Source organism: Oceanobacillus sojae (genome assembly GCF_007991515.1).
GTDB lineage: Bacteria > Bacillota > Bacilli > Bacillales > Amphibacillaceae > Oceanobacillus > Oceanobacillus sojae.
The window spans coordinates 230,686-288,356 of sequence record NZ_BJYM01000004.1; the positions used below are offsets into that span (position 1 = coordinate 230,686).

A 57,671-nucleotide genomic window follows, 5' to 3' on the forward strand; every position below is an offset into this window, starting at 1 on the left:
AGATATCTGCCGGACGCTGAAGCTCCGGCCGGTTCATAAGAACACCTTCATGGGATGAACCTGAATCAAACCATACGTCCATGATATCAACTTCTTTTGTAAATTTACCGTTTGGACTATGCTCTGATGTAAATCCTTCCGGTAATAAATCCTCTGCTTCTCTTTCGAACCAAATATTTGAACCGTGCTCTCGGAAAAGATCAGATACATGAGAGATTGTTTCATCTGTAATAATCGGTGTACCATCTTCCCCGTAAAAGACAGGGATAGGAACGCCCCAAGCACGCTGTCTGGAAATACACCAGTCTTCACGATCTCTTACCATATTATATAGTCTTGTTTCTCCCCAATGCGGATACCAATTCACATTCTTAATTTCATCAAGGATTTCTTGGCGAAAGTCCTTGATGGAAGCAAACCATTGTGACGTAGCACGGAAAATAGTCGGTTTCTTGGTTCTCCAGTCATGCGGATAAGAGTGCGTAATAAACTCTAATTTTAACAAGGAACCAGTTTCATCTAATTTTTCCGTAATTACTTTATTTGCATCATCATAGAATAGTCCTTCAAATCCTGGCGCTTCACTTGTAAACACGCCTTTTTCATCGACTGGACAAAATGCATCGATACCATACTTACGGCAAACATAGAAGTCATCTTCCCCGTGCCCAGGAGCTGTATGAACACAGCCTGTACCTGCATCAGTTGTAACATGCTCTCCAAGCATGACAAGCGATTGGCGATCATAGAATGGATGCCGCGCTTCTACTCTGTCAGCTTCCTGACCTTTAAACTTCTTCACAACAGTTACATCTTCCCAGCCTAATACTTCTTTGACATCTTCGAGCAGAGCTTCTGCTAAAACATACTTCTCATCATTTACTTGGGCAACAACATAGCTTAAATCTGGATGCAGGCTGATCCCTAAGTTAGCAGGAAGCGTCCATGGAGTAGTTGTCCAAATAATGATTTTCTCATCACCATCAAGTACATCTTTACCATCTGTTACTTCAAAAGAAACATAGATAGAAGGTGAGCGCTTATCCTGGTATTCAATTTCTGCTTCTGCAAGTGCAGACTCCGAAGAAGGAGACCAATATACGGGCTTAAGACCTTTATAAATATAGCCTTTTCTTGCCATTTCTCCAAATACCTTAATTTGGGAAGCTTCATAATCCTTTGTTAACGTAATATATGGATTATCCCAATCTCCGCGAACTCCTAATTTTTTAAATTGCGTACGCTGACTGTCAATTTGTCCAAGTGCATATTCTTCACAAAGCTTACGGAATTCAGCAACAGACATCTCTTTGCGCTTTACTTTCTTTTTCTTTGTCAATGCAGTCTCGATTGGCAATCCATGTGTATCCCAGCCGGGAACATACGGAGCATAATAGCCTGTCATAGATTTATACCGAACAATAAAGTCCTTCAGGATTTTATTAAGCGCATGTCCAATATGAATATCTCCATTCGCATACGGAGGCCCATCATGTAAAATAAATAATGGTCTTCCTTTTGTACGCTCTAAGTTTTTTTGATACTGGTTACTTTCTTCCCAATTCTTTTGACGTTCAGGTTCTTTATTTGGCAGATTTCCCCGCATAGGAAATGCTGTTTTTGGCATTAATAGTGTTTGTTTATATTCCAAGATATTCCCTCCTGTTATTTTTATGACCTAAAAAATAATTATTTATATACAAAAAGAGCCCTCTAATCCCTAAAGGGACGAGAAGACTCGCGGTACCACCCTTATAAATTTAATGCCCGGCATTAAATTCACTCGAAATCCGTAACGTGGACAGTCGGCTGTTACTACGTGTATTCATAACAGCTACTCCAGAGTGATTTTCTAAAAGATTTCTGTATCAGGCTTACACCATCCCTGACTCGCTTATACAGAATATTCTTCTATACTTTCTCTTTCATTGTATTCCTATAAACATCATGATTTTTTTAATGTAAAATAAGTGTCAAAAAAACATTATACTTGTATGAATTATATGTAATATACAATCCTAAGTCAAGCCTTTATGATTCATGCTCCATCAGTTCCAAGTCTTCATCTACTTCAGTATCAAATAATTCTTGCCAATCATCTGTACCCAGCATTTCCAATTGTGCCTGGACCAGCATGCGCATTCTTGAACGGAATACCTTCGCTTGTTTTTTCAATTCTTCTACATCAAGTGAAATTTTCCGTGCTTTACTTAATGCTTCATTTACAATTCGGTCGGCATTTTTTTCTGCTTCTTTCATAATTAATTTTGCTTCTTTTTGCGCGCTGCCTTTAATATCCTCTGCTGTTTCCTGGGCAACAAGAATAGATTTGTTTAGCGTTTCTTCAATGTTTGTAAAATGCCCTAATCGCTCTTGAAGCTCTTTTGCCTTTTGATCTAATTCATCTCTTTCACGGATAACAATTTCATAATCCTTCATTACTTGATCAAGGAATTTATTAACTTCATCTTCATCATAGCCCCGGAATCCTCTTGCAAATTCTTTATTATGAATATCTAATGGTGATAATGCCACCATCTCCACCTCCCTAATCGGTTCCAAGCTGTCAATTTCTCTCTTTATTATTCAATAATTCCAGCGTAAATGCCAGCACTTATTGTAAAATTGCAGCCGTCATTTTAATTTTGTCTTTCTTCGATCTCCCGCGTATTTCAACTATTTTGCTTCTGCCTTTTCCACGTACAGAAAGCATATCTCCTTCCTGTAGTTGGAATTTCACATCATCCACTACCCGATAATTTACTTTTACAAGCAGTTTTTGAATAAGTGCAGCTGCATCTTTTCGGGATAATCCATATATCTCTTTAATCACTGTATCTAATCGCAGGGAAGAGATTGTTTTATCATACTCTTTCCAATTTTCTTTTTTGACAGCCAGAGATTCAAGGGATTGTTCCTTAAAGGAGATACGGGATTTTTTGATTGAGGTCAAATTCATCTGAATAAACGGAACGACCTCTCCTGCTGCCAGCAAATGAATTTTCCCATCTGCTGCCGTAATATCTCCAAGTTTTTTACGCTTTACACCTTGTGATAAAAAAGCCCCCATTACATCACGATGCTCCAGACTTACAAATTTCTCTGGATAAACCGCTTCTAGAAGTTGAATTTGAAACATATCCTTTGTAATGGTTTCATAAACAGGCGCAATAACTATCCTTTTCCGTTCGCTGTATTCTGACCCGCCAAAGGCTTCTGTTTGCAGTTCATCTTGGCTGGTTCCTAAAAGCATCTGTACAATTTCCTGCTCACGAGGATCCAAAAAATCAGTCAGCTTCGGAATATAAGACCGCTCCACCTGGTCTTTCCAGGAGAGGACCTGATCTATAAAAGGCTGTTCTTCTTTTCGAAAATGCTGATAAACTTCCATGGTCATCCCTTTCTCTGAATCCTAAAACATCATTGCAAATTGCATAAAGCCTTGTCTTGCAAACTGCAGCAAGAGTATAGCAACAATTGGTGAAAAGTCAATCATACCAAGCGGCGGAATGAATTTACGAAAAATCTCTAAATAAGGCTCACAAATTTTCCCTAGCATTTCCCCAAATTGTGACTCCCTTGCTCCCGGAAACCAGGACATTAAAATATATGCTATCAGTGCAAAGCTGTAAATGCTTAAAGCAAAACTTATTATTGAAACGATTTGTGCCAACATCTGCTGCTACCATCCTTTATCATAATCTTCCTGTTCATACAACATTTCAGAAATGCTTCCAGTAATCTCCACATTGTCTGGTGTACATAGGAATGTTTCAGAACCTAATTTCTGAATATCCCCTTTTACGGCATAGACCGTTCCACTCAGAAAATCAACAATACGCTTTGCCTGCTGATGATCCACCCGCTGCAAATTAATAATCACAGCACGTCTGTTCACAATGTTATCTGCTATGTCCTGAGCTTCATTATAATTTCTTGGTTCTGCCAGGACAACCTTTGAACTCGTATTTTGTATACTGGAAAGGTTCACAACATTTTTACTCGCTGCTGTTTTTTCCTGAGTATGAGGGGGTTCTTCTTCTTGTTCATTTTCTACATATTCATACTCATATTCATCATCCAGAGTGAAATAATTCTTAAGCTTCTTTTTAAAGCTCATTCTCTACACCTCACTTTAAAGTTCTTTGCCAACCAGTTTTGTCCCTATACGGATATGTGTAGCGCCTTCTTCTACAGCAACTTTATAATCATTACTCATTCCCATAGATAAGTATTCGCATGGTGCATAGTCTAAATGCAGGCTCTGGATGTAATCGCGCAGCAGCCGTAATTTTTTAAACAGCGGACGGGCCTCTTCCGGATTATCAACATGCGGAGCCATTGTCATCAAGCCGACAACGCGGATATTCTTAAAAAGAGCCAATTCTTTTATAAAGGGTTCCACTTTGTCTTCAGCTAATCCATGCTTCGATTCCTCACCGCTTACGTTAACCTGAACAAAACAGGAAACTGTTTTCTGGCTCCGCTTATTAATTTCTTTTGCCAGAGATTTTCTATCTAGTGAATGAATATAATCAATATGATGAAGAATATCTTTTACTTTTCTGGATTGCAATGATCCAATAAAGTGCCATGTGGCACTTTCCCCAATCTCTTCAAATTTCGCTAAAAATCCTTCATTTCTATTTTCACCAAGGTTGGTTACCCCGGCAGATAATGCTTCTTTTGCTCGTTCTATTGTAACATATTTTGTTACAGCGATAATATTAATATCTTCTTTATTTCTGCCAGCTCTCTCCGCAGCCTGCTCTATATCTGCTTGAATTTTAATAAGATTTTCACTTACAGCAACCATTCTACTCCTCCATTACTTCTTCTGTTTCTCAAAGCCAATAAACCCCAGCATTCTTCCTGTTTTTCCTTTATCACGACGATGAGAGAAGAATATCGTCTCAGCTTGGAAAGTACAATATTTTGTTATCTCTATATTATGACGAAAGACACCAGATTGTACAAGAATATCGACATTTAGCTCTTTTAAGTCAATTAAATATTGATTTGGTGATACTTCTTCGGTGAATTTTTGTTTTTGGTCCTCACTAAGATGAGATAGTACGGTATCATCAACAACGTAGCTTTCTTTGGAGATACTCGGACCAACTGCAACCTTCAGATCTTTTACAGATGCTCCGGCCTGCTCCAATTCCTGAACCATTTTCCCTGCAATCTGTCCAACAGTCCCTTTCCAGCCGGCATGGGCAATGCCAGCTATCCTTGTGGTTGGATCTACAAAAAACAGCGGAACACAATCTGCAAAGAAAGCTGTTGCAAGTATACGATCCGCTTCATTTGTAATTAATCCATCGACTCCAGATATACTGGAATCAAATGAAATACTGCCCTTTCCGGCATCTTCAATATCCAGCAGATGAATTTCTGTTCCATGAACCTGTTCGCCGCAAGCCCAGCGGTTAAGCGAGATATTAAGCTCCTGACTTAGAATACTCCGATTTTCCAACACCTTTTTTTCGTCATCAAATACATGGAGCCCCATATTTAATTGCCTGTAGGCTCCCTCACTTACTCCACCGTTTTTTGTTGTAAAGCCTGCAATCAGACCCGGAATTTCCTCCTCCAATGAAGATAAATGAAGTCTTGTCTCACTTTTAAGCTTAAATGGCTCCATGTCTCTTTCCCTCTTTTCGCTTTAATGATGAATTCAAATTCCTTTGATTACTATATTTTCATTAAATTTTTTGAGCAATCTTTTTAAAATCAATTTTGTGTCTTATTTTAACACATTATATCGATAATTTCTCCTTAATCTTCTGTATAGAGATCCGGTCCTTTTACTTTTTCCACTAAGATAACATCTTCTCCAATCCGTACAATTTTTTCCCAGGCAATAAAAAGCTCTCCTGCCTTAGCAAACATTCCTGATTTTTTGCCTTTTCCTTCCGCAATAATTGCAATAACCCTTCCAGTTCTCCCATCTATCTCTAAGTCTATAATATGTCCTAAACGTGTTCCATCGTCCATAACAATAAGTTCTTTTATTTGCAATTCAGATAGTTTCACCATCCCAGCTCCCTCCCTCTTATTATCCTATGCATGGGAACATGCTTTTTTTCATGGAAAATAAAAACCAGATGTTCTTGTGATGCAGAGGTTCACTTGCATGAGAAAAACCAAGAAAATCACTTGTTCTTGCTAAGGAGATGTCCGCTGCGAAGTTTTTTGATGGGACGAGTAATCGCAGTCCCAGTCCCAGAAGAAATATACGGAGACTCCTGTGGGAATGCGCGCAAAACGGAAAAGGAAGTTCGGTTAAGTTCGCGACGTTCTGTCTCAGGCACCGAATTGACATACGTCCTGTATGCTTCCGCAAGAAAAAAGTGCTCTTCTTTTTTCTACCACAGGTATAAGTGCGACTTTAGCTTTGTCTGCGACTGTCGGCTTGCCAATTGCTAAGTCTTCTTTAGAGGAGATGAGCTCTGGCCCACGGAAAGTGTAGTGTATTTCTGGGGCTGCGATTACTCACCCCATGAAAACCGTTGGACCGTCTAGTCTTCAGCATTTTTATATACTTTCTAAAAAAAAGCCTTACCGCTGTGGGCAAGGCTTATATTCATTCAAACATTTGCTTATTCATTTGGTTGATAGCACCTTTTTCAAGTCTGGACACTTGTGCCTGGGAGATTCCAATCTCATCAGCCACTTCCATCTGTGTTTTTCCTTGAAAAAAGCGCTTATTTAAAATCATTTTTTCTCTTGCATTTAACCTGTGCATTCCTTCTTTCAAGGATAGCTTATCTACCCATGATGAATCTTTATCCTTATCATCGCTTAGCTGATCCATTACAAAAATAGGGTCGCCGCCATCATTGTAAATTGGCTCAAAAAGTGAAACAGGATCTTGAATCGCATCCAGTGCAAAGACTATCTCAGCCTGCTCTACTCCCATTTCTTTCGCTATTTCAGCGGGAGATGGATCTTTGGATGTTTTACTGATTAATTGCTCTCTGACCTGCAGAGCCCGGTAAGCAATATCCCGTAAAGATCTGGATACACGAATAGGATTATTATCCCGTAAATACCTTCTAATCTCACCAATAATCATTGGAACAGCATAGGTAGAAAAACGTACATTATGCGATAAATCAAAATTATCAATAGATTTCATTAAACCAATACACCCAACCTGAAATAAATCATCAACATATTCACCGCGATTATTAAATCGTTGAATGACACTGAGAACAAGACGCAAATTGCCATTCACTAATTCTTCCCGGGCTGTTATATCATTTTCTTCTTGCATTCGAATAAATAATTTTTTCATTTCATCATTTTTAAGTACTGGAAGTTTTGATGTATCAACCCCGCATATTTCAACTTTATGTCTTGTCATTCCCGAAAACCTCCCCAATCTTAGATGCTGTTCAAGGACAGTATCTCCCCGGGGAGAGTTTTTATTCAGGGAAAAATTGTAAAAAAAGCAATGTTATGCGGAGAATAATTGATATATCAAGCTAAACCATTTTATTAAATTCTTTTTTTAACCTCCGAATAATTTTCTTCTCTAAACGGGAAATATAAGACTGGGAAATTCCCAGCATATCAGCTACGTCTTTCTGCGTTTTTTCATCATCACCAATTAGTCCAAAGCGTAATTCCATAATCTGTTTTTCACGGGCATTTAATTTACCCAATGCTGATTTTAACAGTGATTTATCAACATTCGATTCAATACTTTTTGTAATAATATCCTCTTCCGTCCCAAGCACATCCGATAATAGGAGTTCATTGCCATCCCAATCAATATTCAGTGGTTCATCAAAGGAAACCTCTGTCTTTAATTTATTCGTTCTGCGCAAATACATGAGGATTTCATTTTCAATACAGCGAGATGCATATGTTGCCAATTTAATCTTTTTTTCTGGATTAAAAGTATTTACAGCTTTAATTAATCCAATTGTTCCTATACTGATCAAATCTTCAATATTGATTCCTGTATTTTCAAATTTCCTAGAAATATAAACCACTAATCTCAGATTTCTTTCAATTAACATAGATCTTGCAGCCTGATCTCCTTTAGGAAGTTTTTTTAACAGTTCATGTTCTTCCTGTTTTGACAAAGGTGGCGGCAATGCCTCACTCCCGCCAATATAGTAGATTTCCTTTGGCTTTAACCCAATCTTTCGCAGAAATTGATACCAGCGTAATTTTAATTTAAATTTCCAAACAGACACTTGACGCACTCTCCTTTATGCAGATTGTATAATAGATTGCTTAATCACAAGGGGATGCAACAGACAATGATATTGTCCATCTCTTTCCAGTTCCCCAAATTGAATTCCAATTAATACATTTGCCGTCTGTAAAACATCATTATTATAAAAAATAGTCAGCTCCTCAGCCCTGATTGCCAGCATAAAAGAATGTGCTCCATCAACTCCCTGATACGGAATCATATGCAGTTTATCCTCCCACTTCTTTGGCAGCTGTTCAAAATCAAGAGTCTCCTTAACCTGTTGCAGCTCTTCCCATTCTTTTTCATCAAACCACTGCTTTAAAAATGGCCGGTCACAAATAACTACAGGCTGTTTGGTTAGGGGGTCAATCAACTGATTTCCACTATCAATGTAGCCGACAGATTCAAAAGACTGATGATTCATCGTCAATATAACCTTATGCATCTCATCATATTTCACTTGCTCCCCCACATGCTCGTCCATTCTTCGCTTTGTGAAATACCAGATAATTGGAAAACATGTTATAACAAATAACCAGCTGACAGGATCTCCATAGCCTTGATTAAAAGTAATAACGCCCTCTAGCGAAACAGTGACCGGACGCTGGAGGAAAAAGTGAATCGCCATTAATCCTCCCCCAATTGCAAAGGATACGAAATAAAAGAGCAATGACAGTTTAATAAAGCGATATAGACTTTTAAATCCGAATGTACTAAAAATGATGAGAAAAGAATAAATTAGCTTACCGACAACATGATTAAAAAATGAATTTGGATATAAAATTGTCAGTGGAACAATGCATGAAGCAATAAACGCACCAATAAATAAACGAATCTTTTTTGCTGGACTTCGGGCAAGTAGCTGTACAAGCATCAGCAGCATTAAATCCACCATAAAATTTAATGTCCAAATTACGTCTAAATAAATAGACAATCTTTGCTGCACCCCCCTAAAATGTTGCTGATTGCCAGTGAAAAAATTACCTTCCATATGCTTTTTGAATATATTTTTAAATAGATAGGAAGTAATGTATGATGAAAGTATAGACAATTGAAAAAGAAAAGTCTGTCAATTCTTGTATGCAAAATTAAGCTATTTAGCACTTATTCTTAGAGTTAATGTCTAATGATTTTAGAAGGTAGTGGAGAGGCCTTATCAGCAGCCTTTATGACAGGATATAAGGAAAATAATTTTATAATTTGCTTTGCTAAATGCAAAAATATTATTAAATCAGGAACGTTTACTTTGTGTCCAAGGATATAGAGCATTTTAACTTTCTGTTTGGTTCTCAAAATCAAAAAAGCTCTGTGCTGGAGGATTTTCTCCAGCACAGAGCTTTTTATCTCATATTTACATCTTAACGATTACGATTGCGATTTCTCAGGAAAGTCGGGATATCTAACTCTTCTTCCTCTGGACGAGGCTTAGAAGGTGATGGATTGGAAGTTTCTCTTTCCCTGACAGGATGATTTGATTCATTTGATTGTTTCGCAGCAGCCTGCTGTGTTTGTCCTATATTTGGACGCTGTTGTTTTTGACGGGCATCTGCCTTTGGTTGTGCATTTTCATCAAAACCTGTAGCAATTACTGTTACAACAATCTCGTCATTAAGATTTTCATTAATAACAGAACCAAAAATTACATTAACTTCCTGATCGGCAGCAGAAGTAACTAAATCTGCTGCTTCCTGTACTTCATACAGACTTAAGTTTGTACCACCAGTGATATTCATTAAAATACCATGTGCTCCATCAATGGAAGTCTCCAGTAACGGAGAAGAAATTGCTTTTTTAGCAGCTTCTGTTGCTCTTGTTTCTCCAGTTGCAATACCAATACCCATTAATGCTGAACCTTTATCATACATAATCGTTTTCACGTCAGCAAAGTCAACGTTAATAAGACCTGGTTTTGCAATCAAGTCTGAAATGCCTTGTACACCTTGGCGAAGCACATTATCTGCTTCACGGAATGCTTCGAGCATTGGAGTGTTTTTATCGACAATCTCCAGCAAACGATCATTTGGAATCACGATTAATGTATCCACACTTCCTTTAAGTGTATCGATACCGGAAATTGCCTGCGTTGATCTTCTTCTTCCTTCAAAGGAAAATGGACGGGTAACAACGCCGACAGTCAATGCACCTAAATCTTTAGCTACCTGTGCAATAACTGGAGCTGCACCTGTTCCTGTACCGCCGCCCATTCCTGCAGTAACAAAAACCATATCCGCTCCTTTTAATACTTCTTCCAGCTGCTCTTTACTTTCTTCTGCCGCTTTCTTTCCTACTTCCGGGTTGGCACCAGCACCAAGACCGCGGGTTAATTTTCCTCCAATTTGTATCTTGGATTCAGCTTTGGAAAGATTTAAGGCTTGGGAATCTGTATTTACCGCGATAAATTCAACGCCCTCTACACCATGCTCAATCATACGGTTAACGGCATTATTTCCGCCGCCGCCAACTCCAATAACTTTTATCGTTGCTAATTCTTCCATGTTTGTATCAAAATCTAACATATTATGGTTTCCTCCTAGTCTACTAATTACGAACAATTTCCGATATAAACTTCTGCTGGCAGAAATCAATCAAAGAAATATTTGAATAGATTAGCAAATCCTGATTCTTTCTTCTTGTCTTTTTTCTTTTCTTTCTTTTCACTTGCAGGTCTGGACTGCTTTACCTGCCGCTGTTCACCTTCATCTCCCACTGCCACTGCAGGATACAATTCTTTCCCCTGAATTTTAGCGTTACGATAAGCAAACTGTAAGATACCGACACCAGATGTAAATTGTGCTTCTCTGACGCCAATATAGTCTGGAATAGCTACACGAACATTGGAGTAAAATAAATCCTGTGCCAGCTCTAAACTTCCAGGCATTGCAATGGTGCCACCTGTTAATACAAATCCGCCAGGTAATTCCTGATATCCCATTTTTCGAATTTCCCTATCAACATAAGTGTATATTTCTTCTAATCTGGCTTCAATCATATCAGCTAATTGAAGTTGATTAAATACTTGTTTCTGATTACTTCCAATAGTTGTTACTTCAAAAGTTTCTTCTTCAGAAGCATCGTTGTAAAATGCATATCCATAATTTAATTTGATTTGTTCTGCTTCTTCTGTAGAGATACGCAAACCGATTGATAAGTCTTTGGTTATATTATCTCCGCCTAAATTGATTACGCTTGTCGCAGCCAGATGATCATTTTCAAATACAGATACTGTTGTACATCCGCCACCAATATCAATAAGGGCTGAGCCCATATTCATCTCATCCTTTGATAAGGCTACTGTACCAGCTGCGAGCGGCTGAAGACAAATATCTGAGACTTCTAGATTAGCACGCTCTACACATTTCAGGATATTATGAAGAATTGTCTTAGAGCAAGTGATAATTGTTCCTTCCATTTCCAAACGGACACCAATCATTCCTCTGGGATCTGTAATTTCATCCAATCCATCCACAATAAATTGTTTTGGAATAACATCAATAATTTCCCGTTCCGGGGGAATGGATATTACTTGAGCTCCGTCAATCACTCTAGTTACATCTTCATCATTAATTTCACGATTCTCACTTTGCACAGCTACTACGCCATGACACGACTGAAGCTGAATATGATGGCCGTTTACACCTACTACAACACGGTTAATTTCCATACCAACCATTCTTTCAGCCTGCTCGACTGCACTTCTGATAGAATGAACAGTCTGGTCGATATCAACAATAGCACCCTTCTTCATTCCATTTGATGCTGCAGTTCCTACTCCAATAATATTTAAAGAGTCATGTTGTACTTCTCCAATAATTACTTTTATAGTATTTGTCCCAATATCAAGACTAACTAATATTTCACTGTTGTTCAAAAAAGAGCACCTCCTCGTAAAAATATGCCTGTGATATTTTTACTGCCACGTTATCCTTTGTATAGTCTTTAATTCTAAAAGAAAATGAATAAAAAATAAACATATTTTATGCTTATTTTTTCAAGTAACCTATTTCTATAAAAATCGACAGTATACCATTCGTAAAAAAAGGATGATATATGACTTTATTCTGCAAATTATTCATTTCCTGTTTCTTCATCTTCTTCCATATCGTCTTCGATATCTACTTCTTCCATCTCATCTTTTTGGAAGGATTCAAAATAGACGCCGACCCCAATATGAATTATACCACTATCTCCCTCTTCAAGCTGAGAAACAATTGACGGGTAGTAATCCAATTTATCAAACATTTGGTCCGCTTTACCCTGTACCAGATAACCATCACTCATATATAGTGTAATAAGTGAGGCTTTTTCATCTGTATCTGAATCATTCCGTTCAACTTCAGAAATCATATTAAAAATACTCGGACGAACATCCTTCATTTCTCCGGCCAGCTCTGTTAATTGCTCTTCATTAAATCCTGCCATTAATGGAGCATTGCTTAGAGAATCCTGTGCATTTTGCTGGATAACTTGGCCGTCCGCCAGAACTGGATAATACTCCCTGCCCTCCTGGATATAACCAAGAACAGGCTGCTCCTCCACCTCAATTACTACAGTACGGGGAAAGCTTCGGGTAATAGATGCTTGTTCAATGACAGGATCATCTTCTATTTTTAATGCAGCAGAAGATGCATTCATAGACCAAATATTTGATCCTTCTGTTAAGCCCGATTCATCTATTATGTACTCATCCGTTAAAAATATATTACCGTTTACTTCAATCGACCGTATCTCACTCAATGGAGATTGTAAATAAACAATAATAGCAATGAGAAAGAAAAATATAGATAGATAAAATATTAATCGCCTGTTTGCTTTTTTCTTTCTAGCTTGTTTCAACTTTGGGATTCGATCCTCAATAGAAACGATATTTTTATCACTCATCTCCATTTCTTCCTTTACCCATTATTTTCAGAGAATAAAACTGTATGAGTCCATTCCCTCGTATTTACAAAAATTATATCACAAATTAAGGTGCTACACGTAGTTGACTTCGATTGTTTATAAAGTTTTTTCCTTTTTTTTAGAAAAACTCTAGCAGATCCAGCTAAAAAACAAGAATTGCAGCGTTGTAACGTGAAATCTTTAGTAGATTATCTATAAATAATAATCCACACAAAACAATTTTCTAACCGAAAAAACGATTTGTTCAAAACTGTAACTGAAATGAAAGTATAACTATGATTATGAAGCTGGCTGACGAAGGAAAAACATGGAGACTCTTGTGGGAAAGTGCAAAAAACGTTGTCCCAGCACTGAAATGACATACGCTTTGCATCGAGGAAATGAGTTTGTGACCGGCGGAAACATATTATTTTCCGCCGCTTAAGGTTACTCATCCTGCAATAATCTGCAAAATCACCTGATGATATCTGATTTATCATCGATAAATTTTAATGCAGATTCTTATTTCCTAATAGTTTAAATGATTGGTTTCGTACTTTTCTCCATACTTTTGGCATGTCTGCTGATACTTAGCAGAATACCTACTGCACAGAGAGTCAAGGTTAACGAAGAACCCCCATAGCTGAGAAAAGGAAGTGTAATTCCTGTAACTGGAATCAATCCTATAACAACACTAATGTTAATCATCGCTTGTAACGCCAGCATACCTGCTACTCCAATTGCTAACAGTCTGCTAAATAAATCCGGTGCTTCAATTGCAATTTTAATTCCTCTCCATAATAACAGAAAAAACAATAGAATAGTTGTACAACCTCCAATTAAACCTAATTCTTCACCAATTATAGAAAAAATAAAATCAGTCTGCGGTTCAGGAAGATAAAAATATTTTTGCAAGCTATTACCTAACCCCAGTCCCATCAGCCCCCCTGGTCCAATAGCATAGAGAGATTGAATAATTTGAAATCCATGCCCTAAAGGATCCTCCCATGGATTCAAAAAAGCTAAAATCCGGTTAATCCTGTAAGGAGCAGAAGCTATCAATCCAATAAATCCGAGTACTCCAATACCTGCTAATCCAAAGAAATGGGACAGCCTGGCTCCGGCTACAAAAAGCATAATCATGCATGTAAGCACAAGTACCATTCCTGTACCTAAATCAGGCTGAAGCATAATTAGACCGAATGCTGTAAAAATTAAAAGCAGACACGGTAAGAACCCCTTTTTAAAAGAAGTAATATATTTTTGATGGTCAGACAAAATAGATGCCAGAAAAATGATTAGTCCCAGTTTCATAAATTCAGATGGCTGAATACTGAATGCACCGATGCCAATCCAGCTTTGTGCTCCTCCGCGAACCATTCCAATTCCCGGAATTAGTACAAGTATAAGCAGAGCAAAGCAAGCAAATAGTAATATTTTTGCATACTTTTTCCACATATAATAGGGAAAATAAGAAATAACAATCATCCCAATAAATCCGATTCCAGCAAATAAAAGCTGTCGTTTCAAGTAATAAAATGAATCATTAAACTTATACTCTGACCAGATATAAGATGAACTATAAACCATCAGCATACCCAGACATAATAGGATTACAATTATTCCAAATAATATTTTATCCACTTTATTTTGATTTTGAATGAATTTATGCAAAAATACCCCTTCTTTCCATGAAATTAAACTTTGGAAATAGGGGCATTTTTAAATATGCTATTAACTAATCGGCTTGTCCGAATTTGTTTATTATTGTTATTTCAGATCCATTAATTTGCTCAAGCCCCTTAGTTTATTGTATGAACGGCTTGGACAAATATGTCTCCTCTTTCTTCAAATGTTTTATACTGATCCCAGCTTGCGCATGCAGGAGAGAGCAACAGAATATCTCCTGCATCTGTTAATGCAAATCCGATCTTTGCAGCATCATCAACACCTTCTGCATGCTTTATTACCTGGACGCCAGCCTCTCTTCCTATACGTTCTAATTTTGAAGCAGTCTCTCCAAATACAACCATTGCTTTTACATTTTTCAAATGAGGAATAAGTTCATCGAATTCATTCCCACGATCCAGCCCGCCTGCAAGCAGAACAATTCCTTTTTTAAAGGAATCCAGTGCTTTTTGAGTGGCTAATATATTCGTTGCTTTAGAATCATTGTAAACATAACGGTCTTGAATCATTCCAACAAACTCTAAACGATGCTTCACACCAGAAAAAGTTCTTAGGACATGCTGAATTCCTTCATTTGTTGCTCCATTTAGTTTTGCTGCTGCAACAGCTGCCAGGATATTCTCCAAATTATGCTTCCCGACCAGCACGATGTCTTCCAATGCAATAATTGCTTCATCGAAAAAGCATACATGCGTTTCATTTGTCCAGGCACCTTCCTGTTGCAGGTTTTTGGTTACAGAAAACGGTATTTTTTTTGCATTTGTATGAGTCACTCTTTCTTTAAGAGTAGAGTCATCCGCATTATATACAAGATAGTCATCCGCCTGCTGATTTTTAAATATATTACATTTTGCATTTACATAGCTTTCCAGATCACCATGATAATCCAGATGAGCTTCAAAAATATTTAACAGCACTGCTGTAGTGGGACGGAATTCTGATATTCCCTGCAATTGAAAAGATGACAGCTCAATAACCATTTTTTCATCTACTTGCATTGTTTGTGCCACTTCTGTCGCTGCAATTCCAATATTGCCGGCAAGTTTCACATTGCAATCACTATATTTCAGCATCTCTGTAATTAACGTCGTAGTAGTTGTTTTCCCATTTGAACCAGTAATCCCTATGACTGGCTGTTGCGTTAAGTAAGACACAAGCTCTACTTCTGTGACTACAGGAATATTTCTCCTTATAGCTTCTGCGATAATCGGATGATCATAGCGGATGCCGGGATTTTTGACCACTACCTCTATCCCCCCTAAAACACTTAAAGGGTGAGAGCCAAGTACAAGGTGTGCTCCCTTTCTTTGAAGCTCCTGTACAGAATCATCGTCATAGGATGCCGCCTGATCATTCACTGTTACATCTTTACCACCGTCCAAAAGGACCCTGGCAGCAGCCGTACCGCTTCGAGCTAGCCCTAAGACAAGCACTGTTTCTGGAAATTGTTTCATTGTATTCATTACATACCCACCTCAATATAAATTGCAAGAATTGCAAATAGGAGACCAGCAAACCAGAACGTTGTAACGACTCTCCACTCAGACCATCCTACTAATTCATAATGGTGATGTAACGGACTCATTTTGAAAATACGCTTTCCAGTTGTTTTAAAGGAAATGACCTGGATAATTACGGATAACGTTTCAATGACAAACACACCGCCAATAATAATTAATAAAATCTCCAGTTTCAAAAGTATTGCAATTGCCGCAATAGCTCCGCCTAGCGCCAATGAACCTGTATCTCCCATAAATACTTTGGCAGGGTGTGCATTAAATACTAAAAATCCCAGTAAAGCACCAACTACTGCTAAAGAAAAAACTGTTACCATATCGTTAGGCACGCCATACCATGCAATAATTGCAAAAGCACCGAATGCAATTGCGGCTGTACCAGCCAATAAACCATCTAATCCGTCTGTTAAGTTAACAGCATTGGAAGCTCCTACAAGCATTACAATAATAAGAATTGCATAGAACCAGCCAATATCAAATTGAAAGGATGTCCCCGGAATTGCAATCTCTGTTGAGAAATCTTGTCCGCGTAAAACAAAATAAAATATAAGTGCAATAATAATTTGCCCAAATAGCTTCTGTTTCGATGTTAATCCTAAGTTTCGTTTCATTGCTACTTTTATATAGTCATCTAAAAATCCTAATAGACCATAGCCGAATAATACAAAAAGTAATAACCATAGTTCATAGCCTATTCCACTGTCCGTTCTCATTCCCATGATCAGTGATGTAATTACAATACTGAAAACTATCATAATTCCGCCCATTGTCGGAGTTCCTGATTTCTTTTGATGAGATTCAGGGCCTTCTTCTCTAATACTTTGTCCAAACTTTAATCGTCTTAAAAAAGGGATAAAAATTGGAGATAGAAGAACTGTAATAAGAAACGCTACTGCGAGTGTAATTAATAAACCTGTAATATTCATTTTCTCTCCACCTCATTTGTAACCTTCTATAGGTGTGGTTAAAAAAACACGATAGAATCAGTGCAATTCTCATGGGTTTTGTTCTTTAACTCCCAAAATACCGCACTGATTCCATTTCCTGACTGTTTTAAACACGCCTATAAGATGTCTTTAAGTACCTGTTCAAAAAGTCCGATAAATAGGACCAAGAAGTTCACGGCGATTGGCATTTTCCGAACGGAGCGTATACTTTATAATACGTGAGTATAGGAAAATGTCAGTCAACGCAGAAATTCGCCATGTCATCTTTATTGGACTTTTTGAACATCCTCTTTAACATAATTGCTCTAAAAATGTTTCAAATTTCATTCCTCTTGATGCCTTCAACAGGATAAGGTTTTCTGGTTGCAAATATTTTTCTACATGACCCGCAAGTTCATCTTTGTCTGCTAAATGTACAGCAGGCAGCTCAGGAAGCTTCCTTTTCAGCTCATCATGTATGTAATAGGAATTATTTCCATACGTATACACAGCTGTAATCTCAGAATTAATCACATCTGCAATACCCCGATGGAATTCTTCCGCATAATCACCAAGCTCTAAAATATCACCAAGAACAAGAATTTTATGCTGATATCCTTTCATTTCTTCTACAACTTGAATGGATGCTTTCATAGATGCAGGTGAAGCATTATAAGCATCATTAATTACTGTAATGCCTTTTTGGCCAACATGCTTTTCAAAGCGCATTTTTGTCATCTCTAATTGCCCAAATGCTTTGTGTATTGCCTCGGATGTTATTCCCAGTTCATAAGCCAGCTTAATAACATAAGCTGCGTTTTTCGCATGATGCCTTCCCAAGAGCGGAATTTGATAGGATTCCTCGCCAATCTCGAAAGTAGTTACTGTTTCTTCAACTGCTATATTGCTGACAACGACATCATTATTCTCACCAAGTCCCACTAGTGTTTTACGAACTGGTACAACGGCATCTGTTAAAAGAGATTCATCTCCGTCAATAATTAACACACCCTCCGGTTTTATCCCTGAAACAATTTCTAATTTTGCTTTGGCAATTCCCTCTTTAGAGCCCAGATTTTCAATATGCTGTCCGTCAATATTTGTAATTATCGCTATATCAGGTTCGCCTATATTACTTAAAAGCTCTATTTCTCCAAAGTGATTCATGCCCATTTCCAAAATCAGCACTTCTGTCTTCTGGTCCATAGATAAAATCGTTAATGGAAGTCCAATATGATTATTGAAATTCCCTTTTGTTGCATGAGTTTTAAAGGTTGTCTGCAAAACAGCTTTTGCCAGATCTTTTGTAGTTGTTTTTCCATTTGATCCAGTAATGCCGATTACAGTCGGATTAACTTCCCTGCGATAAACAGCTGCAAGCTTCTGCAATGCTTTTACTGTATCCTCTACAAAAAGAACCAGAAGAGAGGAAGGGAGATTTTCAGGCAGCGGTATTTCTCTTTGCCAAAAGGTTGCTACTGCTCCATTTTCTACTGCTCCGCCAATAAATTGATGCCCATCAAACCGTTCACCGGAAATAGGCACGTATAGTCCATTATGAGAACCGGTACGACTGTCTTTAATCACTTCATGAATTTCTAAACCAGCTGGTACACTCCCTTGATGCTGGGGGAATAATTCCATTAATTGTGTTGCAGTAATCAACATGCCTTACTCCCCTTTCTCTTTAATTGCTTCCCTGGCAACTTGACGATCATCAAAATCATATTTTGTTTTGCCAACAATTTGGTAAGTTTCATGCCCTTTACCTGCAATTAGAATAATATCGTCTTTTTGAGCCAGCTCTACAGCATGCTTAATTGCTTCTGTACGGTCGACAATCACTTCAAAGGCTGCTTCTTTATCAGATAAATGATTTGTCATATCGTCCAAAATTTGCACCGGGTCCTCTGTACGCGGATTATCCGATGTAAATAACGCGTGATCTGCATATTTCACAGCAACATCTGCCATTAACGGACGTTTAGTACGGTCCCGGTCACCTCCGCACCCTACAACAACATAAACTTTACGCTTCGCAAATTCGCGGCTGGTTTGCAAGACATTCTCCAAGGAATCAGGAGTATGTGCAAAATCAACAATCACAGAAAAATCCTGTCCTTCACTAATTGGTTCAAACCGGCCGTCTACTCCTATGATATCCTCCAAAGCCTCTTTAATCACTTCTAAATCTATATCAGATGCGATTGCAGCGCTGCTCGCAGCAAGCATATTATACACATTGAACATCCCAATTAAATGGGTTTTAATATGTGTTGTTCCGATTGGAGTCACAAGATTAAATGCTACACCGGCAGGAGATAACATAATATTTTTTGCCATAACATCCGCATCCTGCTTACAGCTGTATGTGATCACCTGCTGGGCTGTACTGCGTTTTAATAAATCACTGGATTCATCATCCTCATTGATAATAGCATATTTCTTCTTACCTTGATGATAATCATTTCCTAATCCCGAAAAGAGAAGACTCTTCGCCCGCAAATAATCATCCATATCTTTATGATAATCGAGATGATCCTGTGACAGATTGGTAAAAATACCAATATCATAATCACAGCCAAAAACTCTTCCCATGTCTAAGGCATGCGAAGAAACTTCCATAATGACCTGATCTGCTTCCTTTTCCTGCATTTGATGAAAAATACGATTCAACTCTAACGCATCAGGTGTTGTGTTAGCTACCGGGAATGTTTCATTACCGATTTTTACCTGGATGCTTCCAATAATACCAGATTTCTTACCCTGTTTTTCAAAAATAGTATCTAACAGGTAGGTTGTTGTTGTTTTCCCGTTCGTACCAGTAACACCGATCAGCGGGAATTTTGTTGTTGGGTAATCGTAATATACTGCTGCGAGCATTGCTAAAGCACGCCCTGTATCCTTTACGCGGATGAGCGGGATACTCCCGTCAACATCCACGTCTTTGCAGATAACTGCTGCTGCAGCTCCATTGTCTATTGCCTGCTTTAGAAAGTCATGACCATCTACGGTATAACCTTCAATGCATACAAACAAGCTCCCGGATTTTACTTTTCTGGAATCCATTTCTACATTTACAATTTCTATATCCTGTATTGATTCTGTTGTCTGATAGAATCCTATTCCATCTAATAATTCTATAAGTTTCATTTTTACACCCTATTTCTATTCTTTTCCCTTTAATGTATTCTCAACCAATCTTTGGTTTAAGAGGGTTGCCGAATAAGTTTTTACTTCAGAAAAGCTACTGTTTACATTTTTATATTTGTAGTAAAGATAACAGAATCTATTATAGCAAATTTTTTAGGATTTAACGATCATTTTCATGACCTAAAAATAACCGGATGGTACTTCCAGATTCTAGCATTGTTCCCGCTTTTGGTGACTGATCAATAATTTCATCTCCTTCGCCATTTACTTCAATGGAAAGATCTAAAGGATACTCGGCCAATTTATCCGTACTATCTCCAATAAAATCCGGTACTTCAATTTTAGGCTGGTCTGGCCAGGCATATTCTTTTTCTAATCCGTCTGTACGCTTCTCTACACCCATTGCCCGCAGACTGTCATCAATAATTGTTCCGACTACAGGTGCAGCAACAACACCACCAAATTGAATCGTATTTTTAGGATTATCGACAGCCAGATAAACGACAATTTCAGGATCGTCCGCAGGCGCAAAACCGATAAAGGATACAATATAGTTATTTTCTAAATAACCGCCGTTTGGGCCTACCTTTTGAGCTGTACCCGTCTTACCGCCAACACGATATCCATCCACATAAGCAGGTCTTCCCGTCCCCTGTGCAACGACTGTTTCTAATGTTTCCCGAATCGTTTCCGATGTATCCTGTGAGATTACCTGTCCCTTCAAATTGGGCTCATAGGATTCAACAACTTCTCCGGTTACAGGGTCAACCCATTCCTTAGCAATCATCGGCTCATATAAATAACCGCCGTTTACTGTGGCAGCAACAGCCATCACCTGTTGAATGGGTGTTACAGATACACCCTGTCCAAAGGAAGTAGTCGCTAATTCAACTGGCCCTACATTTTCCGGTTTAAAAAGAATCCCGTTTCCTTCCCCTTGTAAATCAATTCCTGTCTTTTTACCAAATCCAAAGGCATCGATATATGAAAAAAGCTTTTCTGTTCCAATCATTTGTCCTAAATTTACAAACCCCGGGTTACAGGAATTTTGAACAACCTCGAGATAGGACTGATCTCCGTGTCCTCCACGCTTCCAGCAATGGATTGTTGCTCCACCCACTTTAATATCACCATCATCATAAAATCTATCTTTCTCTAAATCAACGACACCTTCTTCTAAAGCAGCTGCTAACGTTATAATTTTAAATGTTGATCCAGGCTCATACGTACTCCAAATAGGCAGATTTCTCCCAAATATAGAAGCATCTACATCCTGATAATTCTCCGGATCAAAATTCGGACGGCTGGACATCCCCAGAACGCCGCCTGTTTTAGGATCGACCGCAATTGCCATCGCTCCGTCTGGATTATATTCAGCTACAATTTGGTCCAGCTCTCTCTCCATAATTGTTGTTACTTTATTATTAATCGTGGTTTTCAAATTCAAGCCATCTTTTGGAGACTTGTATTCGTCCGCAAGCTGATCTAACCTTCCTCCTTTTGCATCTGAGTAAAACGATAAGCTTCCATTCTCACCTTTTAATTTATCATCATAGTATAATTCAAGCCCCATCAATCCCTGGTTGTCTATGCCAGTAAATCCTAACACATGTGATAAAGCACTGTGATTTGGATAATGTCTTTTTGAATCCTTCGCTAAATAAACGCCATCTAAATCTAACTCCCTGATCGCCTGCTCCTGCTCATTATTAATTTTAATACCCTCTGGTCTCACCATTACACTCATAGAATTTTGTGTAACTAATTCCATCATTCTTTCAATCGGCACATCGAGGATTTCCCCCAAAAGTTTGGCAGTATTTTCAGGTTCTTTAATTTGCCGCGGCATTAATAAAACAGTAGGAGCAGTTACATTCTCTGCAAGAATCTCCCCTTCCGAATCAAGAATATAACCTCTTTCTGCAGCAAATGTTATATCTCTTGTCCATAAATCATTGGCACTGTCTGATAAATCATCACTTAATACAAGCTGAACATAGGCCAGTCTTGCAATAATAACAAGGAATACAAGGATCGCAAATAAAAAAACGGTGACAATTCGTTTTTTTATTATAATTGTGGATGCGCGTTTCATGAAAGAACTCCTTTCATCGTGCTTTGTATCCACTATATGAATGAAAAAAATGGAATAGAACAAGCTATCTTTTATAGTTTCCATCTGTATATTTCTATAACAAGCCTGCTGCTCTTCTAAATTTCATCAAGCAAAACGCGATTATTTCATCCAACTCCATCAGGATATGACTCCTTTCATTCGCTGTAGTAACCTAATTGAGCGCAGACCAACCACGTAGACTCCTATGGGAACAGGGCGAGCTGAAGATCCACTTGAAAAGCGGGTTTCTTTTCAAGTTAGCTGAAGCCGTCCCCATGGAAAGCGTAGTGGTTGGTCGGAGCGGTGCTATACATAATTTCCATTTCAACAGAAAGATGATTTAACAACATGCAAGAAGGATAATATAGAACATGTTCATCCTGGAATAGGAAGGTATAGATGCTTATTCTCAGATGCAAAAGTTGCGTTTACAAACAGAAAAAAGCTTGCCGGAAAAGTAATTACTTTTTCGGCAAGCTTTTTATTCTTCTTCCGAACCTTCGTCTTCTGCTGTATCCTCTTCATCATTTTCAGTGTCTGCTTCATCATCTTCACTATCACCAGATGGTGTATCTCCAGAAGGTACTTCTAATTCAAAGCCTAAATAGTCACCTTCTTGAATTGGTTTTCCAACCTCAATGCTTTGGGAAGTAACATAACCATTACCAAATCTTTCTGTCTGTAATTGCAGCATATCAGCAAATTCCATCACTTCTCTTAATGACCAGCCTGTTAAATCTGGCATTGTTGGTTCATCTGTAAGTAATAGAACTTTTTCGTTTGGTAATATTTTATCTCCCGCTTCCATATTACTTGAAATAATTTTTTCTCCTTCACCAATTACAATTGGCCGGAGACCTTTTCCTTCCAAATCAGTCTGAATATTTTCTGTAGATTCATCCACTACTTCTGGAAATTCTACTTCATCAATACCGTCGGATTCATTTTCATCTGGTTCTACATCTAAATAATGGAGACTATTTTCTACCACATTGTTAAAAATAAATGAAAGAGGTGCCGAACCTGATTCTGTATCCTCGAGTTCCGGCTGCTGGATAGATACATAAACCATTAATTTAGGGTCATCCATAGGAGCCATTCCTAAAAAGGAAAACACGTAGTTCTCTCTTCCAGTTAAATAGCCGCCCCCTTCAGGATTTGGCATTTGCGCTGTTCCTGTTTTACCACCGACAATATAATCATCTAACTTATATGGTGCACCAGTACCATTCTCATCATTTACTACGGAGGTTAGCAATTCTCTCATTTGTTCTGCTGTTTCCGCTGAAATCGGCTGACCGACATATTCCGGCTCCGTTTCTTCCATAACATTTCCTGTTGTAGAATCGACAATCTTGTCTACAACATAAGGCTTTACCATTTTCCCGTCATTAACAACCGCTGAAGCAGCTTTCATTTGCTGGATAGGAGTAACTGTTGTCCCCTGCCCAAAGGCCGTTCTTAATTTTTCTGAAGGCCAATTATATTGAATACGGCCGACAGCTTCATCAGGAAGATCAATCCCGGTGGGATCTTCAAACCCAAATGCCTTAATATATTCATAGAATTTATCTGCTCCAATGTCCTCCCAAAGTAATTTAGAAGCAGCTACGTTGGAAGAACGCATAAAACCTTCATCATAAGAAATTTCACCCCAGCCTTTACCCTGGTTATGATCTCTGATCTGCTCAATTCTCTCATTAGGCTGGTATGTTCCTGATTCAAATGTCTCTTCACCATTATAGACTCCCTCTTCAATGGCTGCTGCCCATGTAAAAATCTTGAAGGTAGAGCCGGGTTCAAAAGGAGAAGAAATCGGATCATTATACCAATTTTCAACATTATCAGGACTATTCGGGTTAAAACTTGGACGTGTACTCATCGCAAGAATTTCACCAGTTTTTGGATCCATAACTATTGCGTTCATCTTCGCAGGATTATATTGTTCATCTACTTGAGTCATTACATCTTCTAATAAAGTTTCAATTTTTTGATCAAGTGTTAAATAAACAGCATCTCCGTCTTCCGGCTCTTGAATTATTTCATCAGGATCCAATAGCTTCTTGTTATACCGGTCACGCTGATAAGAAATATACCCATCTTTCCCGCCAAGAACTTCATTCATGACATTTTCCATGCCAGTCACACCAGTAATGTTATGTTCGATACCATCCTCAGTTTCTTCCTCTATCTCACGGGCAAAACCAATAATATGCGACGCAAACATACCATTTGGATAATAGCGCATGGGTTCTTCATCAAAGTAAATTCCCGGAATTTCTGTATCCTCTATTTCCTCTTTAACCTGCTGGGAAAGCTGACGTCCCAACTTTCCAAACTCAACCTGAAATTTCCCTGTATTAACTGCATCATCCAATATACTTTTTATTTCACTTTCATCCACTTCTAAAATAGGCGCCAGCTTTTTTGCTGTTTCCTCTGTATTTGAAACATGCAGGTCTTTTGGTGAATTTTCTGAGTAAGCCTCATCCAATACAGCATACATGCGATATGCAGGGCGGTCATAAGCTAAAACCATGCCATTTTTATCCATGATTTGCCCGCGTTGCGCTTGCATTGTAAAAGAAGCCGAACGCTGCTTCTCTGCCCATTCGTCCAGCGCAACCCCGCTAACTTCACCTGTTGCCTGTATATACATAAACCTTCCTGCAATTACAAGGAATAGAGCAACAAAAATTAGCGTATAAACGCCGGCCATTATGTTTGCCGTCTTATTTTTTTTCATTTTAAAGAAACCCCTTGCTAGTTGTTAACTGTTTCTGCTTGTTTCACTTCCGAATTTTGGATTTTCAATCCATTTTTCTCCGCAATATCAGTAATTCTTTCAGGGCGCGATAATTCTTCCTTCTCAAAATTTAAATTTTCATTTACAATTTTTTGACTGTTTATATTGTTTTCTAATTGCTGCATACCACGATTCAAAGTATCTGTTCCAGAAGCAAAAGAGACGATTCCAATTCCAAATGCTAAAATTGCTGCACTTGTGACGGAATAAATCACTTTTTCTCCTTTGGTAATCCAAGGTGTTTTCTTTACCTTTTTGACTACTGTTTGGGATTCTTCTTGGGGATTATATCGGGGGTTTACTTGCCATTTTCTTGCCTGGTTTTCGCTCATCTCTTTTTCCACCCTTCTTCATAACGGAAATCATTATTCCATTCATTTATTTTTTCGACGATCCGTAATTTCGCTGAACGTGAGCGTCTATTTTCATCCAGCTCATCCATTTGAGCTATAACTGGTTTTCTTGTTATCAATTTAAAAGGAGCCTGATGTGATTCTGGTACAACAGGAATTTGTCTGGGTACAGGTTTATCTGTACTCCACATTTTAAAAGCCTGTTTACAAAGACGATCTTCCAATGAATGGAATGTAATTACTGCAATTCTTCCACTTTCAGCTATTACCTCAGCAGCCTGATGAAGTGCCTGATTAAATACTTCCAGCTCATCATTTACAGCAATACGTATTGCCTGAAAAATACGTTTCGCCGGATGCCCGCCTTTTCTGCGGGCAGGTGCAGGGATAGCATCTTTAATAATTTCTACTAATTCTCCAGTTGTTTCAATTGGCTTTGTTTCTCTTGCCTTTTCAATCTTTCGGGCGATTCCCTTGGAGAATTTTTCTTCACCATATCTGAAAAAAATGGATACCAGCTGTTCATAAGTCCATTCATTCACAACTTCAAAAGCAGAAAGAGACTGGGATTGGTCCATACGCATGTCCAACTTTGCGTCCTGATGGTAACTAAATCCCCTATCAGCCTGGTCCAGTTGTGGAGAGGACACTCCCAAATCAAATAGGATTCCATCAACATGTGTAACACCCTGTTCTGACAGTTTTTCTTTCAATCCCTGGAAGTTTGAATGTATAAATACAACTTTATCCTGATACGTACTCAAATTCTCCTTTGCAGCCTTTAAAGCATTTGTATCTTGATCGAAGGCAAAAAGCTTGCCATTTTCATTAAGCCTTGATGCTATTTCTAAAGAATGACCGCCTCCACCGACAGTACAATCAACATAGATACCATCCGGCTTTATTTCTAATCCTTTTATTGTTTCTTCTTTTAAAACACTGTAATGTTCAAACATCTAAAGCCACCAACTTCTTCTTAAATATCAAAATCCAACAGGTTTTCAGCGATCTCTGCAAATGATTCTTCAGATTCTTCCACATACGTATTCCAGTGATCGCTAGCCCAAAGCTCAACACGATTCGAAACACCAATCACACTGCAATCTTTTTCCAGATTAGCGTACTCTCGCAGATTTGCAGGAATGTTTATTCTTCCCTGTTTATCTATTTCACATTCCATTGCACCGGAGAAAAAGAAACGTGTAAAAGCACGAGCGTCCTTTTTAGTTAGTGGAAGCTGTTTTAACTTTCCTTCCAAAACTTCCCATTCATGCTTGGGGTAAGCGAATAAACATTTATCAAGACCGCGCGTCAATACAAAACTTGCCCCTAAGTCTTCTCTAAACTTAGAAGGGACAATGATTCGTCCTTTTGTATCAATGCTATGCAGGAATTCTCCCATAAACATAAAGACGCCCCCCACTTTCGTAAATTCATAATACCACATCCCCCCACTATGCTCCACCATTTCTTCAAAAATATTTTATATCCTTCATTTAAAGCTTCTGAATTCCTTTTTAAAAACCATAAAAAAAACTGTCATATCAATAGATAGACAGTTTTTATAAAAAATATAAACTTGTGGTGGGGACTTGTGGGGGAATTTACTCAACCACCCAATGTCCGATTTCCATATCAAATGGAAATGCAGTCAGCTGCGAAATAATTTCTATACCATATTGATTTAATAAAAATAACGGATTCCAAATACGTTCCTGCAGACCTCCATATGGATGAAGTACCTGTTCCAACTGATTAAATTCATTTAATTCCCGAGAATGCTTCTTCTCAAATTCTTTATGAAAACGTTTATTCATAAATCGAATATCCTCTAATAGATAAGTTAAATTCTTTTTACTTAGAGCCTGTATGTCATCACCCATTTGATCAGCCATATTCTGAATAGGCAGATGTGCTTCTTTAATTTTTTCAATTACTCCATCCGTTACCCGATCTATTTCCTGTCGTCCGTTCGTTCGCATATACTTCTTCCTTGTTGCCTGGACACCATTTAATATAACATCTTTAACAGTCAACTGATATTTTGTTAATATCTTTTTCGTAGAAGCGTCCAGAAACGTGAATGAAAGCCTTGGAACCACTGGCGGCATTTGCAAGTTCATTGCATGAAAACCCGATTTCAATGCTGCCCAATAAGCTATCTCGCCAGGTCCAGCTATAAAAGCCAAAGTAGGAAACATATATTCCTGCATGATCGGTCTAGTTACGACATTATTACTCAATTTCCAAGGTGTATTTCTGGCAATATTCATCAATTCCTGTTGCGTAAAAGAAATTTCCTGCTGTTTTCCACTCCAGCTTCCATTTTCAGCTGCTTTCAACAAAATTCTTCCTTGCATATCATCATGGTAAAATAAATTCCCGTCTGATTTTTCAGCATCTATAGCAAGTGGGTACTCAAGGCTTTCTAATTCTTTTAGAGTTTCAGCCACAGACTTACTAATTTGCGATTGTTTCTGAATCAATTCCCGAAAACAATCTTTCTCCAGCTTACGGAATGCAGGATTTCCAGAATCCACGAGGACAATCCCATGATTTTCAAACAATACAAAAATAAGACGTGCAAAGAAATCAATATAATTAGCTGCTTGATCCTCTACTTCTTGAATCAGCGTACAAAGTTCTTTTGTATGTGCTGTTTCCGGCAATGCTTCAAAAACAGCTGCAATCCACTTTTGCAATTCCTGCTTATCCAATTCCAGTTCTGAAACAGACTTCTTTCCAGCATCTGTATCTCTGGTATGAAACTTTAATTTTTTAAAGTCTCCGTCTTCTTTTGGACAGTGGATATGATTTATTTCCTCAAAATCATGATCTTCTCCAGCGATCCAAAATACTGGAATAACAGGTGTTCCTAATGCTTCTTCCTGCTGTTTCGCTAACTGAAGAATAGAAATAATTTTATTAATCGTATAGATAGGGCCAGTTAAGAGACCTGCTTGCTGGCCGCCAATGACAACTGTACTCTGCGTATCATTTAAGCGATCAATTTGCTTTAAAGTTTCTTCTGGAGCTCCCCATTCCTTATTTAATTTATGTAATACATTTGTCAATTCATTTCGATTAAACTCTCTTTCTGATACATCTTGCAGCCGTTTATGAAAATCCTTATATGGATGGTAATCAAACAATTTTGTTATATTATCTGCTTCATTTTTATAATCAGCTACCAACTTATTAGCAGCTGGCAAAGTTAATGGATTTATTTGCATATCATTTTCCCCTTATATCGAATTGGATACATTCCGTATTGTACAGAAAAAACAGTAATAATCAAACTAATCTGCTTCCAGAGGAAATTAATTGGAGTTTCCTTACGATAAAACCTCAAAGATGATATAAATGAAGCTTAAAATAATATACGCAGAAGAAAACAATAAAAAGGCACTTCTCCAAACAATTTTAATTGCTTTGGAAACTTCTATTTCTGTCTGATTTCGATATTGATGAATTAAGATCCCCGCCAGACTGATTAAGAACAACAGGATAATCCATCCGAAAAAACTTTGGTCAAATAAAAGCTGTAATAAAATGCCGACACCTAAAATAAAAAATATCGCTGACCATTGGACAGCATTATGTACCGCTTTCCACGTATGTTTTTTAGTAAGCTTTGTTATCCAATATGCCAAAAAAGTAACAATGAATGGAAATGCAATAAAAAGAGCCAGTGTATAATAAATATAATCTCTCATTCTTTCCCCCCTGCCTAAGAAAAACCAAGAAAATCATTTGGTCTTTAAAATACTGATGTTCTTGCCGAGGAGATGTCCGCTACGGAAAGCGTAGTGTATTTCTGGGATTGCGATTACTCACCCCATAAAAATCGTTGGAGCGGCTATCCTCAGCATTTTATACTTTCTTACTCTTAAAAAAAACAAATAATTCCTAAAAAAGATACATAGATGTGATTTATTTTAGCTGATTTCGTAGGAAAATAACAGAAATAATTTTAAATTTGTCTCCTATGTATTATAATTTAGACAAAGAAGGAAATCCACATTCATCTTTAAATGTTCTTAATGAATAAGATACTACACTATGCAGGAGGAGTTAATATGGGAAATATAAAGATAGAAAATTTACTCATCAATTTTAAAACACTGGAAAAATTTAAGCGTTTTCGCGAATACGGTAATCAAGAATTGACGATGATGGAAGATTTGGAGAATAAGATTATTGAGAATAATAGTAAATCCCCTTTTTACGGAATCTATATTGGTGATAACTTAATAGCCAGAATGAGTTTGTACGAAGTGAGTAAGAAATATGATTTTTACTTTGAACCTTCGCAGGATTATCTAACATTGTGGAAATTAGAAGTACTTCCTGACTATCAAGGGAAGGGCTATGGAAAAGCACTTGTAGATTTTGCCAAAAGCTTTAATCTCCCTATCAAAACAAGTCCGAGAATTAACTCACATGGTTTTTGGGAAAAGATGCACTTTATCAAGCCGCATTATGAAATGGAACGTGATTTGGGAGAAAATCCATTACTCTGGTTGCCTGAAGGCGTTGAAGAAAAAGACACGAAGCAATAAGCTTCCTGTCTTTTTTTTCATATTTAGAAAGTATAAAATTCCAGCGTACGTTTTGGTGGGACAAGCAATCGTAGTTCCAGGCACAGCCCTAGACCCATAGAAATATTTCCAGTTAGTAACATTTCAAAATGTATATCGTAAGAATTGAATAGCTGTAACCCTGACCGGTTAAATTTTAAAAATAGTTTTTATAAATGCGTGTTAAAAAAAGATTTGAATTAATTCCCAGAAATCAGGGCGAAGCGGTTTACAATCGGGTCTTTTGAACATCCTCTATAAGATGATTTATTTTCCCCCATACAGTTTCATATACTTCAATCCTCTTTTTTAAATCTCTATTTTCCTGAAGGGCTTCATTTAATTCTTCACGTTTCACAAAATCTTCCTGCTGCGGCATATCTGTCCGCATTTTTTCTAGCAGTTGAATGGCAGTATCAATAGAATGAATGGAGGAAGTTTCTATTGCTGGATAAGTGATTCGCTGCTTTAACCCTGCTTTTCTTTTTTCTTTTGCAGCTTGAACTTGCTCCTGACATTGCTTCCTTATCTTTGCATTCCAACGAAATCCGCATGCTGCTGCTGTTCTGGATAATTTTTCGGCAACTTCTTTAAATGCTTCTAATTGTGTTCTGCCTTCCTGGATACACTGTAATACTGTATCTGCTAATAATCTGTCTTCTTCTTCCGTCCAAGCATCCTGTCTTGTATCGTTCATAACATACCTCCTAATAGGGTTTGCTATCAATGTATGCAAAAAATAGGTATGCTAGAATCGTTTTATATTAAAATTATCCAAATCACTTCATTTTCCCCATAAAAAAACAGACCACGAATTGTGATCTGCTTTTATTATTTGGGATTAGTTACTTACAACTTCTTTTCCATCATAATGTCCGCAAGATTTGCAAACATGATGAGGTTTTGTTAATTCACCACAGTTAGAGCATTCTACCATACCAGGTACGTGTAATTTTTTATGCGTACGGCGTTGGTTTTTTACTTTTTTGGAAGTTCTTCTTTTAGGTACTGCCATGACTTACACCTCCTTCAAAATGAAAGTAAAACTTGAATCAGATTCTTATTTTTCTTTCTGGTTATTATTAAGGAGAGATTCCAATTTTTTTAGTCTTGGATCGATGGACTTCTCTTCCTTAGTTTCAGATACAAATTCCCAGTCCTTCCCACTAGAAGGAGCTGCCTCATCCGAATCAGCGTTATCAGCAAAAACGCGGAATGGAATTTCCAATAATATATTTTCCTTGATATATGGTGTTAAGTCAAGAACTTCTCCCTGAATTGGATGAATTTCTTGTTCCTGTTCTTCTCTTCCATAATAAGCAGACGCAGAAAAGACCTCGTTTGCATCTATTTGAAACGGATAAGGAACGTCCACCAATGTACGGGCACAAGGGAGTGTCATTTCTCCTTTTAAATGAAAGTTCACATAGAACTCTTCACCATGCATGGTTATTTGCCCTGTCACATGCACTGGAGAAATTTTACGAATATCATTATTCATCATTTCCAGTTCTGTCACATCTGCTTGGCCATCAAAGAAATACGGCTCATTTACGGAACCTTTTCTAATCTGATTAATAGTTAATTTCATTAAAATCACCTCTAGGCAACAAGATAAATGATAAAAGAAAATGCCACGTTTGTCAATATATTTTCTTTACAGAAGTAGTATTACCTAACAAAATAAGTACAAAACGTCAGCTAAACTCATTTTCACAGCAATTTTCCCTTATATCATCCTTTTGCTTTTATTATTATTACTGTTATTATTTTAATGCTTAATATGTATGAAATTATAACCTTTTTATAAGTGAATATCCAAACATAATACATATATTTTCGTAACTCTGTTTACAGCTCTGAATATGTTAAAATAGAATTACTTAAAAATAGAGGTGAGTGCATGAAAGCTTGCGGTTTAGTTGTAGAATATAACCCTTTCCATTATGGGCATCAATATCATTTAAAACAAGCAAAAGAAAAAACAAATGCTGATTGTGTCATTGCTGTTATGAGCGGGAACTTTTTACAGCGTGGCGAGCCAGCTATTATGGATAAATACAGCCGGGCCAAGGCAGCAATTCTTGGGGGAGTCGATCTGGTTATAGAGCTGCCTTATGTTTATGCTGTTCAGTACAGCGATTATTTTGCCAAAGGAGCGATTGACATCCTCTATCATTCTGGAGTAAATTCAATATGCTTTGGCAGTGAATCTGGAAATATCAATTCTTTTTCAGATGCTTATCTGCTCAAAAAACAGCATCATGATCAATATGAAGCTCACGTGAAAACATACTTAAATGAGGGATATGCATACCCTGATGCAGCAACAAAAGCTTATCAAAGTATTTTTGGCATTTCTAGTATACTTGATATGTCCAAACCAAATAATATATTAGGTTTAAGTTATGTTCAGGCAATTAAAGACTCTCAGTATCCTATAAAGCCTATTACAATTAAACGTATTCAGAATAATTATCATGATACTGCAATCACAGGGAATATTGCCAGCGCGACAAGTATCCGTAAAGAAGTGCTTAAGAATCCTTCTGCCTCTGAAACGGCGGCAGAAACAATGCCGGCAACTACTTTAGATATTCTAAAAAGTTATAAATATGAAGCAGGCTGCTGGCACGATTGGGAGTTATATTTTCCTTTTTTAAAATATCGTGTGGAAACGATGACTTTAACGGAACTGCAACAAATAGAAGGCATTATAGAGGGTCTTGAACATCGAATCGCACGTACCGCTTCAGAAGCTTCATCTTTTCAAGAATGGATGACTGCTTTAAAAACAAAACGGTATACATGGACTAGACTTCAGCGTATATTTGTTCATATTTTAACTAACAAAAAAAAAGAAGAGAATATGCTAGCAAATAATATTGGGTACATGCGAGTTCTTGCTATGAATAAAACTGGACAAGCTTATCTAAATCAACAGAAAAAGCAAACTGAGCTGCCATTTATTACAAAAATTAATCAAATACAGCATCCATTCCTGCAAACAGAAGAGAGAGCTGCCAAAGCATTTTACAGTGTCTTGCCCGGCAGTAAACATCGTAAATTCTTCTTACAGGAAATTAAATCTCCGATAATTATTAAGTGAAATTCTTTTCAGCAAGAGTTTTCGTTTTCTTCCATTGGATGGTATTACAGAAAATATTTGCTGTCGGAAATCGTAATTACTTGTCCTATCAAAGAAATTGATTTCTGCTTAATTTTAAAAATAAAAGGATTTCCGTATCAAGGTATGATACGGAAATCCTTTTATTTTATTCATCAGTGATGCTCTCTAAATACTCAACCGCATCTTCAAAAGTATCTACTGGAACGATTTTCATATCTGTTCCTATACTTTCTGCAGTCTCAGCCGCCACTTGATAATTTGAGCCTTCACGTCCGCCTTCATTTGGAGCAAAGAAAATGTCGACTCCCTCTTTGTCGGATGCTACGACTTTCTTGTCTATTCCTCCGATCCGGCCAACATTTCCATCATAATCAATTTCACCAGTTCCACCAATTTGTTTGCCGTCAGTTAAGTCTTCTTCTACTAACTGGTCATAAATCTCTAATGAAAACATTAGTCCTGCACTTGGACCGCCTATACTGCCACTGGAAAAATGAATTTTTGGATTTACCGTAACTTCCCGGTCTGTCACAAGATTAATTCCAATTCCTATACGGCTGCCTTCATCATCTAACGGTTCTAACGCCATATCTGCTGTATGCTCTTCATCATCTCTTTCATACATAACAGTTACAGTATCTCCCGCTTCTTTCCCGTCAATATAATTAATCAAATCTTGAGATTCATGGACTTCTGTATCATCAATCCCAATAATCCGGTCGCCGCTTTCTAATTTACCTTCTGCAGGCAGTCCTTCCACTGCGGCAACTACATATACACCATTGTAAGAAATATCTATATCTTTATCAGCCGCTTCATAAGCGACCACTGTTGCAGCTTCCTGAGAGCTTTCCATCACTTGAAGCTGTGCAGCCATATAATCTTCCTGGGTCATTCCTTCCGGGAATACCTGATCTAACGGTAGAATATCATGATGCGGTAATAATAAAGCAGCGGCATACAAAACGGGTGTGGCCTGCATTCCGCTGACAGTTACTAAATGCATATCACCTTCACTCAAATAGCCGTCTTCCACTTCTACAATAGGATCTAACGGGTCAGCTCCACCTGGTTTTTGTATATAATACGGTAATTGATAAACTCCTAAGAAGTAAACAATTAATACAACTGCTAATAAACCTATAACTCTCTTTTTCGATAAACGAAACACTTGTTATTCCCCTTCCTGGCACCCTTACTAAAAATATATCTATGGCATATTTTCATATGGTATTCGCGTATATATATCGTATATAACAAATTTATCACAGTGTAACTGGCTGTAAGAACTCCCTCTTCAAGGATAGAGAATAAATGAATATTCTAAACGGAAGCCGGACAGCCAGTAACATCCCGATTGGTTCAAGGGTCTTTAGGGAGGTCGCTTTCTGGTCATACCTTTAGGTACATACCCTTGTAGTACCGTCAATCAGCAGGGCAAAAAGAAAACCCCGCTGATTAAAGTTTCACTTTATTTTATTAAAATTATACATCGGACAAGCTAGCATTATTCTACTACTTCCCACAATAATTGTACAGAGTGGATACTTCATTAAAGAAAGTATAGGCAACATAATGACACTTTCTTTCTAATAGGGGGACATCAGATTGAAGCAAAAACTAAAAACACTCGGCTATGCTGGCATATCAATTTTTTTATGCCTCAGTTTAATACGGTTTCCAGATCAGGCATTAGAGGCAGCTATCCGCGGATTAAATATGTGGTGGGAGGTTGTGTTTCCGTCACTGTTACCATTTTTTATAACTGCTGAGCTATTGTTAGCATTTGGAGTTGTTAAATTTTTAGGTGTTTTATTTGAACCGATTATGAGGCCATTATTTAATATACCTGGCGCCGGCAGTTTCGGATGGATCATGGGAATGGCAAGCGGTTACCCGACAGGGGCAAAAATAGCAGCAAGGCTCCGGGAAGAAAAACAAGTAACACAGATAGAGGCGGAAAGATTGGTATCCTTCACAAATAACTCCAGTCCTCTCTTTATATTTGGAGCAATTTCTGCAGGCTTTTTTTATAACATTAAGCTGGGTTTGCTGCTGGCAATTTGCCATTATTCAGCAAATACCATTGTCGGAGTCATCATGCGTTTCCATGGAAAAAAACAGGAACAGCACTTGACCAAGAAAAAAAGATATCCATTTTCACTGAGAAGAGCATTTCAAGAGATGCACCGAAACCGTTTAAAGAATACTCGCCCCTTTGGCGAAATATTGGGAGATGCAGTACTAAATTCGATCCAGACACTTGTTATGGTCGGTGGTTTTATAATTTTATTTTCTGTATTGATCAAACTTCTTTTTCTGATGGATATAACACCGATTATTGCATCTTTTATTGAACCAGTTCTTCCTATTTTTGAAATGCCAAAGGAATTGGGCCTGCCGTTCATTTCAGGGTTATTCGAAATTACTGTTGGATCGAACTTAATATCGCAGGTAACAACTGATTCTTTATTACAAAAAGCAATTTTAATCAGTTTCATCCTTGGATTTAACGGATTATCCATACAAGCACAGGTTGCCAGTATTTTAGCTAAGACAGATATCCGTTTCTACCCATATTTTTTAGCACGGCTCTTACATGGCACAATCGCTGTCATTCTAACCATTTTATTATACAAGCCATTATATCTTGATCGAATCGTTATCAATTCTAATGAAATTCCTGCTGCAACAATGCAAGATTCCTCGATTTGGATGAATACTTACTTTTTTTTACAGAGTATTGGCCCATCAATAACAATATTAAGTTTGGCAGCAGCTTCCTTTATTATTATCTATAAAATAAAAAAGAGATAAATTATATTCTTACTGCACAAACAAAAGAGAGCCGGATAAATCAGGCTCTCTTCATTGTAAAATAGGAATAAATATATCCACTGTATGAATTGCATTTTTTCATGTCAGTAAGTTTTAGCTTATATGTAATAAACAGAAATCATGCATTCAACATTTTTATTTAAATTTCTCCTTAAGCGCCTGCTCCACAACATCTGGAACGAGACCAGAAATATTCCCCTGATATTTAGCAGCTTCCTTTACCATGCTCGAACTTAAGAAAGAATATTTTGTATTTGTCATCATAAATAAGGTTTCTACATCTTCATTTAACTTCCGGTTCATCGAGGTAATCTGCATCTCATATTCAAAATCACTGACTGCACGCAATCCTCTGATTACAGCTGTCGCACCTATTTCTCTCGCATAATCCATAAGTAATCCGCTGGAAGAATCCACTCGTACATTGGGGAGATCCTTTAATGATTCCTCTAATAACTGTTTTCTTTCTTCGACAGTGAAGAGTGGTGATTTAGATTGATTATTAAACACTGTAACTACTACCTCTTCAAAAACTTTTGCACCGCGACTGATAATATCTAAGTGCCCGTTTGTAACTGGATCAAAACTCCCGGGGCATATCGCTAGTTTTCTCATCATTCATGCTTCCTCACTTTCTTCGATTTGGTAAATAGTAACTTGAACTAAGCCGCCATAATCTGCTTGTTTCACTGCTTTTAAAGATTTATACGTATTTGGCAGCATGTTAGACTTATCATGCTCACAATATACAATTGCATTCTTTTTAAGCATTTGATTATCGAGAAGGTAATCAAGTAATTTTAAATAGTCTTTATTTTTATACGGCGGGTCCAGAAGTACTAAATCGAATTGCAATTCACGTTTCGCAATTGCCTTTAAAGCACGCTGAGCATCATTTCGATATACTTCTGCCTGCTTTTCTAATTTTAGTGTTTTCAAATTCTCTTTAATGATTTGTATTGCCTTTGGATGCTTGTCTACAAAAATCACCTTAGACATCTCTCTGCTCAATGCTTCAATTCCAAGTGATCCGCTTCCAGCAAATAAATCTAATCCCAATCCGCCTGAAAAAAAAGGACCCATTATTTGAAATACAGCTTCTTTTACTTTATCAGTAGTTGGCCTTGTAGACTCGCCAGCAACACTTTTTAAACCTCTTCCTTTATGTATTCCAGCTATTACACGCACTCCAGGTCACCTCAGCTCTTTTTGGCTCGTCAATAGTCTACCACGATTCTTAGCTTTAGCAAATTATTTTATTTTGGGATGTATATTATTTTTTGCTTTGTCTATAATAACATAATGATTCAGCTAAACATGATTTAGTTGAAACGGAAGAAGGCTTATTCTTCCCCATAAGCTCTTCATCCGGTTTCTCCTCTCCCTTTAGCCTTTTATTTTTATTTAAAAATAAAAGCACCTGCAGTAGTTTTGACTGCAGGTTTTTTCTTTTTATATGCAATTTTATCGTAGCTTAGTCTGCTGTATAAATCCCGCTTCTGGAAATAAGGAAAAAAATAAATTCTAAGGAGGGGAGCGAGTAAACTCATGTCCACTCACTTTATCATAATATCATCCTCAATAAAAATTCCTGTTGCAAAATACAAGCTGTTCTATTCAATCACACTTAAATTCCCATTTTATAATCATATTGCTTCGCCTTATCCGGTTTTGCATTTTCATAATTTGTCGGAATAAATGGCTTTTGGGATCGTTCCACTTTAGAAACGAAAGCAAACTGATTAAACTTTTTTTCAATCGCATCAATATCCTCGCGATTAACATAAATAACAGCATATCTATGTTTTTTAGATACATGAATAAGGTGACCATGTTTTTTTAGTTGTCTGACATTTTTCATATGTTGAAACCAGACAACAATTCCCTGCCTTTCTATCATGCTGCCATCCTCCCTTTTGTTTATATGTATAAAACGAAACTTGATATAGTGGAATGTTTTTTCCACTATATCCTAGTTGAATTGATCAGGAAATGAAATGACCGTTTTTATCCTAATCATATTAATAAATTTCTTCTATATTCTATGGCGAAAATTACGGATATTCATCCTGTGACAAAGCAGGGTGTCTGCTCTACAGAACCTGCATGATTTTGTTATGATGCACAGCCGCAAGCTCCGCCACTCCCGCAGCCACAGCCGCTGTCTGTCAATGCTGCACCATCTTTAGGTGCTTTTATCTGCTCACTGACACTCTCAGCTACAAACTGGCTAATTTCATCCAAAAGTTTTTGCAGATTTCTTTCAGCAATTTTAAAAGCGGCTACTTTATTATGCATATCCATATCACGCTTTTTGGAACGCACCTGCTTCATAATATCATAATAATCCGGATGATACCTGCCGAACCGCTGTACATCTTCATAATGCTCTTTAACATCGGCAAATGTTTTAATTAGGTTCTGCGCTTCCTTATCTTCATCCAGGGCTTTCTTTGCTGATTGATATTGTTCCATTACATCGGATTGTAAAATCATTTTTCCAACAAATTCCGATTCATCTAATATATCTACATATTCCATTGTAGCAATCATTTTCACACCTCCGCGAACAAACAAATAAATGTAATAAAAAGAGATTATCTCTTAAGTAAGGTTTATGCCATTAACTATTAAAATAGATGTTATTTAGCTTAGCTTTATTATTAATCCTTAATAGTTATCCTTTTTATCATACCATTTTATGATTTGAAAGAAAACAGAGGCGACTTCTGAAAATTAAACAATATAAATTATTGAAAATGGTTTTAGAGGGACTGGTAACCACAGCAATGTTGTCCAGTTAACGTGGCTGCTACTGCAGGTTATGATAAGCTGAGTCACCTTAGGTTTCAGAAAAACACTGCTCTTTCCGAAACACTTGATATACTGGCGTCGGCGTTATAACGCCGACGTCGATTTCTCAGCCTGCAATGAGGTTATTTGTTCTTTTGGCTTTAATCCTTCATCGATTTAGCCATCTCCGCAAACATTCTTACCATTTGTAATTGATTCGAGAAGTTATCTACTTTTTGGGGAAATGTTTTTCCATAAAATTTCTTTGCTTCTTTTTTTAGTTCGGTAAGACGATTAGGATCTCGCATCAAATAGCGATACCATATCGGATGATACCGGACAAATTCTGCAATATCTGGATTTTGTTTAAGATAAGTAATTACTTCATTATCCATTTTATCCCCTCTAATCTCTTCTTAATGAAAAAGGAGCATTAGGTGCCTTATTAGCAGAAGGCTTTTTAATATCACCAATCATTTCCTGGACAGTACCAATAGCTTTACTTAACTGCTCAATTTGTCCTTGTACCTTTTCTGTATCTAAATTTTGTGTGTAGTCCATAATCTGCCGGATAAGATCAGAATGATCCGTTTTCTTGCCTTTTTTGCTTTCTTGATTCTCCGGTTGTGTATCAATATCAGGTTCTTCGGTTTTAAATTCTTTCCAGAAAGGATCATCTTCATCTAAAATTGCCCACTTCTCATAAAATTCCTGCCATCCCCTGCCACTTTTTCTGATTTCCTCTAATAACTTAGGATGGCGATTCACAAAGTTTTTAAATGCTGCAACACTGGGATGTAATTGATTCATTCTCTCACCGTCCTTTTTTACAACTTCCTACAATAACTTATGTAAATTGCTTAAAAATGTGCTTATGACTCAGAATCCAAAATGTAAGCAGGGCCGTTTTTAACAATAGTTATTGATCCAAAAATATTTCATTATTTTTTAGCATAAATAAAGAAGTCAACAATCCTGATGACTTCTTTTACTAATAAGTATATTAGAATGGCTTTCCTAAAAAGTTCTGAGTGTAATAAAATCGATATACTCCGACTCCAAGATAGCTGTATTCATCACTTAATAATGCTTCCCGGTGACTTTCACTATTTAGCCACCCCTCCATCGCAGCAGGAGCATCCGGATACTGTGCAGCGATATTCTCTCCAGCCGCCACGTAAGCAACCTGTCTCGCCTCCAGCCGTTCTTTTAATCCATCCCCTTCTAAACTGACATGGGAAAAATAATCATTCTCATACATGTCCCTGCTATGATCATACGCAACCAGGCTGACCTGGTCATCCCACTCTAAACGAGGTAAGTCTCGCTGGTAACGCATAATATTAGAGATATCAAGAATTTGCTGTTCCATTCCAGTCTGAATTTCTCCCCATTCTTCCTCACTGAATTCAGGTTGTTCAGGCAGTTCGCCCCGATACTCAATTTCATATGGTCTCTGTAATAAAAGTGCATCTCCAGTAGAGATTCTTACTGAAGAAAGTGTTTCTGTAAATGTATCAAAATAGAATTGAATAAATGTATTATCGCTTATTTTTACTAAAGGTCTCATCTGAAGATCTTCTGTAGTTAATCGGAAAGTAAACGAAGAATTATCATCAGAATAGTCTACTTCACTTAAAAAAGGAAATTTATCTGCTATTTCCACATAACTAGCACCTGATTCTATTGGGGAAATCTCCAAGTCTTCTCCGATAGCATAAACTGATACAATCTCATCTCCCAAAACCCCAAACTGCCCATATTGGCTTTCCGAGTTATTATATACATACCATTCATAATTATATGCACTAACATCAATCCTATCCGGTTCTCCCAGCTCATCCGTAAGCTCCGTTGACGTCTTTCCTATCCATTGATATAAATCGCCTTCTAAATTCATCTGAGGAAGCTCTGCTGCTGTTCCCTTGGATTCTATTGAATCTTCATCTTCAGTCAAATGTGTTGTTACTTCCCTTACAATTTCTTTAGGTGATGAACTTATCTGGTTAATAACAATAAATATAAGGAGTGCAATAATCATGATTATCATAATATTACGAATCATTTTCATGATTTAACCCCCATCCAGCAGACAAATATATAATTGAAAATCTACTTATCTACTTTATACCCTATTGTTTACTATAGTATACTTTCAAAGTAAATTGCCGGTACTTGATATATCAACAATTCTTTATTATGTACGTATTCAAAAAAACGCAATGATTTCAGCTGGGTATTGATTACTGCGCTCTTTAGTGGGGCGAGTAACCACAAATGTTTCCGGTACCCTGACCTAGTTCCAGCCCAATTAGAAATAATAAAAACAAGGCGACGAGTTTTTACGGGCAAACTGTTACAAGATATTGCCTGCTTCCACGTAAAATAAGTGATTTTAACAAAAGTTCGTTACCTCGCCATTTATCGCTTAAATCACTTTTTGAACATCATATATAATCCATTATAAAGCAAAAACACAAATAAATGTATCTAAACTATCTAATTTTAACATGAACTTGGAATTATAAAATTAAAATGTAAGCAGATGTTTAGAAAAACAAGAAAAATATTTGTTTTTAGTACTTACTCACAAAAAAGAAATTGGATAATATTAAACTAATTGTTGAATCTATCTGCTTCCTTATTTCATGAATGTAATAAGGTTAGTATCCTTTTTGTTACTTTGTAATGAAAAGCTTTTATAGTTTTCTAAATTTATTTGATATAATTTTATCAGAACCTAATTTATCAATTGCTTTCATATAGATCTCTTGATAAGTATGCCCTTTCTTTACTATCATCAACGGTTTCTATTGCATCTATTACTGTTTCGTATTATCCTTAAATTAAGCAGAATATTTTTGATGAGGTGAAAGTATAATGAGATTTGAAAACACAGGGATAGAAGACACGGTTATTGATGTTCAGGTATTGGATCATGTAACAGCTAATCTGGCGTTTATCCGTGCAGGACAATGGGATTATGAACGTGTTACTTATGATTACAAAATTGGCTCCAACGAAAAAAACATTACATACTATATTCGCGTACAAGGATATGCTATCGATGGGGATGTCGATAAACGCAATGCTGTTATTAAATTAATTACTCCTCTCCTCGGTAAACATTATTATCCTCATGGAGTAGAGTATGGCGAGGAAGAGAACTTTCCTGAAAGCGTTGTAGAAAGAGCAAACACACTGCTTGCAAAACTTAGTGAAGAACTTCAGTATTACAAGAAATAATAAAAAAAGAAAGTCAAATGAAACACAACGAAAAAGGATACAATGCTTATGTACAAGCATTGTATCCTTTTTTAAATTTAGTCTATATCAAAGCGGAAATGGTATCCTATAAACCTAAAATAGCTTTAATCATACTCGTCGTTTCACCTGGATCGTACATTACATACAAAAAGATATAAACGAGAACTCCCGTAATTGCTGTAAAAAACCAAATAATACTTGTTACGGGACCAATCTTACGATGCTTCTTAATATTCCTTTTAAATGCTAGAACAAGCGTCACAATTCCAAATACAGCACCGACTGTTGCTAAAACAATGTGGAAAATCAGGAAAATAGTAAAATAAGTTTTTACATCATCAGGCCCGCCAAAGCTTGTATTTCCTATAAATACGGTGCGTGACACATAAATAATAAAGAAAAGCAGTGCACTGACAGCAGCTGCTATCATCACTTTTTTATGCTGCTTCCTTTTATTTTTGATAATTAATGCCCAGCCGATTGCTACAAGTATTGCACTTAAAGCAATAAAAAATGTACTTATTGTTGGTAGTAAATGCATTTCTTTATCCTCCAATATTTCTTTAAATATGTATTTAAAAAGATTATAAAAACATTCCTGCACGCAGAAAAAAGCGTTTTTCTTTTTCAAGGAACGCTTTTTTCACTCAGGGAAATTACTATTTTCTCTAAGAAAAGTAAGCTGGTTGGTTTATATATAATAAAATGATTTCCAAGCCTGCTTTTTAAAGCAGGCAAGTCCCGGTATAAATTCTTTTTATAAACCTCTTGAACACTTTTTTTAATGTGATTCTGCTGTAGTTGGCGGTAGCGGATCTATTTTATTACTTTCCCCTCTAAACCATGAAAAGATAACAACTGCCAAAATAGCTCCATAAGTAAATTCCTGCATAATCTTCATTATAATACCGCCTAGCTGCTGATCCTCTAACGTACTAATCGGCGTAAACATTTCTGGTCCAGTTAAACCAGGAGCAAGTCCCTGTAAAACATTTCCCGGTACACACAGACTCATCGCCTGCATCCATGCGCCTCCCTGCGTATACGTGGCGTAAAGCGGTTCAGGAGCAAAAATAATCAATGCACATGCCGGTGTTATTAACACACTGTTTGCGAAAATATAGCCTATTTTCAATAAAGGCTGCATGCGGTCAAATTCCTTCAATGGAGACAGTAACGGAAATATCATGAAAAAAGCTGCAATAAATAGCACTCCATGCACAAAGAAATGAATGACTGGCGATGACTTCGCAAACTCAAAGAAAACAGGTACATGATAAACAGAAAATAAGCCATTAAATACTAATAATGATATTAAAGGTTTTGTTCCTATTTCTACAATAGGTTTAATGAAAGGCCGGTTAATTACTATTTTCCAAAACCAGACTGGTATTCCTACAATTATTAATATTGGAACAACAAGCAAAAAAATCGCCATTTGAATCATATGAGCAGTCAGTGTTATATGTGAAAGTAAATCAATTGGCGCACCTTTAACTAAGTATAAACACAGCAGTGCAGTATAAAAAGAAAATTGCTGCTTCACAGACGCTCTATCGTGGCCGCCAAACTTATACCGGTATGGACCTGTAATTAGAAAATAAGCTAAAGCAACCAGAACTATAAAAATCATAAAGTAGGGACTCCACAATGCGCGAAACCCAAATATTTGTATATCTAACCACATACATAATCATCTCCACTTTAGTCTGCTCTGTCTATTATACCTTAAAACAAATAAGAATTCTCTAGTAGGATTGTGACGATTTTAAAACATATCTATATATTTCTCTATCTTAACATATGTAAACCAAAGAAAACTGAAAACTCACGGGTTGCCTTCTCATCTTTCAGCATTCAAATCTCAACATGAATTTCCTTAAATAAGAATTAATTCAGTAAAATATTATATTTAAAAACGCTATGATGATTAATGAATCATCATAGCGTTTTTTAATTGAGAAGAGTTGAATTATACTATCTCTTGCTTACCACCAAGTAATAACCGTAAATGTTAATGCTACCATTACAGTAATGAAAACTCCTCCATAGATAATCTGGGAAGGTACTTCATGCCCTTTGTCCTTTAAGTGCATAAAGTAAAAAAACTGAAAACTTACCTGAACAAAAGCAAGGAGTAATATTATTGGAATAACGTAAGTAGATGGTACTTCTAACATCACAAGAGCAAATGCAACTAAGGTAAAGAAAATCATTAAAGCAAAACTGACTACCATTTTTTGCATTTCTTGTTTATTCTTTTGCTTTTGGAACGAATTAATTTTTCTTGTACTCATTTCATCCGTCATAAATTAACTCACCATCCCCATCAGATAAACAACTGTAAAGATGAATACCCATACTACATCGATAAAGTGCCAATATAGCGCAAATGTATTAAATTTAGGTGCATTATACAGATCCAGTCCCCGTTTCGCATTACGTACCATTAACGTGATAATCCATGATAATCCAAATACAACGTGCCCTCCATGGAACCCGACTAAAGCATAAAAGGCTGACCCGAATGCTGAAGATCGGAATGTAAACCCATAATCATGAATATAATGCGCAAATTCATAAATCTCACAGGCAAGGAAACCAATGCCCAATAATGCCGTAATCCCCATCCACAGCTGCATCTTTTTAAAGTCATTATTTTTCATGTGATAAATTGCATACACACTAGTTAAAGAACTTGTTAAAAGTAAAATAGTCATTAAAAATACTAACCCAAGGCCGTATAAATCCTGTGTTGTTGGTCCACTTGCATTAGAATTTTTCAAAGCAAGATATGTTCCAAACAGGCAGGCAAAAAGAACTGTTTCGCCACCAAGGAATATCCACAAACCCATAAATTTATGTTTTCCTTCAGTTGTTGCTTTTGAAGGATCTTTGGGCATATTCTTTGGATCAATGGAATGATCATGACTCATATTAATCACCCACCCTTTCTAGTTCTTCTTTAGAGATATGATGTCCGTGGTCATCTTTTAATGAACGGGTCAGCATACTGATCAATGCAATTGCCATTCCTGCATATACAGCAATTAACCAGTATTTGTTTCCTGTTTGATAAATAAATCCATAGGAAGCAATAGTAAACCCGATAGTCATAATTAAAGGAAGAATTGATCCATTTGGCATATGAATTTCATCCACAGGCTCTGCTGGAGTCATTTTTTTATTTCCTTCCATTTTTTCAATCCATAATGGATCCAATCCACGAACTAACGGCAATTGTTTATAGTTATAATGGACCGGCGGTGATGAAATTGTCCATTCAAGTGTACGCCCGCTTCCCCAAGCATCGCGAGGGGCTTTTTTACCTTTGATGGTTGTGTAGATTATATTAATCAAAAATACAATAACACCAAATGACATAAAGAAAGCACCAATGGAACTAATTAAGTTACCTGTATCCAACCCTTGATTTTCCAAGAATACCCAGTAACGACGCGGCATACCCATTAAACCTAAGAAATGCTGAATAAAGAATGTTAAATGGAATCCAACAAAGAATGTCCAAAAAGATATCTGCCCCAGTCCTTCATGCAAATATTTTCCAAACATTTTTGGCCACCAGTAATGCAGTCCAGCTAATATACCAAAAACTGTTCCTCCAACAATAACATAGTGAAAGTGTCCGATAACAAAGTAAGAGTCATGATATTGGTAGTCAGCAACAGCTGATGCAAGCATAACACCTGTCATTCCTCCAATAGTAAATGACGGAATGAAAGCCAACGACCATAGCATTGCTGAATTGATTTTAATGCTGCCTCCCCAAAGAGTGAACAGCCAGTTAAATATTTTAATTCCGGTCGGCACAGCAATTGCCATTGTTGCAACGGCAAAAATAGAGTTTGCAACTGGTCCCAGACCTACGGTAAACATGTGGTGAGCCCACACCATAAATCCTAAGAATGCAATTAAGAAAGTCGCAAATACCATTGCTGTATATCCAAACAAACGCTTCTTAGCAAATGTAGGGAAAACCTCACTAAACACTCCAAATACCGGTAAAATCAAAATGTATACTTCCGGATGTCCAAATATCCAGAATAGATGCTGCCAAATTACGGCGTTTCCACCTAATGCAGCATCGAAAAACGCAGAACCAAACATCCGGTCAAACATCATTAAGAATAATCCAACCGTCAATGCAGGGAAAGCAAATAGTATTAAGATACTAGCTACAAATGTAGTCCATGTAAACAACGGCATTCTCATATAAGTCATACCTGGTGCACGCATTAATACAATCGTAACAATAAAGTTAATACCGCCCATTAATGTTCCTGCTCCAGATAATTGCAGTCCCATAATATAAAAGTCAACACCATGACCCGGAGATTGTATTGATAATGGAGCATAGTTAGTCCAACCGGCATCAGGTGCACCAGTAAACCAGCTAAGGTTTAATAAAACTCCTCCAAATAAGAATAACCAGAATCCTAAAGAGTTTAGAAATGGAAACGCAACATCACGCGCTCCGATTTGCAGCGGCATAATAAAGTTCATCAATCCTAATAATATTGGCATTGCTGCAAGAAAAATCATGGTTGTGCCATGCATGGTAATCATTTCGTTATAAAGACCTGCACTAATAAAATTATTCTCTGGTGAAATTAATTGAATACGAATAATTACAGCTTCAAGACCACCCAGCAAGAAAAAGAATCCTCCCCCTGCAAGATAAAGAATACCGATCTTTTTATGATCGACAGTCGTTAGCCAATCCCATAAGGTAGCCCCGAAACCCCTTTTTTGAGCACTAGTCATACCCAAATTTTAAACCTCCCTTTTATAACTGTCTTTCATGTTTTAATCTCCTGCACTTTCAGGTGTAATTTCTGAAGGCTGCAGCTGCAATAAATATTCTGCAATACTTTCAGCTTCATCCTGACTAAGATCCGGATACTGACCTGTCATTTTGTTTCCCGGCTTGATAGATTCAGGATCCATAATCCAATCAACCAGGTTTTCTTTATTATGTTCTAAAATACCTGCAACCCGGGAACGATCTCCAAAGTTAGTCAGGTTCGGTCCAAAAGGTCCATTGTTCTGCGGACCAGCTTCAATACCAGAAGCAGCCGAATCTGTCGCATGGCAGTTCATACAGTTATTAGCTTCGAATAACTCCTGCCCTTCTTGAGCTACAGCGTTTTCAGGTTCTGCATCAGCATCAACATTTTGCATGTCATTAACCCATTCATCATATTCCTCTGGTGAAACAGCAATGACTTTAAAGTCCATCAATGAATGTGAAGGTCCGCATAACTCAGCACACTTACCCCAGTATACACCCTCATCATAAGCTTCGATGTACATGGTATTTACGTTCTCTGCGTTAACATCCATTTTACCCGATATTGAAGGGACCCAGAATGAATGGATAACGTCAGAGGAGAGCATATGTAAATAAACTCGCTCACCAGTAGGGATATACAGGTCTTGACTTGTTTGGATTTCTTCTCCGGCATACTCAAAATGCCACCAATATTGATTTCCTTTTACGTTAACATTGATGAGTTCATCTGCCTTAGAATCATCTGCCAAATCAAATGTTGCCAGAACAGTAGGCACAGCAATAACTAACACCAAAATAATTGGAATGACTGTCCATATGACCTCCAGCTTGTGATTTCCTTCCACTTGTTTAGGAACATAATCTTCCTGTCCTTTTTTCCTGCGAAAACGGACCAGTGTAATCACATAAATCACCATAACCACAACGAACACGCCTGTCATGATTAATGTGGTCAGAATAATCAGATCCATGGATTTCTCTGCCCCATACCCTTTAGGTTCAAGTGCAGTCAGATTTTCGATTCCGCAGCCGGCAAGAAATAATGCAAGTAGCGTGAATACGAAAAATACTTTGGTTTTTCCCATCCAACCTCTCATGTAAGAATACCTCTCTTTCTTCTTGTTCTTTCCTTTTTATATTTTAATTTTTAAGGAATAACAAATCATTAATTAAATATCGGCAGTGTGACGATAATCATTAACGGAAATAAAATGGTTAAATAATTCAAAGAAAATATAAATACTAGATTAGCCCATTTCACATCTTTTTCCGTAAATAACCCCATAAAACCTATCACTAGCCAAGCAATATTTAATATTGTTGCCACAATGGTAAATGTCAACCCTAATGCAGGCATTAAGAAAAACGGCAATGGTAAAAGACAGGCAATATAAACAGCAATTTGTCTTTTAGTTATTTCCATACCTCTTACTACTGGTAACATTGGTACACCAGCCGCCTGATATTCTTCTTTCTTTTTCATTGCTAATGCAAGAAAATGTGGTGTTTGCCATATAAACATAATAAGAAACATTACAAATGGAACCACATGAAAAGAAGGGTCAACTGCTGCCCATCCAATTAGAGGAGGCATTGCACCGGATAAGCTTCCAATAGCTGTGTTTAAAGTATACCTTCTCTTTGACCACATGGTATATAAGACTACATAGCCAATCCAGCCAATAAAAGCAAATAATGCTGCATACCAGGTAGTAAACATTAATACTGCAAAGCCAAGGAAACTTATAATAATTCCTGTTGTAAGCACTGCCCGCAATGAAAAGAATCCAGTTACAGTAGGTCTTTTCTTCGTTCTAGACATCTTAGGATCAATATCTACATCATACCAATTATTAATAATACATCCGCCGGCAATAACGAATGCACTTCCGATTATCATCAGAAGAAAGGCTCCCCAATAATCACTAAAGGAGGAGTTTGTTAAAGCGATGGCCACTAAAAAACCTGTTATTGCTGTAATTAAATTTGAATTTACAATTCCGATTTTTATAAGCGCCTTCACTTCTGACAGAAAAACAGTTACTTTTTGTTTGTTTGAAATAGTCGTGTTACCGATTAATTCCGAATAAGTCATATCTACTTTATCCATAATTTCCCCCCTTCGCACCAGTAGGAAGACATAATAATAAACAGAATACACGCGTTTGATTCTATGTACTCCGTTTCCTATCTAATTATAGCATGGATTTCTTTGACAATCTAATGAACTTTGAATATTATATTACAACAATTTGAACATCCAGCTAATAAGGAGATCGGAAAGTAGATAAAGAAAACAAATTATGTATATTTTCTATTTTTTTAGAACTTTAACTGTTCTTCTGCATACCCATCCATACTATATTTCTAGCAAACATAACTGAATTATGCAAGCTTTTTTTATTTGCTGATGAAAACTTTCAGAAAACATGATAGTATTAACAAGGGTTCGTTTATTATACTCTCTGCAGGCTGAAAACTGCCTTCATAACATGGATAGTTTTAGAGGTTGTTATATTTTGTTCAAAATTGGAAAGCGTTTCCCCCAGTATTTTTGGTAAACTGGAGATACTGTATATTTTTACATAGAAGTGAGGTTACATAGATATGTTGAAAAAACTAAAAATACTATCTGTGATAACGACCATAGGAATGCTTCCTCTTCTTCTCGGAGGAGCACTTGTTACAAAAACAGGTTCAGCAGATGGATGCGGAGACAGCTGGCCGCTTTGTGAAGGAGAATTTCTTCCTGCCAACCTGCATTTTGAAATGATAATCGAGTTAAGTCATCGAATGGTCAGTGGCGCAGTTGGTATATTAGTACTTTTACTTGCAATACTATCCTGGAAAGCATATAGAAATCATAAAGAAGTCATTTTCTTGAGTTTGTCTGCTTTATTTTTTATTATTGTACAGGCGCTTGTTGGCGCAGCTGCAGTTGTGTGGGGACAATCTGACTTTGTATTAGCTACACATTTTGGGATATCTTTAATTTGTTTCTCTTCCGTTTTTTTACTTATGTTATTATTCTTTGAAATTGATAAAAAGTTACATACAGAAGATATCCATATTAAAAAGCCCCACCGGATTGAAATCTATGCAATTTCTATTTACACCATGTGTGTAGTTTACAGCGGTGCATTGGTACGACATACAGAATCAAATCTGGTTTGTTCGGACTGGCCGTTTTGCTTCAACTCTGTGCCCTTTTCTATTGGAAGCTATACATTTAATCAATGGGTACAGATGGGACACCGTTTTGCAGCTGGAATTTTATTTTTGTGGACCATCTTCTTAGCGCTCCGCATGATAAAGAAGTATGGTGACAATAATGTTATGCGGTGGGGCTGGATTATAACGCCGGCACTGATTGCACTTCAGGTTATATTTGGAGCACTTGTAGTCTTCACGCAGCTTAATCTGTTTATCGCATTAATGCATGCCTTGTTTATCACATGTTATTTTGGAATGCTAAGTTACTTTATACATTTGTCATTCCGAAGCAGCAGAAAAGAAAAAGAATAGAATTTAACATATGGCTTAACTGTAAAACGAAAGGAACTACTGTTAAACAGGGTCCTTTCGTTTTTATCCTATAGTTGCGTATTTGTTCTATTAATTATTTAAAACCCAGGCGATGCGATTGCTTTATCTGGAATATACTTTTTGTTGTGTAGAAAACATTCTAAAATTACTGTATTCTATTCGTCATATAATCACTCCTATAACATTACAACACCCCTGGCAAGCCTGCCAGGGGTGTTTATTTTGCTTATTCAAATTCGATTAATAAATCATTTACTGCAATAGAGTCTCCTGCCTGGACATGAATTTCTTTAATCACACCATCTAGCGGCGCCTGTACAGAGGTTTCCATCTTCATTGCTTCATTTGTCATTAGATGCTGTCCTTTTTTAACAGTATCTCCTTTTGCGCAATGAATTTCAAGAACCGTTCCCGGCATTGTTGCCCCTACATGATTTGGATTTGATTTATCTGCTTTCGGGTTCGCCGCAATAGCAGACTCTATATTATTATCACGAATCGTGATCTCTCTGGATTGACCATTTAATTCAAAATAAACAACACGTGTACCGTCTTCTTTTGGTTCAGAAATAGTAACTAATTTAACAATCAATGTTTTACCTTTTTCAATTTCTACTTCAATCACTTCACCAAGTTTCATTCCATAAAAGAAAGTCGGCGTATCTAATACAGACATATCACCATAGGTGTTCAAGAAATCTTGGTAATCTTTGAATACTTTCGGATAAAGTGCATTAGAAATTAAATCATGGCTGTTAACCGGACGATTCAATTCATTATACAGCGCATCACGCATCTCTTTAAAATCTACATCCTCTAACAACTCACCAGGTCTGACCATAATAGGCTCTCTATCTTTCAAAATCAGTTTTTGCAGTTTTTCCGGGAAGCCTTGATATGGTTGTCCAATGTACCCTTGCGCAAATTCGATTACAGAATCAGGGAAGTCAATGGATGCACCTTTTTCATAAATTGTTTCCTCATCTAAATCGTTTTGCACCATAAACAGTGCCATATCCCCCACTACTTTAGAAGATGGAGTAACTTTTACAATATCTCCAAACATATCATTCACTTTACGGAACATATCTTTTACTTCATTCCAGCGATCACCAAGTCCGACAGCCTTTGCCTGCTGCTGCAGGTTACTATATTGTCCACCCGGCATCTCATGGTGATAAATTTCGGTATGCGGAGCCTTCATACCACTTTCAAAATCTTTATAGTACTCCCGGACACCTTCCCAGTACTGTCCAATTTCCTCATATTTCTCGATATTCAGCTCCGGCTGGTATTCCGTTCCATCTAATGCATAATATAGTGACTGCGCACTTGGCTGTGATGTCATTCCAGACATGGAACCAACAGAAACATCTACTGCATCCACACCTGCTTCAATTGCTCTTGAATATGCATAAACACCGTTTCCGCTTGTGTCATGTGTATGCAGATGAATTGGAATATCCACTGTTTCTTTTAGAGTGCTGATCAGCTGATACGCTGCTTCCGGCTTCAGTAATCCTGCCATATCTTTAATTCCCAGAATATGGGCACCTGCAGTTTCTAATTCTTTTGCCATATTTTTATAATAATCAATATCATATTTCGTTCTGCCTGTATCTAAAATATCACCAGTATAGCAAATAGCAGCTTCCGCAATTTTATCTGTTTTACGCACATTATCAATTGCTACCTGCATGCCTTCTACCCAGTTTAAGCTGTCAAATATTCGGAATACATCTATACCAGCTTCAGCGCTCTTTTTCACGAATAATTCAATAACATTATCAGGATAGTTCTTATATCCAACCGCATTGCTTGCACGCAGCAGCATTTGGAATAATACATTCGGCATGCGTTTTCTCAGCTGCAGCAACCTTTCCCAAGGGTCTTCTTTTAAGAAACGGTATGCCACATCATACGTTGCCCCGCCCCACATTTCTACAGAAAATAGGTTTGGAAGTAATTTTGCTGTCGGCTCTGCAATGTGAATTAAGTCATTTGTACGTACACGTGTAGCTAATAATGATTGATGTGCATCACGAAATGTCGTATCTGTTAATAATACCTGTTTCTGTTCTTTCAGCCATTTTGCAAGCCCTTCAGGACCGCGTTCATCTAAAATTTGTTTCGTCCCCGGCTGTATCTCTATATTTTCAGTGTTAGGGATAAACAATTTATCAAAATCCGGCTTTTCTTGTTTTTCAGCACCATCCACACCATTTAAAGTCGTATTTGCGATATACGTCAGCATTTTGGTTCCGCGGTCACGCCGTACCGGGAATATAAATAATTCTGGTGTTTTATCAACAAAAGTCGTATCATATTCCCCTGATAAAAATTGCTCGTGAAGCATAACATTTTCAAGGAATGGAATATTTGTCTTAATTCCTCTGATACGGAATTCCTTTAAGTTACGTACCATTTTAATTGTTGCCTGTTCAAAGTCAAGAGCCCAGGTAGAAACTTTAACTAATAATGAATCATAGTGAGGTGAAATAATTGCTCCCTGATATGCATTTCCAGCATCCAGACGGACACCAAATCCGCCCCCACTGCGGTATGCATTGATTTTTCCTGTATCAGGCATGAAATCATTCAACGGATCCTCAGAAGTTACACGGGATTGAATAGCGTATCCTTGCGTTGTAATTTTGCTTTGTTCCGGTATGCCGACCTCTTTATCGTGCAATCCAAAACCATCAGCAATTTTTATCTGTGTTTGAACAATATCAACACCAGTAATCATTTCAGTGATTGTGTGCTCCACTTGAACACGTGGATTCACCTCGATAAAGTAAAAATCATTATCAGTTACAAGAAACTCAACTGTACCTGCATTAATGTAGTCAACATTTTCCATCAAGTCTACAGCTGCCTGACAAATCGCTTCTCTTAAATCATCATTTAGCGACAGGCTCGGGGCAACTTCAATTAATTTTTGATGACGCCGCTGTACGGAACAGTCTCTTTCATATAAATGAACAATATTCCCTTGCTTATCACCAATAATCTGTACCTCAATATGCTTTGGGTTCTCAATTAATTTTTCAACATAAATTTCATCATTGCCAAAGGCAGCCTTTGCTTCTGATTTTGCGCGGTCATATGCATTTTCCACTTCATTTACATCCTGAACAACACGCATTCCTCTTCCACCACCGCCAAGCGATGCCTTAATAATAATTGGGTATCCATGCTCGTCTCCAAAAGCTTTTACCTCTTCTAAAGATTCAACCGGACCATCACTTCCCGGAATAATCGGCAATTTGGCAGCCAGAGCTTGTTCTCTCGCTTTTACTTTATCTCCGAACATATTTAAATGTTGGCTGTTAGGACCAATAAAAATAATGCCCTCTTCTTCACAACGTTTTGCAAATTCAATGTTTTCAGAAAGAAATCCATAACCTGGATGGATAGCATCCACATTTACTTCCTTTGCTAAAGCTATAATTCCTTCAATATCCAAGTAAGCATCGATTGGCTTCTTCCCTTCACCGATTAAATATGCTTCATCCGCTTTAAACCGGTGAAACGAAGCAGAATCTTCGCTGGAGTAAACAGCGACTGTACGGACATTTAACTCCGTACAGGCGCGAAATACACGTATAGCAATTTCTCCTCTGTTTGCAACTAATACTTTATTAATCTGCTTTAAGTCTGTCATGCTTTACCACCTCTGTATGAATTAATAGATTTTCTTTGAAATAAGCCAGATTTGGGTGCCAGCTCTTCCTTTTCAATTTCTTTCTTATTAACCTGCATAGCTATATTGTTAAGAATTCCCATGGCTATCATCATGAACAATAATGAAGATCCTCCATAGCTAATAAATGGTAAGGGAACACCAGTAATTGGCAGAACCCCGCTAATGGCACCTAAATTAATAAAGGTTTGAATTCCTACCATTGATGCAATTCCAAGTGCAAGCAAGGATCCAAAACTATCCTGGCACTTTCTTGAAATATATAGTCCTCTAAAAACAATTGTTGCCAATAGACCTAAAACGATGGCCACACCTACAAAACCAAGCTCCTCTGCAATAATGGCCATAATAAAATCTGTATGACCTTCTACCAGAAAGCCAAGTTTTTGAATACTCTGGCCTAGCCCTTCTCCTGTTAATCCTCCATTACCAATTGCAACATACGATTGAATTAATTGATAACCGTTTAAATCCGGAGAATTAAATGGCTGGTAGGCTCCTGTAAAACGGGATAATCTTTCCTCTGTTACCATATTCGGAATTGCAAACGCCAGTAAGACCAGTCCAGCAAAAACCAGAAGAAACAGATGCCTCCATTTAATACCAGAAGCAAAAATCACGGAACACGCCATTAGAAAAATGATGGATGCTGTTCCGATATCAGGCTGCCCTACAATCAATCCAAGGACCAATGCAGTGATTATTAGCGGAGGCAATACACCTTTACTAAATTGGTCTAAGTATGCCTGCTTTTTAGAATATATAGCAGCCAAATAAATAATTAAGCCGAGCTTGGCAACTTCAGCAGGCTGTAAGCTGAATGGGCCAAAACGAAACCAAGATCTTGCATTATTTACTGTATCCCCAAAGAAAAGAACAGCTACCAGTAACACAATACAAGCTATAATGATTAGCTTCATCAATCGCTGGTAAGTCTGGTAAGGCAGGAAAGATATGATGGCAAAACCGATAAGCGCAACAATAAAGAATATTGACTGTCTTATAAGATAATAATTGCTGTTAAAACCATCTACAACAGCTACTACCATACTTGCACTATATACCATTACTACCCCAAAACCAGCTAATAGAATCGGCGCAATCATCAATGTGAAATCGAAGTGTTTCCAATTTTTTAACATTATATTTTTCTCCCAGTCATTATGTAAGATTAAGAGATTTTTAACAGTATATCATAATATCTATAGAGCTGTTATTATTTATCTCTCTTTTGCCAGTATACATTTTTTAACATATTTTAAACAATAGCGAGCTCTAAAAGATTTAAAAAGAGCTTCAAAACTTTAGATTATAAGCTTCAAATCTCTTCTTGGGCTAACTTTTGTTACAGATGTCTTTATTTGTAATGCTTTTTTTGAATACGCTTTAAGCTGTCCTTATGTTCTGCGCTGCCTCCTGTTATACTATAAAAAAACCTTGCCGCTCTTTCAATTGGCAAAGTTTTATTTTAGTACTGTCACAGTTACAGGCAGTTATAATCACAATGTGCTTTGTGAGGCCTCATGTAGTATATTAAGCTTTTTCTCCAGATTTCCTAATAGATTTCGTCCCTCTTCTTCTGTAATTAATTCTAGGCGAACGGCAAAATCAATCTCTCTAGATAAGCCAAACATCTGTGTATCCAGTACGTCCTCATATACAGGACATTGTGGCATTGTTAAATTTTCTATCTGAACCTCGATTAAACGAAGTATCTTTTCAGCATCAGCTTTTAAAAGAGCGTGGGCTTTTTCACGGTGATTAATCGTTACATCAGGCATCAATATAATCCCCTCCGCATTTATCATTCTTGATATAATATTATCGCTACAAGCGCAAAAATGCAAATCTAATTTAAGTATATTATTAAAATTACTCTGTTTATATCCTATTAGTACGTATTCAAAAAGTACAATGAAAAGGACCAGTCGATCAGGAAAACGTCGTCCCGGGGCGCAATTGCTCACCCCATCAAAAAGCTCAGCAGCGCACTTTGCACGTGTTGTGGCGGCTTATGCGTTACCCGCATTGCAGGTGTTTTTAGTAAAAAATTCTCTTATCACCGCGTCATTTTTACTGGATTTTTTGAACATCCTCTTTTATCCAATCTAAAATAGATGAAAGTAACTCCGATCTTTGCTATTGTTATAAACAGAAAGAATATGCACTGTACTTTTGATGAAGAGCGGGTTTATTCTTCATCCGTTCTCCCGCATGAAGCTTTCTCACATCACTGTACATATTGTAATTAATTTAGGGGGATAAGATAACATGATTGTAATGATTAAAGGAAATGTCGGGTACCCTATCACACTTGATCCTACTGTATGGATTTTTGATGATAGAAAAATTGAACTGGAAAAAGCTTTTATAGAAAGAGAAGTAAACAAAGACAGTGAATCCATTTTTCAGAAACCTCCCGTTAACAGAAGCATCTCTAAAATGGAGGGAGAAGAATACTTAAAGAACAGTTATGTGATCCCATTACATGACTTTCTTAATAATGCTGAACCTAAGGCTAATGCTAAAGAAGCCGAATTCATTAAAAACAATGGAAAAAATGAAAAAATATCATTAGAAGATGCAAAAAACGGCTACTTACTTTTCTCTCAAAAAGGTAAGCCCCTGTGTGAAGATGGTCCTGTACACTTTTATTATAAAGATGGCTCTAATCAGGATAATCCGATTAAACACATTAAGGAAATTCATATACACTAAATTATAGTTTTCCTTATATATTATTTTAAAGCTTCTGCAGAGAAACATTTTTGCAACACGTACTTTATGTAATAATTAAGCCTGCCTGCTGAATGCTGATAGTTTAAGCAAATTAGCAGGCAGGCTATTTATATTATTCATCTTCCTTGGACAGCTGATACATTTTATCCTTTTTTTCGTTGTAATACTGCACTCCAAATTGTGATCCTTCTGAAACCATTTTAGCATTTTCCAGCTGATCTAATTCTTCATCTAAAGACTCATCAGGTTTTCCCGCATTTTCAAAAACTCTCAGCGTACCTGAAACTGATTTTAATTTTTTCCGTTTTTTTCTATCTGACAATAATACCCCGGCAACTCCTGCTCCGACTGCTCCTAACGCTGATACAACATATCTTTTTTTCATATAATCACCCTTTCAAGATTCAGGCATTTACTTTAATTATATGATTCCCACTTTTCACCTTTTCAAACTTTGATTATTTAAATTGGTTTTAAAATTATGCTATACTAATAAAAGATATCGTTTTACTATTTTTGTCGAATTGGGGTGAAAAAATGCAGGTTAAATGCACCATATGTGATAAAGTAGAAGAAATAGAAAATGATTCGCCACATGCAAAAAGA

At 37.1% G+C, this 57,671-nt stretch carries 55 protein-coding genes and 1 other annotated feature (2 of these 56 only partly in view); of the genes, 7 read left to right on the forward strand and 48 right to left on the reverse strand.

Translation table 11 applies throughout. The features are described 5' to 3' along the window. From ileS to OSO01_RS06575, 26 genes are all read right to left on the reverse strand, one after another. Positions 1-1,651, reverse strand: partial view of an isoleucine--tRNA ligase gene (gene ileS, locus OSO01_RS06450; protein ID WP_147209607.1) — the 5' portion only. Its footprint begins 1,106 nt before the window's first position; the window shows 1,651 of its 2,757 coding nt (coding positions 1-1,651); its start codon is at positions 1,649-1,651; the stop codon falls past the left edge of the window. 70 nt (positions 1,652-1,721) lie between these two features. Next, positions 1,722-1,938: a binding site (T-box leader), on the reverse strand. 93 nt (positions 1,939-2,031) lie between these two features. Beyond that, positions 2,032-2,535 (reverse strand): DivIVA domain-containing protein, encoded by a 504-nt coding sequence (locus tag OSO01_RS06455; protein ID WP_077601503.1) that lies wholly within the window; start codon positions 2,533-2,535, stop codon positions 2,032-2,034. A 79-nt stretch (positions 2,536-2,614) separates the two neighbouring features. Beyond that, complete coding sequence (locus OSO01_RS06460; RefSeq protein WP_147209685.1) at positions 2,615-3,391, reverse strand: YlmH family RNA-binding protein; 777 nt, start codon at positions 3,389-3,391, stop codon at positions 2,615-2,617. 21 nt (positions 3,392-3,412) lie between these two features. Next, positions 3,413-3,673, reverse strand: coding sequence for a YggT family protein (locus OSO01_RS06465; protein WP_371863284.1), 261 nt, complete (start codon positions 3,671-3,673; stop codon positions 3,413-3,415). 9 nt (positions 3,674-3,682) lie between these two features. Then, positions 3,683-4,120, reverse strand: a complete 438-nt coding sequence (locus OSO01_RS06470; RefSeq protein ID WP_147209609.1) for a cell division protein SepF — start codon at positions 4,118-4,120, stop codon at positions 3,683-3,685. Between the two features lie 15 nt (positions 4,121-4,135). Continuing rightward, positions 4,136-4,816: a YggS family pyridoxal phosphate-dependent enzyme gene (locus tag OSO01_RS06475; RefSeq protein ID WP_147209610.1), complete on the reverse strand. Its 681-nt coding sequence runs from the start codon at positions 4,814-4,816 to the stop codon at positions 4,136-4,138. Positions 4,817-4,828: 12 nt separating this feature from the next. Continuing rightward, positions 4,829-5,647 carry a peptidoglycan editing factor PgeF gene (pgeF, locus tag OSO01_RS06480; protein WP_147209611.1) on the reverse strand — a complete coding sequence of 273 codons (819 nt, stop codon included), beginning with the start codon at positions 5,645-5,647 and terminating at the stop codon, positions 4,829-4,831. A 134-nt stretch (positions 5,648-5,781) separates the two neighbouring features. Further along, positions 5,782-6,042 carry a YlmC/YmxH family sporulation protein gene (locus tag OSO01_RS06485; protein WP_147209612.1) on the reverse strand — a complete coding sequence of 87 codons (261 nt, stop codon included), beginning with the start codon at positions 6,040-6,042 and terminating at the stop codon, positions 5,782-5,784. A 547-nt stretch (positions 6,043-6,589) separates the two neighbouring features. Continuing rightward, positions 6,590-7,372: an RNA polymerase sporulation sigma factor SigG gene (gene sigG / locus OSO01_RS06490; RefSeq protein ID WP_147209613.1), complete on the reverse strand. Its 783-nt coding sequence runs from the start codon at positions 7,370-7,372 to the stop codon at positions 6,590-6,592. Between the two features lie 121 nt (positions 7,373-7,493). Next, positions 7,494-8,213, reverse strand: coding sequence for an RNA polymerase sporulation sigma factor SigE (gene sigE, locus OSO01_RS06495; RefSeq protein ID WP_147209614.1), 720 nt, complete (start codon positions 8,211-8,213; stop codon positions 7,494-7,496). 15 nt (positions 8,214-8,228) lie between these two features. After that, positions 8,229-9,149, reverse strand: coding sequence for a sigma-E processing peptidase SpoIIGA (gene spoIIGA, locus OSO01_RS06500; protein ID WP_147209615.1), 921 nt, complete (start codon positions 9,147-9,149; stop codon positions 8,229-8,231). 424 nt (positions 9,150-9,573) lie between these two features. Then, positions 9,574-10,731 (reverse strand): cell division protein FtsZ, encoded by a 1,158-nt coding sequence (gene ftsZ, locus OSO01_RS06505; RefSeq protein WP_147209616.1) that lies wholly within the window; start codon positions 10,729-10,731, stop codon positions 9,574-9,576. Between the two features lie 65 nt (positions 10,732-10,796). Then, positions 10,797-12,083, reverse strand: coding sequence for a cell division protein FtsA (gene ftsA / locus OSO01_RS06510; protein ID WP_147209617.1), 1,287 nt, complete (start codon positions 12,081-12,083; stop codon positions 10,797-10,799). A 197-nt stretch (positions 12,084-12,280) separates the two neighbouring features. Next, positions 12,281-13,093, reverse strand: coding sequence for a cell division protein FtsQ/DivIB (locus tag OSO01_RS06515; RefSeq protein ID WP_147209618.1), 813 nt, complete (start codon positions 13,091-13,093; stop codon positions 12,281-12,283). Between the two features lie 537 nt (positions 13,094-13,630). After that, the gene (spoVE, locus tag OSO01_RS06520; protein ID WP_147209619.1) at positions 13,631-14,767 is read right to left on the reverse strand and encodes a stage V sporulation protein E; all 1,137 of its coding nucleotides are present in this window, start codon (positions 14,765-14,767) and stop codon (positions 13,631-13,633) included. A gap of 128 nt (positions 14,768-14,895) precedes the next feature. Continuing rightward, entirely contained in the window at positions 14,896-16,245 is a 1,350-nt protein-coding gene (murD, locus tag OSO01_RS06525; RefSeq protein WP_147209620.1) for a UDP-N-acetylmuramoyl-L-alanine--D-glutamate ligase, read from the reverse strand. Then, complete coding sequence (mraY, locus tag OSO01_RS06530; protein WP_147209621.1) at positions 16,245-17,225, reverse strand: phospho-N-acetylmuramoyl-pentapeptide-transferase; 981 nt, start codon at positions 17,223-17,225, stop codon at positions 16,245-16,247. The genes murD and mraY overlap by 1 nt, the downstream gene beginning before the upstream one ends. Before the next feature lie 312 nt (positions 17,226-17,537). Beyond that, complete coding sequence (locus tag OSO01_RS06535; RefSeq protein ID WP_147209622.1) at positions 17,538-18,893, reverse strand: UDP-N-acetylmuramoyl-tripeptide--D-alanyl-D-alanine ligase; 1,356 nt, start codon at positions 18,891-18,893, stop codon at positions 17,538-17,540. A 3-nt stretch (positions 18,894-18,896) separates the two neighbouring features. Further along, entirely contained in the window at positions 18,897-20,378 is a 1,482-nt protein-coding gene (locus OSO01_RS06540; RefSeq protein ID WP_147209623.1) for a UDP-N-acetylmuramoyl-L-alanyl-D-glutamate--2,6-diaminopimelate ligase, read from the reverse strand. A 160-nt stretch (positions 20,379-20,538) separates the two neighbouring features. Then, entirely contained in the window at positions 20,539-22,473 is a 1,935-nt protein-coding gene (locus OSO01_RS06545; protein ID WP_147209624.1) for a stage V sporulation protein D, read from the reverse strand. 502 nt (positions 22,474-22,975) lie between these two features. Next, positions 22,976-25,240 carry a penicillin-binding protein gene (locus OSO01_RS06550; RefSeq protein ID WP_147209625.1) on the reverse strand — a complete coding sequence of 755 codons (2,265 nt, stop codon included), beginning with the start codon at positions 25,238-25,240 and terminating at the stop codon, positions 22,976-22,978. A 17-nt stretch (positions 25,241-25,257) separates the two neighbouring features. After that, on the reverse strand, positions 25,258-25,644 hold the full coding sequence (gene ftsL, locus OSO01_RS06555) for a cell division protein FtsL (protein ID WP_307725835.1): 387 nt from the start codon (positions 25,642-25,644) through the stop codon (positions 25,258-25,260). Then, positions 25,629-26,609, reverse strand: coding sequence for a 16S rRNA (cytosine(1402)-N(4))-methyltransferase RsmH (gene rsmH, locus OSO01_RS06560; protein ID WP_147209626.1), 981 nt, complete (start codon positions 26,607-26,609; stop codon positions 25,629-25,631). Before rsmH ends, ftsL begins: the two co-directional genes overlap by 16 nt. A 20-nt stretch (positions 26,610-26,629) precedes the next feature. Beyond that, entirely contained in the window at positions 26,630-27,061 is a 432-nt protein-coding gene (gene mraZ / locus OSO01_RS06565) for a division/cell wall cluster transcriptional repressor MraZ (RefSeq protein ID WP_147209627.1), read from the reverse strand. Positions 27,062-27,257: 196 nt separating this feature from the next. Continuing rightward, positions 27,258-28,886, reverse strand: a complete 1,629-nt coding sequence (gene bshC, locus OSO01_RS06570) for a bacillithiol biosynthesis cysteine-adding enzyme BshC (RefSeq protein ID WP_147209628.1) — start codon at positions 28,884-28,886, stop codon at positions 27,258-27,260. Positions 28,887-28,988: 102 nt separating this feature from the next. Continuing rightward, a complete protein-coding gene (locus tag OSO01_RS06575) occupies positions 28,989-29,369 on the reverse strand; it encodes a DUF3397 domain-containing protein (protein ID WP_147209629.1) in 381 nt (126 codons plus the stop codon). A 363-nt stretch (positions 29,370-29,732) separates the two neighbouring features. Here OSO01_RS06575 and OSO01_RS06580 point away from each other — a divergent pair, with 363 nt between their 5' ends. Continuing rightward, on the forward strand, positions 29,733-30,215 hold the full coding sequence (locus tag OSO01_RS06580; protein WP_147209630.1) for an N-acetyltransferase: 483 nt from the start codon (positions 29,733-29,735) through the stop codon (positions 30,213-30,215). 247 nt (positions 30,216-30,462) lie between these two features. Here the strand turns inward: OSO01_RS06580 and OSO01_RS06585 are convergent, their stop codons facing one another. The 3 genes from OSO01_RS06585 to OSO01_RS06595 all read right to left on the reverse strand — a co-directional run bounded on the left by OSO01_RS06585 (position 30,463) and on the right by OSO01_RS06595 (position 31,824). Beyond that, complete coding sequence (locus OSO01_RS06585; RefSeq protein WP_147209631.1) at positions 30,463-30,930, reverse strand: Myb-like DNA-binding domain-containing protein; 468 nt, start codon at positions 30,928-30,930, stop codon at positions 30,463-30,465. A gap of 144 nt (positions 30,931-31,074) precedes the next feature. Then, positions 31,075-31,248: a 50S ribosomal protein L32 gene (gene rpmF / locus OSO01_RS06590; protein WP_077601073.1), complete on the reverse strand. Its 174-nt coding sequence runs from the start codon at positions 31,246-31,248 to the stop codon at positions 31,075-31,077. A gap of 45 nt (positions 31,249-31,293) precedes the next feature. Continuing rightward, complete coding sequence (locus tag OSO01_RS06595; protein ID WP_147209632.1) at positions 31,294-31,824, reverse strand: YceD family protein; 531 nt, start codon at positions 31,822-31,824, stop codon at positions 31,294-31,296. 312 nt (positions 31,825-32,136) lie between these two features. On the opposite strand from OSO01_RS06595, the gene OSO01_RS06600 reads away from it, so the two are divergent. Further along, entirely contained in the window at positions 32,137-33,342 is a 1,206-nt protein-coding gene (locus OSO01_RS06600; protein ID WP_147209633.1) for a nucleotidyltransferase, read from the forward strand. Between the two features lie 166 nt (positions 33,343-33,508). On the opposite strand, the gene OSO01_RS06605 is transcribed toward OSO01_RS06600, so the two are convergent. Next, positions 33,509-34,534, reverse strand: coding sequence for a SepM family pheromone-processing serine protease (locus OSO01_RS06605; RefSeq protein ID WP_147209634.1), 1,026 nt, complete (start codon positions 34,532-34,534; stop codon positions 33,509-33,511). 437 nt (positions 34,535-34,971) lie between these two features. Between OSO01_RS06605 and spoVV the strand changes: the two genes are divergently transcribed. Further along, the gene (gene spoVV / locus OSO01_RS06610; protein WP_147209635.1) at positions 34,972-36,180 is read left to right on the forward strand and encodes a dipicolinic acid transporter SpoVV; all 1,209 of its coding nucleotides are present in this window, start codon (positions 34,972-34,974) and stop codon (positions 36,178-36,180) included. A gap of 156 nt (positions 36,181-36,336) precedes the next feature. Here the strand turns inward: spoVV and coaD are convergent, their stop codons facing one another. The 7 genes from coaD to OSO01_RS06650 all read right to left on the reverse strand — a co-directional run bounded on the left by coaD (position 36,337) and on the right by OSO01_RS06650 (position 41,065). Beyond that, positions 36,337-36,816 (reverse strand): pantetheine-phosphate adenylyltransferase, encoded by a 480-nt coding sequence (coaD, locus tag OSO01_RS06615; RefSeq protein ID WP_147209687.1) that lies wholly within the window; start codon positions 36,814-36,816, stop codon positions 36,337-36,339. 3 nt (positions 36,817-36,819) lie between these two features. Further along, positions 36,820-37,389, reverse strand: coding sequence for a 16S rRNA (guanine(966)-N(2))-methyltransferase RsmD (gene rsmD, locus OSO01_RS06620; RefSeq protein ID WP_147209636.1), 570 nt, complete (start codon positions 37,387-37,389; stop codon positions 36,820-36,822). Positions 37,390-37,828: 439 nt separating this feature from the next. Next, positions 37,829-38,101 carry a YlbG family protein gene (locus tag OSO01_RS06630; protein WP_147209638.1) on the reverse strand — a complete coding sequence of 91 codons (273 nt, stop codon included), beginning with the start codon at positions 38,099-38,101 and terminating at the stop codon, positions 37,829-37,831. A 215-nt stretch (positions 38,102-38,316) separates the two neighbouring features. Beyond that, positions 38,317-38,754: a YlbF/YmcA family competence regulator gene (locus OSO01_RS06635; RefSeq protein WP_147209639.1), complete on the reverse strand. Its 438-nt coding sequence runs from the start codon at positions 38,752-38,754 to the stop codon at positions 38,317-38,319. Positions 38,755-39,155: 401 nt separating this feature from the next. Further along, positions 39,156-39,389, reverse strand: a complete 234-nt coding sequence (locus OSO01_RS06640) for a YlbE-like family protein (RefSeq protein ID WP_147209640.1) — start codon at positions 39,387-39,389, stop codon at positions 39,156-39,158. Between the two features lie 10 nt (positions 39,390-39,399). Continuing rightward, the gene (ylbD, locus tag OSO01_RS06645; RefSeq protein WP_147209641.1) at positions 39,400-39,804 is read right to left on the reverse strand and encodes a spore coat protein YlbD; all 405 of its coding nucleotides are present in this window, start codon (positions 39,802-39,804) and stop codon (positions 39,400-39,402) included. A 193-nt stretch (positions 39,805-39,997) separates the two neighbouring features. Then, positions 39,998-41,065 carry a CAP domain-containing protein gene (locus tag OSO01_RS06650; RefSeq protein WP_147209642.1) on the reverse strand — a complete coding sequence of 356 codons (1,068 nt, stop codon included), beginning with the start codon at positions 41,063-41,065 and terminating at the stop codon, positions 39,998-40,000. An 809-nt stretch (positions 41,066-41,874) separates the two neighbouring features. Here OSO01_RS06650 and OSO01_RS06655 point away from each other — a divergent pair. Further along, entirely contained in the window at positions 41,875-42,240 is a 366-nt protein-coding gene (locus OSO01_RS06655) for a YugN family protein (RefSeq protein WP_147209643.1), read from the forward strand. A 106-nt stretch (positions 42,241-42,346) separates the two neighbouring features. Here OSO01_RS06655 and OSO01_RS06660 read toward each other — a convergent pair whose 3' ends face one another. The 7 genes from OSO01_RS06660 to cyoE form a co-directional block, all read right to left on the reverse strand. Continuing rightward, on the reverse strand, positions 42,347-42,802 hold the full coding sequence (locus tag OSO01_RS06660) for a DUF420 domain-containing protein (protein WP_147209644.1): 456 nt from the start codon (positions 42,800-42,802) through the stop codon (positions 42,347-42,349). Positions 42,803-43,042: 240 nt separating this feature from the next. After that, positions 43,043-43,948: a cytochrome c oxidase assembly factor CtaG gene (ctaG, locus tag OSO01_RS06665; RefSeq protein ID WP_147209645.1), complete on the reverse strand. Its 906-nt coding sequence runs from the start codon at positions 43,946-43,948 to the stop codon at positions 43,043-43,045. Positions 43,949-44,249: 301 nt separating this feature from the next. After that, entirely contained in the window at positions 44,250-44,570 is a 321-nt protein-coding gene (gene ctaF / locus OSO01_RS06670) for a cytochrome c oxidase subunit IVB (RefSeq protein WP_147209646.1), read from the reverse strand. Positions 44,571-44,573: 3 nt separating this feature from the next. Then, positions 44,574-45,197: a cytochrome (ubi)quinol oxidase subunit III gene (locus OSO01_RS06675; protein ID WP_147209647.1), complete on the reverse strand. Its 624-nt coding sequence runs from the start codon at positions 45,195-45,197 to the stop codon at positions 44,574-44,576. A 1-nt stretch (position 45,198) separates the two neighbouring features. Next, positions 45,199-47,046 carry a cytochrome c oxidase subunit I gene (gene ctaD / locus OSO01_RS06680; protein ID WP_371863285.1) on the reverse strand — a complete coding sequence of 616 codons (1,848 nt, stop codon included), beginning with the start codon at positions 47,044-47,046 and terminating at the stop codon, positions 45,199-45,201. Between the two features lie 42 nt (positions 47,047-47,088). Beyond that, positions 47,089-48,171, reverse strand: a complete 1,083-nt coding sequence (gene coxB / locus OSO01_RS06685; protein ID WP_147209649.1) for a cytochrome c oxidase subunit II — start codon at positions 48,169-48,171, stop codon at positions 47,089-47,091. A 68-nt stretch (positions 48,172-48,239) separates the two neighbouring features. Then, on the reverse strand, positions 48,240-49,184 hold the full coding sequence (gene cyoE, locus OSO01_RS06690; protein ID WP_147209650.1) for a heme o synthase: 945 nt from the start codon (positions 49,182-49,184) through the stop codon (positions 48,240-48,242). Between the two features lie 497 nt (positions 49,185-49,681). Here cyoE and OSO01_RS06695 point away from each other — a divergent pair, with 497 nt between their 5' ends. Beyond that, positions 49,682-50,599, forward strand: coding sequence for a COX15/CtaA family protein (locus OSO01_RS06695; RefSeq protein ID WP_147209651.1), 918 nt, complete (start codon positions 49,682-49,684; stop codon positions 50,597-50,599). A gap of 247 nt (positions 50,600-50,846) precedes the next feature. Here OSO01_RS06695 and pyc read toward each other — a convergent pair whose 3' ends face one another. The 3 genes from pyc to OSO01_RS06710 form a co-directional block, all read right to left on the reverse strand. Next, positions 50,847-54,287 carry a pyruvate carboxylase gene (pyc, locus tag OSO01_RS06700; RefSeq protein WP_147209652.1) on the reverse strand — a complete coding sequence of 1,147 codons (3,441 nt, stop codon included), beginning with the start codon at positions 54,285-54,287 and terminating at the stop codon, positions 50,847-50,849. After that, entirely contained in the window at positions 54,284-55,468 is a 1,185-nt protein-coding gene (gene ftsW / locus OSO01_RS06705) for a putative lipid II flippase FtsW (protein WP_147209653.1), read from the reverse strand. The genes pyc and ftsW overlap by 4 nt, the downstream gene beginning before the upstream one ends. 357 nt (positions 55,469-55,825) lie before the next feature. Further along, complete coding sequence (locus tag OSO01_RS06710) at positions 55,826-56,107, reverse strand: Fpa/YlaN family protein (RefSeq protein WP_077601049.1); 282 nt, start codon at positions 56,105-56,107, stop codon at positions 55,826-55,828. A 490-nt stretch (positions 56,108-56,597) separates the two neighbouring features. On the opposite strand from OSO01_RS06710, the gene OSO01_RS06720 reads away from it, so the two are divergent. After that, positions 56,598-57,044, forward strand: a complete 447-nt coding sequence (locus tag OSO01_RS06720; protein ID WP_147209655.1) for a hypothetical protein — start codon at positions 56,598-56,600, stop codon at positions 57,042-57,044. 133 nt (positions 57,045-57,177) lie between these two features. Here OSO01_RS06720 and OSO01_RS06725 read toward each other — a convergent pair whose 3' ends face one another. Then, positions 57,178-57,450, reverse strand: a complete 273-nt coding sequence (locus OSO01_RS06725; protein WP_147209656.1) for a YbyB family protein — start codon at positions 57,448-57,450, stop codon at positions 57,178-57,180. 152 nt (positions 57,451-57,602) lie between these two features. Here OSO01_RS06725 and OSO01_RS06730 point away from each other — a divergent pair, with 152 nt between their 5' ends. Further along, on the forward strand, positions 57,603-57,671 hold the start of the coding sequence (locus tag OSO01_RS06730) for a YlaI family protein (RefSeq protein ID WP_147209657.1). 135 nt of this gene lie beyond the right edge of the window; the window shows 69 of its 204 coding nt (coding positions 1-69); it begins with the start codon at positions 57,603-57,605; its stop codon lies off the right edge, out of view.

Coding starts and splice junctions, on each gene's coding strand:
- OSO01_RS06460 (WP_147209685.1), bottom strand. CDS start 3,391: ATGGAAGTTTATCAGCATTTTCGAAAAGAAGAACAGCCTTTTATAGAT.
- OSO01_RS06470 (WP_147209609.1), bottom strand. CDS start 4,120: ATGAGCTTTAAAAAGAAGCTTAAGAATTATTTCACTCTGGATGATGAA.
- OSO01_RS06475 (WP_147209610.1), bottom strand. CDS start 4,816: ATGGTTGCTGTAAGTGAAAATCTTATTAAAATTCAAGCAGATATAGAG.
- pgeF (WP_147209611.1), bottom strand. CDS start 5,647: ATGGAGCCATTTAAGCTTAAAAGTGAGACAAGACTTCATTTATCTTCA.
- OSO01_RS06485 (WP_147209612.1), bottom strand. CDS start 6,042: ATGGTGAAACTATCTGAATTGCAAATAAAAGAACTTATTGTTATGGAC.
- sigG (WP_147209613.1), bottom strand. CDS start 7,372: ATGACAAGACATAAAGTTGAAATATGCGGGGTTGATACATCAAAACTT.
- ftsZ (WP_147209616.1), bottom strand. CDS start 10,731: ATGTTAGATTTTGATACAAACATGGAAGAATTAGCAACGATAAAAGTT.
- OSO01_RS06515 (WP_147209618.1), bottom strand. CDS start 13,093: ATGAGTGATAAAAATATCGTTTCTATTGAGGATCGAATCCCAAAGTTG.
- murD (WP_147209620.1), bottom strand. CDS start 16,245: ATGAATACAATGAAACAATTTCCAGAAACAGTGCTTGTCTTAGGGCTA.
- mraY (WP_147209621.1), bottom strand. CDS start 17,225: ATGAATATTACAGGTTTATTAATTACACTCGCAGTAGCGTTTCTTATT.
- OSO01_RS06535 (WP_147209622.1), bottom strand. CDS start 18,893: ATGTTGATTACTGCAACACAATTAATGGAATTATTCCCCCAGCATCAA.
- OSO01_RS06540 (WP_147209623.1), bottom strand. CDS start 20,378: ATGAAACTTATAGAATTATTAGATGGAATAGGATTCTATCAGACAACA.
- OSO01_RS06545 (WP_147209624.1), bottom strand. CDS start 22,473: ATGAAACGCGCATCCACAATTATAATAAAAAAACGAATTGTCACCGTT.
- OSO01_RS06550 (WP_147209625.1), bottom strand. CDS start 25,240: ATGAAAAAAAATAAGACGGCAAACATAATGGCCGGCGTTTATACGCTA.
- rsmH (WP_147209626.1), bottom strand. CDS start 26,609: ATGTTTGAACATTACAGTGTTTTAAAAGAAGAAACAATAAAAGGATTA.
- mraZ (WP_147209627.1), bottom strand. CDS start 27,061: ATGTTTATGGGAGAATTCCTGCATAGCATTGATACAAAAGGACGAATC.
- bshC (WP_147209628.1), bottom strand. CDS start 28,886: ATGCAAATAAATCCATTAACTTTGCCAGCTGCTAATAAGTTGGTAGCT.
- OSO01_RS06575 (WP_147209629.1), bottom strand. CDS start 29,369: ATGAGAGATTATATTTATTATACACTGGCTCTTTTTATTGCATTTCCA.
- OSO01_RS06580 (WP_147209630.1), top strand. CDS start 29,733: ATGGGAAATATAAAGATAGAAAATTTACTCATCAATTTTAAAACACTG.
- OSO01_RS06585 (WP_147209631.1), bottom strand. CDS start 30,930: ATGAACGATACAAGACAGGATGCTTGGACGGAAGAAGAAGACAGATTA.
- rpmF (WP_077601073.1), bottom strand. CDS start 31,248: ATGGCAGTACCTAAAAGAAGAACTTCCAAAAAAGTAAAAAACCAACGC.
- OSO01_RS06595 (WP_147209632.1), bottom strand. CDS start 31,824: ATGAAATTAACTATTAATCAGATTAGAAAAGGTTCCGTAAATGAGCCG.
- OSO01_RS06600 (WP_147209633.1), top strand. CDS start 32,137: ATGAAAGCTTGCGGTTTAGTTGTAGAATATAACCCTTTCCATTATGGG.
- coaD (WP_147209687.1), bottom strand. CDS start 36,816: ATGAGAAAACTAGCGATATGCCCCGGGAGTTTTGATCCAGTTACAAAC.
- OSO01_RS06630 (WP_147209638.1), bottom strand. CDS start 38,101: ATGATAGAAAGGCAGGGAATTGTTGTCTGGTTTCAACATATGAAAAAT.
- OSO01_RS06635 (WP_147209639.1), bottom strand. CDS start 38,754: ATGATTGCTACAATGGAATATGTAGATATATTAGATGAATCGGAATTT.
- OSO01_RS06640 (WP_147209640.1), bottom strand. CDS start 39,389: ATGGATAATGAAGTAATTACTTATCTTAAACAAAATCCAGATATTGCA.
- ylbD (WP_147209641.1), bottom strand. CDS start 39,804: ATGAATCAATTACATCCCAGTGTTGCAGCATTTAAAAACTTTGTGAAT.
- OSO01_RS06650 (WP_147209642.1), bottom strand. CDS start 41,065: ATGAAAATGATTCGTAATATTATGATAATCATGATTATTGCACTCCTT.
- OSO01_RS06655 (WP_147209643.1), top strand. CDS start 41,875: ATGAGATTTGAAAACACAGGGATAGAAGACACGGTTATTGATGTTCAG.
- OSO01_RS06660 (WP_147209644.1), bottom strand. CDS start 42,802: ATGCATTTACTACCAACAATAAGTACATTTTTTATTGCTTTAAGTGCA.
- ctaG (WP_147209645.1), bottom strand. CDS start 43,948: ATGTGGTTAGATATACAAATATTTGGGTTTCGCGCATTGTGGAGTCCC.
- ctaF (WP_147209646.1), bottom strand. CDS start 44,570: ATGACGGATGAAATGAGTACAAGAAAAATTAATTCGTTCCAAAAGCAA.
- OSO01_RS06675 (WP_147209647.1), bottom strand. CDS start 45,197: ATGAGTCATGATCATTCCATTGATCCAAAGAATATGCCCAAAGATCCT.
- ctaD (WP_371863285.1), bottom strand. CDS start 47,046: ATGACTAGTGCTCAAAAAAGGGGTTTCGGGGCTACCTTATGGGATTGG.
- coxB (WP_147209649.1), bottom strand. CDS start 48,171: ATGAGAGGTTGGATGGGAAAAACCAAAGTATTTTTCGTATTCACGCTA.
- cyoE (WP_147209650.1), bottom strand. CDS start 49,184: ATGGATAAAGTAGATATGACTTATTCGGAATTAATCGGTAACACGACT.
- OSO01_RS06695 (WP_147209651.1), top strand. CDS start 49,682: ATGTTGAAAAAACTAAAAATACTATCTGTGATAACGACCATAGGAATG.
- pyc (WP_147209652.1), bottom strand. CDS start 54,287: ATGACAGACTTAAAGCAGATTAATAAAGTATTAGTTGCAAACAGAGGA.
- ftsW (WP_147209653.1), bottom strand. CDS start 55,468: ATGTTAAAAAATTGGAAACACTTCGATTTCACATTGATGATTGCGCCG.
- OSO01_RS06710 (WP_077601049.1), bottom strand. CDS start 56,107: ATGCCTGATGTAACGATTAATCACCGTGAAAAAGCCCACGCTCTTTTA.
- OSO01_RS06720 (WP_147209655.1), top strand. CDS start 56,598: ATGATTGTAATGATTAAAGGAAATGTCGGGTACCCTATCACACTTGAT.
- OSO01_RS06725 (WP_147209656.1), bottom strand. CDS start 57,450: ATGAAAAAAAGATATGTTGTATCAGCGTTAGGAGCAGTCGGAGCAGGA.